Here is a 57,671-nt window from a genome sequence, read left to right on the forward strand (position 1 = left end):
ATGATCAATTTTTATAACAGTTGTGCCTAAACTGTAACGTTGATCACTAATTCGTGGTGTATTAGCGGTATCTACCACAATAACCAGAGCTTGTGCATATTGTTCATCTGTCACTTGATTCATAGTTGTCATCCAGTCCAAATCGCCTACACTTTCACCAGCCAGCAAAACTGTTTTTTCTGGATAAGTGCTTTTAATACTAGTAGCTAAACCAAATTGTGCACCTAAAGCATCAGGATCTGGATTAGTATGCCGATGAATAATAATTACTGGTGCTATTTTAATTTGCTCAATAATTTCACCGAAAGTATTCATCATTGTCCTCCTCAAATAAATTAATTTCTTGAAAAGCCTGGGAAACCAAGTTAGTCATTGTAACACCTAGTAAGCGTAATGGTTGTTGATTCAATGCTAACTCAGTAAACAATTCCTGTACCACAGGCAAGATAATTTGCGGATCATTAGTAAATTGTGTTAAGGTTTTGCGCCGTGTGTACGTTACAAAATCTAGCGTCCGCACTTTCAAAACTACTGTTTGACCATGTAAATTTTTAGTTTTTAGCGTTTTAGCCACTTGGTTAGTCATCTTCAAAAGCTGTTGTTCAACTTGTTCATCACTAAAAATGGGACGATTAAAGCTCCGTTCATTACCGATAGATTTACTTTGGCGTTGTGCCTTAACAAGACGGTCATCAATGCCACGCGCTCGTTGATAAATAATATAGCCCATTTTACCTAATTTTTGCGTCAAAACATCAATAGGGACAGCTTGCAGGTCAGCTCCAGTAGTCAAGTTCATCGCAGCTAATTTTTTTTGCGTAGCTGCGCCAATGCCTTGGAACTTACTCAAGGGCATTTCTGCCAAAAAATTACGCGCCTGATCGCCATTAACAATCGTTCTTCCAAATGGTTTAGCATAATCTGATGCCATTTTAGCTAAAAATTTATTATATGAAATGCCTACTGAACAAGTTAACTGCAGTCCACGGTGAATCGTTCGCTGAATAATCATTGCCAATTGAGCAGGATTTGTTACTGCCAAATGGTTATGCGTAACATCCAAATAAGCCTCATCCAAAGCCACTGGTTCCCACAAATCAGTCACAGTAGCAAAAATCTGATGAATTTGCTGGGACACTTGACGATACAAAGTGAAATTCGGATCAATAAATTGCAATTGCTCTGCGGGAATTAATTCTAGAGCCCTAATTGCAGGCATGGCTGAACCAACACCATATTGGCGGGCACGATAATTGGCAGTTGTTATAACACCATGACCATTATGCTTTCGTGGATCAGGGGCAATAACTAAAGCTTTTTGCTGAAAAGCAGGATGATTGCGCTCTTCCACAGAAGCGTAAAAGGCATCCATATCAACATGAATTATTTTACGATGTTCATCAACAATATCAGGCAACTCAAAAAGAGGCATTATTCTAAATAATCAGTGCCAAAAATCCATTCATGACTATCCTTTTTTAATAGTTGGTCACTGGCTTCTGGTCCAAAAGTATTACTACAATAATTAGGAAAATCTGGTTGCACTTCGTCCCACCGCTTTCGAATACGATCAATAAAGCGCCAAGTATAATATTGTTCTGACCAATTAGTGAAATTAGTTTGATTACCTTCAACAATATCAATCAATAATTTTTCATAAGCTTCTTGCGAATCAGCTAAACTAGCTGCTGGAGGCTGAAAACGCAACTCATCCAATGTAGTACGCAACCCATTTCCCGGCGTAGTGGCATTCAGCAATAATTGAATTCCTTGCTTAGGTTCAATAACTAATGACAAAACAACTGGTCGAGGACGCACAATCTTAGCTAATTTAGTCGCAAAAATATTATTAGCTTCCGGTTTAAAAACAATATCTACACGAGTTGCTTTTCTACGCAATCTTTTACCGGAGCGTACATAAAAAGGCACACCTTGCCAAGTATCATTATCAATTAATATCTTGCCCGCCACAAAAGTTTCAGTATTAGAATCGTCAGCTACATTGTCAGCTTCACGATAACCTTGTTGATATTCTTTAGCATCTGGCCCATATTGACCACGCACAAAATTTTGGTCTACTTGTTCTGCTGAATAAAGTTGTAATTGGGAAAATAGCTTAGATTTTTGATCGTGTATAGCAGAGGCGGTAAATTCTGCTGGTCTATCCATGGCTATCAAGCCTAAAATCTGTAAAGCATGATTTTGGATCATATCTCGCAAAGTTCCAGCAGTTTCGTAATAGCCCGCCCGTTCACCGACACCCAACGTTTCTGACAACGTAATTTGTACGTTAGAAATATATTGATTATTCCAAACTGCTGCAAGCAACGGATTAGTGAAGCGAATGATTGGCAAAGCTTGCACCATTTCTTTACCTAAATAATGATCAATACGATAAATTTGATCTTCAGCAAAAGTTTTAGAAATACTATCGTTCAAAGCTTTGGCACTAGCTAAATCACGACCAAATGGTTTTTCGATAACTAGGCGATTAAAACCTTGCTCATTTAACAAATGCTCTGAATTGATGTGGCTAGCAACAGTCCCAAAGAATTTCGGTGCTACTGCCATATAAAACACTTGATTATTACCTGCACTATATTGATCATTCAACTGTGCAGACAACTTCTTTAAGGCGATATAATGTTCAGCATCATTAACGTCATGGGATTGATAATAGAAATGTTGCGCAAAACTAGCAATTTGCTCTTGATCACCAATGTCTGCGACCACTGATTCCATCACCGTTTGTCGGAAATATTCGTGACTCCATTGACGTCTAGCTGTACCAATCACTGCAAAATGCTGCCGCAAATAACCCTTCACATACAACTTGAACAAAGCCGGATATAATTTACGATGTGCTAAATCACCGGAACCTCCAAAAATAATAAAAATTAATCGTTGTTCTTGAGCCATTGAAAATCTCCTCAAAATACTATTAAATTACCACCATCGATACTAAGCAAATAAAGTTGTTTTACCACATTATAACCTAAAAAAATAAAAAGGCTTCTGAAATAGAAACCTTAACTGATACAATTACTTATTTTCATTATTGGCATCCGCTTCAGTATCAGAAACTGACTGTTCAGATTCTGGCTTTTCAGCTTCCGCTTGCTTAGAATTGGTTGTTGGCTTTGCTGCTGTTGCACCAACTTTAGATCCACGAATTGCTGAACGAGCAAAGGTTAAATAAATACCATCACAATCTAAAACAATTGTTTGATTATCATCGTCAATTGTATCAATGGTCCCATGTAAACCGCCAATAGTGGTTACTGCATCGCCAACTTTTAAGGCATTCAACATTTTTTTACGTTGTTCTTCTTGCTTTTTTTGTGGGCGGAACATTGTGAAATACATCAAGACAATCATCAAAATGAAAAAGATAAAAATCATTGAGTTACCACCGACACCACTACTTGCTGCTAATAATTTCACTATTGTCACCTCTATATAAATATTCAATTATCATTCTAACAGACAATCATAGCAAACACAGTATCAGATCAAAAGTTCTTTGAATTTTTTTGGTTGAAACCATATTGCTCAAAAACATGCTCGCGAAACTCTAAAAGATTATCATCTTTAATCGCTTGCCGTACTTGACTCATCAAATGAACTAAATAATAAAGATTATGATAACTCGTCAAATGAATACCAAAAGTTTCATCCACTTGCAATAAATGGCGAATGTACGCTCTTGTATAATTACGGCACGCATAACAATCACAATTAGGATCTAGCGGTGTGAAATCATGGGCGTATTTAGCATTTTTAACTACTAAGCGACCTTGTGAAGTCATACATGTACCATTGCGAGCAATCCGTGTTGGTAACACACAATCAAACATATCAATTCCCCGAATCACTCCATCAATTAATGAATCTGCAGTACCAACGCCCATCAAATAACGTGGTTTATTTTCCGGCAAAAGCGGTGTAGTAAAATCTAAAACTTGGTTCATTTCTGCTTTAGATTCACCAACAGACAACCCACCAATAGAATAGCCAGCAAAATCCAAACTAACTAAATCACGGGCACTTTGTTGTCGCAAATCTTTATAACCGGCACCTTGTACAATTCCAAAAATACCCTGACTTTGTGGATTGCGGTGCGCTTTTAGACCTCTTTGTGCCCAACGTGTTGTACGGGCTACAGACTTTTTCAAATAGTCATATGATTCATAAAATGGCGGACATTCATCCAAACTCATCATAATATCGGGACCCAGATCATTTTCAATATGAATAGCCTTTTCCGGTGATAAAAACATCTTTTGTCCGTCTAAATGACTTTTGAAAGTGACACCTTCTTCTGTGATACCTCTTCTTTTAGCTAATGAAAACACTTGAAAACCACCAGAATCCGTTAAAATACCACGATCCCAGTTCATAAACTTGTGTAATCCACCTGCTTCACGCACTAGTTTAGAACCTGGTCGTAACCATAAATGGTACGTGTTAGCTAAAATAATTGAGGCACCCATTTCTTTTAATTCCTCGGGAGCCATCGTTTTCACACTAGCTTGGGTACCAACCGGCATAAAAATTGGTGTCTCAAACGTGCCGTGCGGCGTTGTAATTTCACCTAAACGAGCCCCAGTATGTTTTTCTTTTTTAATTAAACGGTACTTAATTGGTTGATCCATACAAACCTCATATATTCATTATTTGATAAACATTGCGTCGCCAAAACTGAAGAAGCGATAATTTTGTTCAATGGCGTGTTGATAAGCATTCAAAATATTTTCGCGCCCAGTAAAAGAAGCTACTAACATCACCAGCGTTGATTTAGGTAAATGAAAATTAGTAATAAATTCGTCAACTACTCGCCACTTATAACCAGGTTTAATAAAAATATCTGTCCAACCGCTATCCGGACGAATTTCACCATTAAATTTAGTGCCGATTGTTTCCAGGGTACGAATAGATGTTGTTCCCGTGGCAACAATCTTACCACCCTTAGCGCGCACATCATTTAAAGCGGCTGCCGCTTCAGGAGTCAAACGATAAAACTCACTATGCATTTTATGTTCATCTAAGTTATTTGTCGAAACTGGTCGAAAAGTTCCTAAGCCTACATGCAATGTTAAATAAATCAACTTAATACCCTTAGCTTGTGCCTGTTTTAACAATTCTTTAGTCCAGTGTAAGCCCGCTGTTGGCGCTGCTGCAGAGCCTTCTTCTTTGGCATAAACTGTTTGATAACGGTCGGGATCAGCCAGTTTTTCTTTGATATAAGGCGGTAAAGGCATTTCTCCTAGTTGTTCCAAGATTTCCATAAAAATACCATCATACGTAAATTTCACCATTCGTCCACCGTGTTCTAATTCTTGGGTGACTGTACATTGCAATTTACCATCACCAAAATCAATGACCGTACCCACTGGTGCTTTACGTGCAGGCTTCATTAAAACTTCCCATTCGTCGCCGGCAGTATTATTCAATAATAAAACTTCCATATGCGCCTTAGTATTGGCTTTAACCCCATATAAACGTGCCGGTAAAACTTTCGTATTATTCATAACTACAGCATCACCGGGATTTAAATAATCTAAAATATTATAAAAATGTTGATCTTGGTATTCACCAGTTTGATGGTTCAAAACTAACATCTTGGAGGCATCACGTTTTTCAATAGGCGTTTGTGCAATCAATTCCTCTGGTAAATTATAATCAAAATCATCTAAAGTTAACATTTAATTCTCCATATCCATTTCAATATAAGCTTTATATTTAATCAATTGGTTCAACGCCTAAATGTAAATAAGCTTTGGCTGTCACTACACGTCCGCGAGGTGTGCGCTTTAAAAAACCTTGTTGTAATAAATAAGGCTCGTTAACAGCCTCAATTGTTTCTTGCTCTTCGCCTACATTAACAGCCATAGTTTTGAGTCCTAATGGCCCACCATGATACAGTTCGATCATCATCAACAGCAACTTGCGATCGGTTTGATCTAACCCCGCATCATCCACTTGTAATTGATCTAAAGATGTCGCAGCTAAATCTTGATCAATTTGTTCTTTTTGAGCTACTTGAGCAAAATCACGCACCCGCTTTAATAAACGATTAGCTACTCGCGGAGTTCCACGTGAACGTCGCGCTAATTCATGAGCACCTTCTAAAGTTATTTGCACATTTAAAACTTGTGCCGAACGTTGAATAATTTGCGTCAATTCCGAATTTTCATAATAAGCTAAATGTTCTATAATTCCAAAACGACTCCGTAATGGTGCTGACAATTGACCTGCTCGCGTAGTTGCCCCAATTAAAGTAAACGGTGGCAGTGGATAATGAATTGCGTGAGCTTCTGAACCTTGTCCAACTACAATGTCAATGTAAAAATCTTCCATTGCCGAATACAAAATTTCCTCAACGTTATGTGGCAAACGATGAATTTCATCAATAAATAAAACATCGCCGGCTTGTAATTCACTCAAAACAGCAACTAAATCGCCTGCTTTTTCGATAGAAGGTCCAGTGGTTGAACGCAAATTAACTTGTAATTCGTTGGCAATTACTAGCGCCAAAGTCGTTTTACCTAGTCCTGGTGGTCCATACAATAAAACATGATCTAAAGCTTCTTGCCGCGATTTTGCTGCTTGAATATAAACTTGCAATTCTTTTTTAATTTTACTTTGCCCAATATATTGTTGTAGTGACTGTGGGCGCAAAGACTTTTCCACAGCAGACTCTTGTGCATTTAAAACTTGATCGGTTGTTATATCGTCAGCGCTCATTTATCTGACCTCCTACTGCAATAATTTTAAACCAGCTCGTAAATATTCACCAGCATCACTAGCATCAACTTGCTTTAACTGCGGCTGAATTTTTTGAATTTCCCGTTCGCTATATCCTAAGGCAGCTAAGGCAGCTAACCCATCTTGTAAAGCCGTGTTTTCTGTTTCAACCGTGACTTGCTGGAATAAACTGTCTGGCGTAGCCGAGACGTCTTGTTGCAGAGTAATTTTATCCTTTAAATCTAGAACAATTTGCTGGGCAGTTTTTTTACCGACACCCGGAAATTTAGTCAAAAACTTTACATCATCGTTAATGATTGCTGCAATTAAACCAGAATGATCATTATCCGCCAAAATTGCTAAAGCACTTTTAGGACCAATGCCAGAAACGGACGTTAACTGTTGAAACAATTGTTTTTCCGCTAGGTCATAAAAACCATACAACATTTGATCATTATCACGCACAATTTGCTCAACATAAATTTTAATATCTGCTTCTTGTTCATAGCGATATGGATTAGCTACGAGTAAACGATAGCCGATGCCTTGCACTTCCAAAACAATATATGCTGGACCCACAAAAACTAATTTGCCTGTTAAATATTCAAACACTTAAAAACCTCACTTTTCACGTCGCGGTTGATGTGCATCTTGAATCCGCTTAAACATTTTTTGAATATCTTGCTCTGAAAAATGGACTAACGTAGGACGCCCATGTGGACAATTATAAGGATTTTGTGTTTGCGCTAATTGATCTAAAATAGCTTGAGCTTGCTTATTATCTAATACGTCATGCGCCTTAATTGCTAACTTGCAGCTCATAGTAATAGCTGTTTGTTCCCGAAATTCAGCGATACTAATTTTACCGTCTTGTAAAACATAATCAATAACTTCACGAATAGTTTGCTCTTCTTGTGCTATTTTAATCCACGTCGGATGACTAGTAACCACAAAACTATTTTGTCCAAACGGTGCTATTTGAATGCCAACTGATTGTAACATGTCCAAATGATCATTAATAATTACTGTGTCGGCATTAGGATAATTCAAAATTAAGGGTACCAATAGTTTTTGCTGATCGGCACTGACTTGTCCTACTTCTTGGCGGTATTTTTCATAGTTCACCCGCTCTTGTGCTGCATGTTGATCGACTAAATAAAAACCATCATTACTTTGTGCCACTAAATAAGTAGCATGAATTTGCGTCAAAAATTGCAATTGGGGAAAACCTTGGTGGTTGACATTAGCAGCTAATTCAGTCCAAGCTGGATCAAGCAACTTATCTGATGCTTTTTGTTTGATATTTTGATCCCAACTAGCTAAATGCTCAGGATCATCAAATATCGGTTGCGGGTTAATAGCACCCGGTTTGATCCACTGATCTGGCGTGGGCGCTAGTTGTTTTGTAGTGGGCTCTTTAATTTGTGTTGTCAATGTAGAACTAGCTGAGGGAGAAAATTTTAATGGACCAGCCGAATTTACAGCTGACGGAATCAAATTGATATCATTTAAGTTTTCAGCAATCGTCGTTTTGATCAAAGTAGCTAATTGTTCTTCTTTGCTGAAGCGTACTTCTCTTTTAGTTGGATGTACATTTACATCGACCAATAATGGATCCATCTTAATGTTCAGCACGCCAATCGGATAACGTCCTACCATAAGTTTAGAACCAAACCCCGCCAACACCGCTTTAGTCAATTGCTGATTAACAATATAGCGTCCATTCACTAATAGAGAAATGTAATTACGACTAGATCTGGTTTGCTGAGGCAAAGAAATATATCCATCAATCATAAAATCATTATCTTGTCCTTGAACTGCAACTAAATTTTGTGCCGTAGGCCGCCCATAAATTCCTGCAATGGTTTGTTGTAGATTGCCATTGCCCGAAGTTTTGATTAACGTCTTATTTTCATTAATTAAATTGAATGCAACACTGGGATTGCCCAGTGCAATGCGATTAACAATGTTAATAACTTGATTTAATTCCGTATTGACAGTTTTTAAATACTTCAAGCGTGCTGGCGTATTATAAAACAAATCTTGGACGGTAATGGCGCTGCCTTGACTAGCAGACACAGTTTGAAGATTTTTCTTTTCACCACCAGCTAACTGCAACTTTGTACCAATAGCACCATCAGTGCTAGTAATTAATTGCACTTTAGCGATCGCTGCAATGCTAGCTAACGCTTCACCACGAAAACCTAGCGTGCGTACATTAAATAAATCGACTGCTTTTTTTATTTTACTAGTTGTGTGTGGTTGAAAAGCCAATTCCACTTCATTAGCCGCAATACCTGTACCATTATCCATCACCGTAATCTGAGAAATACCGGCATCTTTAACCATAATATCCACTTGGGAAGCCTTAGCATCGATCGCATTTTCCACCAGTTCTTTGACCACTGAAGCAGGTCGCTCAATGACTTCACCCGCTGCTATTTTATTACTCAAAAGTGGTGATAATTTTTGAATTGTACCCATCAAAATCCTTTCTTTATGATTCCGTTTCCAACTTACTTTGCAGTTCAGCCAAATAATTTAGGGCAGCTAAAGGTGTCATTTTCATTAAGTTGACTGTTTTTAAATCATCTAGTAATTGCTGTTGCATATCTGATACTGTATTAAAAAGCGACAATTGATCATCAACCGGCTCACTAATCGTAACAGCAGTTTTAGATTGTAAATTAGTATCTTTAGCTTCCAAATCAGTCAAAATAGCTTGTGCACGCTGCAATAAAGTATCCGGTAATCCTGCCAATTTAGCAACATGAATGCCATATGATTTATCTGCTGGTCCAGGTAATACTTTGTGCAAAAAGACCAATTGTCCATTTTCTTGAGTGGCATCAACATGCACATTTTTTACTGTGGTCAATTCATCAGCCAATTGAGTTAATTCGTGATAATGCGTGGAAAACATCGTTTTGGCTTGAATATGCTTGTTCAAATATTCAATAATGGCTTGAGCCAGCGCCATGCCATCATAAGTTGCTGTACCTCGTCCAATTTCATCAAAAATAATCAGTGACTTATTGGTAGCATGCTGCAAAGCATCGTTTGCTTCCATCATTTCCACCATAAATGTTGAATTACCGGCAATTAAATCATCAGCAGCACCAATCCGCGTAAAAATATGATCAAAAATCGGTAAAACTGCTTTTTGTGCCGGCACAAAACATCCTACTTGTGCCATGATGACAGTTAATGCCATTTGCCTCATATATGTGCTCTTACCTGACATGTTCGGCCCTGTGATGAGTAAAACAGCAGTTTTAGGATCCATTTTGATATCATTAGCAATATAATCTTGCTTGCCTAAAACTTTTTCCACCACAGGATGGCGTCCGGCATCAATTTGAATGTTATTTTGCTTAGTAAATTCTGGACAAACATAATGATAAGTTTCACTGACTACAGCAAAACCTTGTAAAACATCTAAACGAGCTAAAATTTGTGCTAACACTTGCAAATCAGCCAAATGCTGTTTGATTTTATCACGTACTTCCTTAAATAACTCGTACTCTAAAGTTACGGATTTTTCTTCCGCTTCTAAAATTAATTGCTCTTTTTCTTTAAGTTCTGGTGTAATATAACGCTCGGCGTTGGTTAAAGTTTGCTTGCGTTCATAACGATCTGTGGGAACTTGACTTTTATTAGCATTAGTCACTTCAATGTAGTAGCCAAACACGCGATTAAAACCAATTTTTAAATTTTTAATTCCTGTAACTTCTTGTTCCTTAGCTTGCAATTGTGCAATCCAAGCTTTGCCATTTTGCATGGCGGAACGATATTTATCTAATAATTCATTATAACCATCACAAATAATATTTCCCTCGGTCACCGAAATAGGCGGATCTGTGACAATTGCTTTTCCTATCAAACTTTCTAAAGTACTGCAGTCAGGCATTGTAGCCACCAAATTATCTAAAATCGGTGCTTGTATATCACGCAAGATCGCTTTAATATTAGGAACTTGTTGTAAAGACGTCATTAGCTGAATCAAATCTCGCCCATTGACACTTCCAAAAGCAATTCGCCCTGCTAAACGCTCTAAATCATAGACTTTAGTTAAATAATCTTGCAAAGAACCTCGCTGAAAAAAGTTATCCAGCAATAACTGAACCGTGGCTTGTCGAGCTTTTAATTCTGTTGCATCCATAAGTGGTCTTTGTAGCCATTGCTTCAATAAACGCCCCCCCATAGCCGTCTTAGTTTCATCCAACAGCCAAGTTAAAGTGCCACTTTTATCGCCTGTTCGCAAAGAACGGAATAATTCTAAATTGCTCTGTGCATTATGATCCATTTGTAAATACTTATTCAATTCATATGATTGCGCTAATTGTAAATGGGTCAAAGATCGCTTTTGCGTCTCAACCAAATAAGAAATTAAATAAGTTACAACTTTTTTCTGCTGTGTGTCAGCCAAGTTTTGGTTTACAAATGCTACTTCTGCATGATCTTGAGTTAATTCTTGCTTTGAAATCATAATTCCTAATTGCTGTAGTTTAGTAATTATTTGTTCAGAAGTATCTGCTGGCACTACAACTTCCTTGGCACGTAAGTTTAACAACTCATCTTGTACTTGCGCCAAATTAGCTAAAGTCGTCACTTTAACTTCACCAGTCGAAAAATCTGTATAAGCCAAATAGTACTGTTCTTGCTTCAAATAAACAGCTGCCAAATAATTATTTTCTTTACTTTGATCTGGCTTAGCATCTAAATTAGTTCCCGGTGTCACCAGCTTGATAATCCCTCTTTTAACCATGCCCTTAGCATCTTTAGGATCTTCTAATTGTTCACAAATCGCAACTTTATAACCTTTTTCCACCAAAATTTCAATATAACTATCTGCCGCATGATGTGGAACACCACACATGGGAATGGGATCACTAGCGTTTTTATTTCTGGCCGTTAAAGTCAATTCTAAGATTTGCGCACCTTTGACAGCATCATCATAAAACATCTCATAAAAGTCTCCAATGCGATAAAACAAAAAAGCATCTGGATAATCTTTTTTGATGCTCAAATATTGCTGCATCATTGGCGTATCTTTAGTAGTTTGTGGCATCGTGAACATTCTCTCCTATTTACAATTCTGACAATGGCCGATCTGGATTAATTTGTGCAGCCCTAATTTTATTTTTAGCACCAATATCCAGAATACAATAATTAATTTGACCACGACCTTGATCATCTATTTCATAGCGTGTGGGGCGTTGCGTCAAAAAGCGTTGAATGCTGCTGCTTTTTTTGACACCTAAAATACCATCATATGATCCTGTCATACCCACATCACTTAAAAAAGCTGTCCCTTTGGGCAAAATGCGGGCATCATTAGTTTGCACATGCGTGTGTGTGCCAACAACACCATCCACACGTCCGTCTAAATAATATGCTAACGCAGCTTTTTCACTTGTAGTCTCGGCATGAAAATCAACAAAAACGTGCATCTCAGAATCTGAAAGTTCTTTTAATAACTCATCAGCTTTAGTGAAAGGATCATCTAAAGGATTCATCAATGCTCTACCTTGTAGATTAATGATGGCAAGCTTTTCTTGATTAATTTGTTTGACAGTCATTCCGCTACCGGGGACATTATTTCCCGGGAAATTAGCAGGGCGAAGCAAATTATCATTATTTTTGAGCAACTCATTCACTTCACGTTGATCCCAAGCATGATTGCCTAAAGTTACCACATCAGCACCAGCTGCCAAAATGGCTTTAAATTGTTCTGCTTTCAATCCGCGTCCATTACTGGCATTTTCACCATTAACAATGGTTACTTGGGGATGCAAAGTTGCTTTAATTCGTGGTAAATAGCTACTCAAAGTATCTATACCAATTTTTCCCATTACATCTCCAACAAATATAATTCGCATAACTACTCCTTTAAATAAGGCACTTATTTAGTTAATTTTAACACTACTACGCAGCAAAGCATGCTCTGATTACTAGATCTTCAAGAAATAAAAAAATCGTCAAAAGCCGAAGCTTTTACGATTTTTAAAATAACTAAGTTAAAAATTTTTTACATCATACCACCCATGCCAGCACTTGGATCAGCAGGTGCAGCACTTGGTGCATTTTCATCTGGTTTATCAGCAACAACAGCTTCTGTCGTTAAAATCAAAGCCGATACACTAGCTGCATTTTGTAAAGCGGAACGTGTTACTTTAGTTGGATCAATAATACCAGCATCAATCATATTTTCCCACTTGTCGCTTGCTGCATTGTAACCAGTTTCCGTATCTTGTGATTTCATATGTTCAACAACCACAGATCCTTCTTTACCAGCATTTTCAGCAATTTGACGAACAGGAGCTTCTAGGGCACGTTTAACAATATTGATACCAGTTTGCACATCACCAGCCTCAGTTTCAGCTAATTTAGCAACTGCGGGGATAACGTCCATCAAAGCTGTTCCACCACCAGCCACATAACCTTCTTCAACAGCAGCGCGTGTAGCATTCAAAGCATCTTCAATACGATATTTACGTTCTTTTAATTCGGTTTCAGTAGCCGCACCAACTTTGATCACACCTACACCACCAGCTAATTTAGCTAAGCGCTCTTGCAACTTTTCTTGATCAAAATCAGAAGTTGTCTCTTCAATTTGGTGCTTAATTAAATCAACACGTTCATTGATTGCTGTTTTTGAACCAGAACCTTGTACAATCGTTGTATTGTCTTTAGTAATTGTTACACGACCAGCTTGACCTAATTGATCAATTGTGGTGTCTTTGAGTTCTAGACCTAAGTCAGCAGTAATCACTGTACCGCCAGTTAAAATAGCAATATCTTCTAATTGTTCCTTGCGACGATCACCGAAGCCAGGTGCCTTGACAGCAACAACGTTGAAAGTACCACGAATTTTGTTTAAAACTAAAGTAGGTAATGCTTCACCGTCAACATCGTCAGCAATAATCAATAGTGACTTACCTTGTTGCACGATAGATTGTAATAAAGGTAAAACATCTTGGATGTTAGAAATCTTCTTGTCAGTAATCAAGATGTAAGGATTTTCCAAATCAGCTTCCATCTTATCGTTATCAGTCACCATATATTGTGATAAGTAACCACGATCAAATTGCATACCTTCAACAACATCAGAAGTCGTTTCGATACCTTTAGATTCTTCAATGGTAATAACACCGTCATTACCAACTTTCTCCATAGCATCAGCAATCAATTCACCAACTTGTTCACTAGCTGAAGATACAGCAGCAACTTGGGAAATCTGGTCACGCCCATCAACCTTATGTGAAATAGCATGCAATTGTTCAACAGCTACTTGAGTAGCTTTTTCAATACCCGTTCTAATGCCAACTGGGTTAGCACCAGCGGTAACATTCTTCATTCCTTCTTGAATGATTGCTTGAGCTAAAACAGTCGCTGTAGTTGTACCATCACCAGCGATGTCATTAGTTTTAGAAGCAACTTCTGAAACTAATTTAGCACCCATGTTCTCAAAATGATCTTCTAATTCAATATCTTTAGCAATTGTTACACCATCATTGGTAATATTAGGTGAACCATATGATTGTTCCAAAACAACATTACGTCCTTTAGGACCCATCGTTGTTTTAACAGTATCGGCTAATTTATCGACACCTTTAAGCATCTTTGCACGTGCATTTTCTGAAAATTTAATTTCTTTTGCCATTATTCAATCCACCTCAATTAATAAATTTTATTTTAATTATTCAACAATTGCCATGACGTCTTTTTCATGCATCACTAGATAGTCTTGCCCGTCATATTTAACTTCTGAGCCAGCATATTTATCATAAATAACTTTATCACCTTTTTTAATGGTCATTGGAATATCTTTGCCATCAGGCGTACGTTCACCTGTACCGATAGCAACAACTTCTCCTGTTTGTGGCTTTTCCTTAGCATTATTAGCTAAGACAATTCCTCCAACAGTTTGTTCTTTTTCTTCATCAACTTTGACCAGAATACGATCACCTAATGGTTTTAACAAAGTAATCCCTCCAAAATAAAGATTTTTTCTTTTAGCACTCACAAGTCCTTAGTGCCAACTACATTTATAATAATAGCACGTTTTATTTTGTATGCAAGCTTTACCATTTAAATTAGCTTGTAAATATTTTATCATGTTTAATTAAAGCTATATACAAAAAAAGAACCACTTTGACAGTGATTCAGTTTAATTTGCAATTGCTTCAGATGTAATTAAATGCAAATCTGATCCTGCAAAATCCCACTGACTAACAGTTGCTGGAATTATCAAATGATCACCCTTTTGTAGGGAATAACTATTGCCAGCAATAACAATTTCGCCGTTACCGTCAATTACAGATACTAATGTATAAGCACCTAATTGATGTGTAAAAGTAGCTTGCTGGCTGATTTCTAACCCCCAGACAGCAAAATAAGGCGAAACTGGCGGAGCAACATAACAAGTTAGTCTGTTACCACAAATCATTTTAACTTGTGGCTTAATTTGCGGATCAACAAACGGAACCGTGATCGTTTTACGCGCTTGCTTCAAATGTAGCGCTCGTTTTTGACCCGTAGTAGCATCTACACGATCATAATCATAAATACGATAAGTAGTATCACTACTTTGTTGTGTTTCTAAAGCTAAAACACCATGACTTAAAGCATGAATAGTACCACTGGGAACATACACAAAATCACCAGTTTTCACAGGTACATGACGAAACAAATGCTGCCAATCTCGCTGTTGTAAAAGCTGATCTAGTTGCTGTTGATCACGAGCAAAATGCCCGTAAACCAATGTTGAACCGGGTTTGGCAGCTAAAATGTACCAACATTCAGTTTTACCGAGTTCATTTTCATGAATTTGCGCATATTCATTATCAGGATGAACTTGTACCGATAAATCTTCATGAGCATCTAAAATTTTTACCAATAAAGGAAAAACCTGTTGTTTAGGATTACCAAATAATTGTGGCTCATCTTGCCATAAAGTAGCTAAATCTATGCCCGCATATGCACCGTTGCGCACCACAGACACGCCATGATGATGTGCTGAAATAGCCCAACATTCACCAATATTGCCATCTGGCAAATTATAATCAAATTCTGTTTGTAACCGCCTACCCCCCCAGATTTTCTTTTGAAAAACGGGCGTCAAAAACAATGGTTCCATAATTTTCCCCTATTTAATTATAATTATTTAAAAAGTAGATCAATGTTTGTAATTCATTAGCTAGATCAACATTATGCACCCGAATTGAATCCGGCGTAGATAAGCGTAGTGGCGTAAAATTCAAAATACCGCGAACATCTGCTGCCACCAACTGTTTGGTAACTTGTTGCGCACTTTTGACAGGAACTGATAAAATCACTACATCAATATTTTGCTCTTTTAGATGTTGCTTAACATCAGCAATATCGTAAACTGGCACGTCATGAACCGTTTCACCAATAATTTTCGGATTCTTATCAAAAGCTTCCACAATCTTGATATTATTGGTTTGCGAAAAATTGTAATTTAATAGTGCGCTACCTAAATTCCCTACTCCTACTAAAGCAACATTAGCGGTTTTATCTTGATTTAATAACTCTTTAAAAAAGCCCAACATAAGCTTTATATCGTAACCATAACCACGTTTACCTAAAGAGCCAAAATAAGAGAAATCTCTTCTAATAGTTGCACTGTCAATCTGTAAAGCTTGTGCTAACTCATTGGAAGATATTTTTTGCTTATTAGAATCATCTAAAAATTGAAAGTAGCGATAATATAACGGTAAACGCTTAATAGTTGCATTTGGTATTTTATATTGTGTCATTTTGAACATCCCTTTGTGAAGCAAGATAATTAATATAGTCAAGTATTAATCTTTTTCTTCACAATGTCAAATAACTTTTTTCACAAAGAGATCATTTGGTCGTGCCAGAGCATTATGCTAAAATTACAGCTAACTACAGACATTGATTATAGGAGTTTTTATTTTGCTAATTGTTCAAGGTCAAGACATTGCTAAAGATTTTGGCAGTGACACGTTATTTAGTCAAGTTAATTTTCAGATTGAAGAGGGCGCAAGAATTGGTTTGGTTGGGGCCAATGGTGCAGGCAAGTCAACATTACTACAGATAATTAACCAGAACCAAGCAGCCAGTTCTGGTCAGATTAGTACCAAAAAACAACTAAGCATCGGTTATTTAGCCCAAAATCCCCAATTCAAATCTGGTAACACAATTTATGAAGAAATGGAACGAATTTTTGATTATCTCAAAGAAGATGAACGCAATTTACGTAATTTAGAGAAGCAAATTGCTAACACCACTGACAATCAAGCTGATTATGAGCATGCATTACAAAAATACGATTATTTACAAAATAAATTTAAAGCTGACAATGGTTATGGCTTTCGGTCAGAAATTAGATCAGTTTTAGCTGGTTTTGGTTTTAGTGAAGAACGTTTTAATGAACCTGCACTAAATCTATCTGGTGGTGAACAATCACGTTTAGCATTTGCCAAAATGATTTTGGAACAACATGACTTGCTAATTTTAGATGAGCCAACCAATCATTTGGATATCGATACTTTGAACTGGCTAGAAAAATACCTTCATAAATACCCTGGTGCATTACTTATTGTATCGCATGACCAATATTTTTTAGACCATACTGTGACTGAGATTTATGCCTTAGAGCGAGCTACACTCAAGCATTATCATGGCAACTATACACGTTATTTGCAGCAACGTACTAAAAATCTCCAACTTGAACAAAAAGCTTATGATAAACAACAAGCACAAATTAAAAATACCGAAGAATTTATCCAAAAAAACATTGCTCGTGCTTCATCAACTAAGCAGGCTCAAAGCCGCCGTAAACAGTTAGCAAAATTGGACCGTTTAGCTAAACCGCAGGATTATAATCAACAAATTAACTTCCAATTTACTTTTGAGCAAGCTAGTGGTAATGATGTTTTAAGTGTTAAGCAATTAACGACTGGTTATGATGACAAAATCATGAGTCAAGCTATTTCTTTCAACTTAAAGAAGCATGAACGTTTGGGGATTATTGGTCATAATGGGGTCGGCAAGTCCACCTTAATTCGCACACTAGTCAACAAAGTTCCTCCATTAGCAGGAAATATTTCCTGGGGAATGAATGTCAAAGCTGGTTATTATGATCAAACATTGAATCGTCTAACTTCTAATAAAGATGTTTTACATGAAGTTTGGGATAGTCATCCTTTGATGAATGAAACAGATATCCGTAATATTTTAGGTTCCTTTCTATTCCAAAATAATGATGTTTTTCGAATTGTTCGTGATCTATCCGGTGGACAAAAAGCCCGCTTAACTTTATGCAAATTAGCTTTGGAACACAATAACTTATTAATTATGGATGAACCAACTAATCATTTGGATCTCCAAAGTAAAGAGATTTTAGAACAAGCTTTAAAGAATTTTGCAGGAACTGTTTTATTTGTTTCTCATGACCGTTATTTGCTAAACGAAGTATCAACCAAGATTTTAGAATTAGATGCCAAAGAAAGTCAGATTTATTTAGGAAATTATGATTATTACTTAGCTAAAAAAGCTGAAAATCAGGCTTTAAATAACGATGAAAAAGTTGTTAATCCTACCGCGACTAGCAATAAAACTGCTGGCAATTTAAGTTATCGTGAAGAAAAAATGCGCCAAAGTGAACAACGAAAAAAACAGCGCCAGCTTCAAAAATTGGAAGCACAAATTGAACAACTGGAGCAACAAATCAGTGATCTTAATCAGCAAATGCTTGCTCCTGAAAATATTCAAAGTTACACTAAATTGCAAGATTTACAAACTCAGTTAAATCAGCTGAATCAGCTCAAAGATGATCTGGAAGAACAATGGTTGAAATTATCCGAATAAAAAACCTCGCAATAGTTTGCGAGGTTTTTTAAGACCAAACTTCATCGGCTATCGATTGTAGTAACTTAATTTTGTCCCATTGCTGTTGCTCTGTTAAAATATTGCCTTCTTCAGTAGAAGCAAAACCACACTGTGGGCTAATAGCTAAACGATCCAAATCAATATATTCACTAGCTGCTTGGACTCTGGCAATGATATCTTCTCGTTTTTCTAAAGTGCCTGATTTAGATGTCACTAACCCCAAAACCACTTTTTTATCACCCGATACCTTAGCTAAGGGCTCAAAACCACCAGCTCTAGCTGTGTCGTATTCTAAATAATAAGCACCTACTTTCTCTCGTGTAAATAGTGGATCAGAAACGCTATCATAACTACCGCTATTGGCCCACGTAGAATGATAATTTCCACGACAAACATGAGTATTAACTGTTAAATCAGCAGGCAAATCTTGTAACACGGAATTATTCAAATCCACCAAATCCTGTTTCATAGCTGGAATTTGTTCAGGCTGAATACCATAATTAGGGATCTTTTCTGGCTGTATTTCCCATTCTGCTAATGCGCCCCAAGTACAATCGTCAAATTGAATCGTTCGACAACCAGCCACATATAAATCATTAATCACCTGTTTATAAGCTTGCACAATTGCTTCCTGTAATTTTTGTGCCGTCGGATAAATTGACTGCCAACTAGCGATGTTCTCAGGTCGCTGTAACTCAGTCCAAAACTGACCTGGAGCTGGGATTGTTTGTTTAACTTGCGTCGTGGAACTTGCTTGATCACGCGTAAATTTAAAATGTTCCACAAAAGGATGATTATTGCCACCAAGCGGAGCAATTAAGCGGGCTGTTTCACGCCTTGTTTCTTCATCGTGGAACTCATAACCTTCTTGTGTCGACGCTTTTTGGACTCCTTGTAAACCCCAAAAGAAATCCAAATGCCACCAGCTACGCCTAAATTCACCATCAGTAATTGCTTTTAGACCTAAAGCTTCTTCTTTGTGCACTAATTCTGTAATGGAATCATCTTCAATTTTCCGTAAATCTATCGCCGTAATTTGTCCCGCTTCAAATTGCGCACGTGACCTTTTCAACTTATCTGGTCGCAAGAAACTTCCTACTATGTCATAACGAAATGGTGATGTGGTTCTTTTTGTAAATTTTGTCATTATTTTCCTCCCTAAATACTAAAAAAGCCCTAATTGCATAATGCAATTAGGGACGTTCCAAAACGCGTTACCACCCAAATTCAATTATGTTTCACAACACAATTCTCCGCAAGTACCTCATACTCACACATATATCGCAGCTAGGCGCCAGTGACTAAACTATTTCGCCACTGATTGCTTCCAGACCATCTTCGAAAACTAAGCTTTATCGCCTTCCAGCTGCTGGCGACTCTCTTGAAAAGCCCAAATTATCTACTCATCTTTTCTCAGCATTTATTAATATAAATTGATGTAATCATAAAACCACTTTTCCCTCTTGTCAACCATTTTTCTTAAAAAGACGGTTCCCTAAATTCACTATCGAACGATGAATAACTTGCATAAAGGTCAAGGATTTTACAATATGATCGGCATCAATATATTTGCGAATAGCACGCAAAACTTTCTTAGGATCGCGTACTGAAAAAGTATACAGCCCATTTCTTTTCGTTTGCACTGCAAAACGTGGGATCCATTTCCCATGGAACATTACTGAAACTATCACATAACGCACTTGCCGCCATGGAATTTGAATATAGTTCTTAATATTCCGATCATCATAAAATTCAAATCCACGATCACCAATCATGATTTGCCCATAAGCTTCCATCCCCATATGAGAAGTCGCTTTTTGGACTAAATCCACTTTGGTATTAAGTGATTGTACCATCCTAATCCACCAACCATTTGTCATTATTTTGGATAAAAAAACGACAAATCTGTTCACAGAAATATCGTTTTCACTAATTACATTACATGTAAAACATGCAAAACAACACCGACCACGAACAAACCTAAAATAATAATAATTGGTGAGACTTTTTTCTTTAATAACCACATACAAAACAGAGTTAATAATAAGCCTGCTAACCCAGGAATTAATAAATCCAAATTGTCTTGCAGTGTAGTAACTTTATGAGCAGTCAAAGATAAACCAGCTTTTTGCTGCAACAATGCTTGTTGTATTCCTTTAGCTCCATGAGCTAACTGGTCCCAGTGAATATAGGCTTTGCCATCTAACTTCACATTTGAAACCACCGGTGTAAACTTCACTGTTACCCAACGATTTACTAAAGATCCTAAAATAAACATCCCCATAATTGAGGCACCCTTAGTAATATTTTGCAATAAATTGCCAGACAGATTATCAGTGATTTTCGAACCAGCTTTATAGCCCAGTTCTTGGGTATACCACATAAACATAATCCGAATTAAGTTCCAAACTACAAAATAAATAATCGGTCCCATGATGTTGCCCGCCATCGCTAATGACGCTGCTAATCCACCGACAATTGGTTTAACGGTAAACCAAAACACTGGATCACCAATACCTGCAAAAGGTCCCATCATACCGACTTTAACACCTTGAATGGTAACTTCATCAATCGGCGCACCATTAGCTTTATCTTCTTCCAAAGCCAAAGTAACTCCTAAAACAGGTGATGCTAAGTACGGATGTGTATTAAAAAATTCTAAATGTCTTTTTAAAGCGGAAGCGCGATCTTCTTTTTTTGAATATAACTTTTTTAATGCCGGTATCAACGAAAAGGCGAAACCACCATTTTGCATTCGTTCATAATTCCATGATCCTTGCAGAAAATTAGAACGCCACCAAACAGCTAAACGATCTTTTTTGGTTAGCGCAATCTTTTTATCAACCATAATGACTCCCCCTCTATAAGTCTAGTAATCATCAATAATATCACCGACTGGATCCCCTATGTTAGCGTGACCACCGCCATGATCATCAGAGTTACCATTATTATTATTTGATAAAGCCAAATACAACAAGGCAAGTGATAACCCAATTGCACCTAAACCGATTAATGTCAAATCCTGAATTGTCGCTAACACAAAACCGATTGCAAAAAATGGCCAAACTTCACGACTAGCCATCATATTAATAACCATGGCATAACCAACTGCAACTACTAAACCGCCACCAATTGATAAACCATCTGTTAACCAGCTGGGCATTAAACCTAAAAATTCTTTTACTGGTTTTGGTCCGATAATTAAAATCAAGCCTGCAGGAATTGCAATTCGTAAACCTTGCATACAAATAGCCACAATTTGCCAAAAATCAATTTTTTTGAAATTACCTTCTTTAGCAGCAGCATCCATAATATGAACAATCCCAGTCGCTAATGTCCGCACTAAAATAGTCAACAATAGGCCCGCTACTGCTAAGGGAACTGCAATCGCAATTGCCGAAGAAATTCCGGCGCGACCTTGACCACCTAAAACTAAAATAATAGCTGAAGCTACCGAGGCTAGTGCTGCATCTGGCGCAACAGCCGCTCCAATATTAGCCCAACCTAAGGCAATCATTTCTAATGTACCGCCTAAAATTAAACAAGGCATTAAATTATTAGTCACTAAGCCAATCAAAGTGCAAGCAATGACAGGCTGATGAAAATGAAATTGATCTAAAATACCTTCCATTCCAGCTAGAAAAGCAATTATCAATACTAAAATAATTTGAATTAGATTTAATTGCATTGTTAATTCCCCCCTTTTTTATTTAATTCCAACTGTGCTTTTTTCAAAATAGATTCCATATCGTCTGGCGAGTCATTAGGAACCTTACGCACATCAAACTTGACACCTAATTGTTTTAGTTTAGCAAAAGTATCAATATCTGCTTGATCAAAAGCTAAAACCTTATTAGGTTGTACTTTTCCCGCCGAATGCGCCATTGAACCGACATTCAATTCTTTAACAGGTACCCCGCCTTCAATCGCTCGCAAAGCATCTTCTGGTGTTTCAAATAGCAACAAAGCCCGTTGTCCGCCAAAATGATCTTTATCGTGAGCTAATTTAATCATCTGGGTAATAGGAACAACATGTACTGTAACCCCATTTGGAGCGGCTTGTCGGAGTAACTTTTTGCGCAAATCATCTGTGGAAACACTATCTGAAACCACAATAATCCTATTAGGTTTAACTGTTTTAGTCCAAGATGTTGCCACTTGACCATGTAACAAACGCGAATCAATGCGTGCCAAAACATAATCAAATTGTCCTGGCGCCCCTTGATTGTTAGCAGGCTTTTTGCTAACAGTCTGCTCTTCAGTTGCATTATCTATTTCTGGGCGCATTTTGACACCATTTTTTGCTTCACCCAAAATATGTGCCGCAATTTCTTGTGCCGAATCCATCGACATGCGCGCCGAATAAGCTTCGATAAGCATCGGTAAATTAAGCCCTGTAACAATTGCCCATTGATCTTTATGTTCTTCAAACAATGTATTTGCTTGATTAAAAGGAGATCCCCCCCATAAATCAATCAAAAATAAAACTTGCTGTACATCAACAAACTTTGCAATAGCATCAGTTAGATGACGTCTTAAATCATCTGGTCCCTCATCAGGCATGAAAGTCACTGCTTGAACATTTTCTTGTTCACCAAAAATCATGCTCCCCGATTGTAAGATGCCTTTCGCAAAGTTGCCGTGACTGGCAATGACAATCCCAATCATTGCTTACTCGCCCCCGCTTCTATTAAATCGCTTTCATTTACTGCTAAATAAAAACACTTCTCTAAAATAACACAATTGTGTATTTTATAAAAGGCTTTCATTATTATTACAATATTCAAAATCTAAACTAGGATCAGCGTTTAAAGTCAAAGAAGCAAATTGATTTTTTTGGTATTTGATATAAGCATAAGCACCAATCATTGCTGCATTATCTCCGCAAAGACGTAATGGCGGAAAAATCAATTCTACCTGATTAGCCAATTCTTGTTGTAAACGTTCTCGCAAACCTGAATTAGCCGCAACACCACCCGCAACAATTAATTGTTGTACTGGATATTTATGCAAAGCTTTTTGGGTTTTAGCCAATAAAATATCTAAAATATCATTTTGAAAACTAGTTGCGACATCCTTTTTATTAATTGAAATGCCCACTTGTTCAGCATGATGTAACGTATTAATTACCGCGCTCTTAATACCACTGAAACTAAAATTCAAATTGTTTTCATGCAACATTGCCCGAGGAAAATTATAAGTGTCTTTTCCTTCATGTGCCCATTGATCGATGGTTTTGCCTGCAGGATAAGAAATGCCTAACATCCGCCCTACTTTATCATAAGCTTCGCCAACCGCATCATCACGTGTATCTCCTAAAATTTCAAACTCTCCGGCAGCTTTTACATAAACTAATTCTGTATGACCACCCGACACAACTAATGCTAAAGCCGGATATTTTATTTCCGCGACCAGATTAGCTGCATAAATATGTCCAGCCAAATGATTAACACCAATTAGCGGCAAATCATGGGCCCAACTAATCGCTTTAGCAGCCATTAATCCAATCAACAATGAACCAACTAATCCTGGTCCATAAGTGACCGCTACTGCTGCCAAATCTTGATAATCCACTTGTGCTTCTTTTAAAGCTAGTTTGGTGCAGTGTATAATCTGTTCCACGTGGTGACGACTGGCAACTTCTGGTACAACTCCGCCAAAGCGTTGGTGACTTTTAATTTGTGTTGCAATGATATTCGACAATACTTCTCGACCATTCTTAACTACAGCCACACTTGTTTCATCACAACTGCTCTCAAACGCTAAAATTAAAACATCACTCATTATTTTTACCCCTATATTTAAATTTCAAATAACTTTGTGTGCAACAACCCCTTAAACATCTTGAATATAATTATTATTTTTCAAAACTTCCGTAGATTGCTTTTGTGCCCAAAGCATTTCAGCTTGTGTTTGGCGCAAATATTCTGGCACAAATTGATCAATATCTTCAACAATTGGCGACTTAAAACCAATATCAACTAACGATTGTCCCGTAGGAATATTATCTTCTACAATTTTAGCGTCTGGATAAGTTGCTAAAATTTGGTTGCGATAAACATCCATGCCTTGTCCAATAAAACATAATGGTTGATGTAATTTTTGTAATTCAGCTAATAGATCTAACAATGCAATATGCGAATCTTGTAAAACATTCTGCAAATCGCCAGCAGCGTCTTCTTGGTAAACACCAGCAAAAACATTTCCATTTCGTGCATCAAAAAATGGCACAATGCAACCTGAAAAATCACGAACATTTCGGGCTAAAACTGCCAAACTTGATACACCGACTAATTGTGCATCTAAAGTCCATGCCAACATTTTGGCTGTCGTCACGGCTAATCTGATGCCCGTGAAAGAACCCGGTCCCTGTGCTACAATAATTCGATCGATATCGCTTTGTTTAAAACCTGTTTGTTTGACTACAGTGTCAATAGCTGGCATCAATTTTACACTGTGTGATTTCATCCCAACATCTAAAGCTTGGGCGATTATTTTTTGATCAACAGCTGTCGCAATCGTCAATGGTGCTGCTGAAGTGTCAATTGCCAAAATATTCATAAAAAACTCCTTAATATTAACATATTAGCACAACTTACTATTTAAATATTGAGACCATTAAAAAAAGAGTTCGGCTAAGAACCCCCTGTTTAACCCACATTACTTATTAGTAATTGTGTTTTTGTAACCAAGTGAAAACTATTGATAAAACAAAAGTTTGAATAGGAATAAAAATCAATTCTTTGAAAAGACGAATTTTGAACAAAGTGATAAACGAAATATTGCTCAACATGCTAACCCATACAGTATTCAAAACTAAATTGACCAATAAATTAGTCAGTGTAACCGTTAATGCTAGTCGCCTCCAAGACACGTTTTTATCATGCAACATGAAGCCATATATTACGCCGGTAACCATGGCTGATAGCGTAAATCCCCAGAAAAATCCCCCCTGTGGCGGAAAAATAACATTAGCTAAAATATCAGCTACCAAACTGGATAACACTGCTTTAAATGGTCCAAAGTAATAACCAATCAAAGCCACCACGATAAAACTTAAGCCAACTTTTAAAAAACTTGGTCCGATTGTTAGACGACCAAAAATAATTTGCAAAGCCGTCAAAGCACCTAACCACGTTAAAGCCAGTGTTTTATTTTCTAACCGTAAATTATTCATTTCCAGCATCTCCTTTGGGAGCTGCCACTATGATCGTGGCGAATGCGAAAATAAAACCGCAAGCACAAGGCTTTTCGTCCAATGTTCACATTCCGTTCCATCGGCACTTAACGCTTTATTTTCTACTCCAAGATTTATAACCAAATTACTTTACCATAAAAGTAACTCTACGTGTTAAAATTGGCAATATTAAGAAAAGAGTGTGGCTTATTTTGACTAAAAAAATATTAATTTTGCATACTGGCGGAACTATTTCCATGTCCGAAGATAAAAATGGCAAAATCAAACCGAATGCCAAGCATCCTTTAGCTAATCTGAAAATCACTGACAACGATCAATTAAAGTTGGTAACCGAAGAAATTTTCAATTGTCCATCGCCGCATATGACACCTGATAAAATGCTGCGCTTGACTAAACGATTACGTAAAGCTGAACAAGAAGGCTTTTTTGGTGCTGTTGTTACTCATGGTACAGATACACTAGAAGAAACAGCTTTCTTTTTAGATTTGACATTGTCTACCAATATGCCAATAGTGGTAACTGGTGCGATGCGCTCATCTAATGAAATCGGTAGTGACGGTTTGTATAATTTCAAATCAGCTATTCAGGTTGCTAGTGCTGATGTGTCAAGAAATCAAGGCGTTGTCGTAGTTATGAACGATGAGATTCATTCGGCACGCTATGTCACTAAAACACATACCACTAATGTAGCAACCTTTCGCACACCAACTTTTGGACCTATTGGTATTATTTCAGATAATCACGTCGATTATGTGCAAAAAAGCATTCCTGAAAAACATTTAGCAATTGAAACAGTTAGTTCGGGTATTTATTTAATTAAGGCTTATGCAGGCATGACTGGTGAATTATTAGCCGTTTTAAATCAGCCCTCTACTAAGGGAATTGTCATTGAAGCTTTAGGTGCTGGTAATATGCCACCACAAGCCTTGCCCGCTCTATCACAGTTATTAAAACAAAATATTCCAGTTATTTTAGTATCGCGCTGTTTTAATGGCATTGCTGAACCAGTTTATGATTATGAAGGTGGCGGTGCTAATCTGAAAAAAATGGGTGTTATCTTTTGTCGTGGTCTGAACGGACAAAAAGCACGGATCAAATTATTAGTCGGCGTTAGTGCTGGACTAAAAGATAAACAACTTAAAAATTATATTAATAGCTAATTTTTAATCATCATCTAATAGTTAATTAATTTAGCATTGCTATTTGTTTCAATAGAGGCTTACAATATACCCAATTACACTTAATCTTTGAGGGGGAGTATCATTATGACACAGACTTTATTTTCCAAATTAAAACTATTCGACGGATGCAACGACGCAATTCAAGATGATAGCTGGATCTTAGTCGATGATCAAACCGGTAAAATTGTGACAGTTGGACAAGATATTAACACTGCTCCAACCGCAACAAACCAAGTTTCATTGAATAATCAATATGTAATGCCTGGTTTAATTAATGCTCATACGCATATGGTAATGGACCCACTTACTAGCGATGGTGCTACAGGTGATAACGTGGTAGCTGCTACAGTTCGAGCAGTACAAAATTTGCATACTTTGTTAAAGTCAGGTGTTACTTACATTCGCGAATGCGGAAGTAGCTATGATATTGATATTGTTTTAGCGCAATTAGTCGCTGAAAATAAGATAAACAATGCACCAGATATTATGCCTTCTGGGCGACCTTTTTCAATGACTGGTGGACATGGTGATATGCCAAATTTTGGACATTTAGTAGACTCACCTGATGAAATGCGCAAAGCTGTTCGTCAAGGTTTGAAAAAAGGTGCTCAATCAATTAAAGTTATGGCAACTGGTGGTGTCATGACGCCTAATGATTTCATGGATGATCCGCAATTAAGTGAAACAGAAATCAACGTAGCAGTAACTGAAGCCCACCATAAAAATCGTATTGTAGCAGCACATGCTGAAGGAAATCCTGGTATTTTAAATGCTATTAAAGCTGGTGTTGATAGTATTGAACATGGTTTTTATGTTAATGATGAAGAAATTGATTTAATGTTAAAACAAAATACTTTTTTGACGCCAACCATTGTCGCTGATTGGGCGATTGCCAACTATGGACCAGGCAAAATTCCCGATTGGGAAGTTGCCAAAGCGCAAGCTGCACTAGACGATTTGAAGCGCAACATTTATCATGCTCATCAACGTGGTGTAGCGATCACTCTCGGAACCGACGCAGGAACACCATTTAATACTTTTGCCATGACTGCCGTAGAATTACAGTTATTAGTTGAACTAGGTTTTAGTAATTTTGAGGCTTTACAAACTAGTCAAAATTCTGCTAAATTAATGCAGATTGCTGATGAATATGGCACTTTGGAATCAGGTAAATATGCAGACTTTTTAGTAATCGGGCGTAATCCATTGCAAGATATTACTGCTGTTCAACAAAACGACAAGAAAGTATTCAAAAAAGGCCAACAGATGTATTAAAAAAAGACTTCCCACGGAAGTCTTTTTTTATGCCAACAATGCCGTACATACTAATTCAATTAAAAATAACAAGCTCAAACACCACATAGTTTTACTAATTTGCTTAATTTTAGATGCAGCCATTTTAGCAATAGGATAGCTAATAAAGCCAAAAGCCAATCCTGTGGCAATACTGCCTGTCAAAGGAATTAAAACAATAATCAAAAAGGCTGGAAACCATTCACTTAAATCATGCAAATCAATCGTCGCCAACTGTTGCATCATTAAAGCTCCTGTAATAATAATAACCGGTGCAATCGCCGCTTGTGGAACAAATTTAAGCAATCCAACAACAAACAAAGATATCGCAAACAAAAAACTAGCTACTAAAGCAGTTAAACCAGTTTTTCCTCCACTTTCAATGCCAGAAGCACTTTCAGCGGCAGCTACTGTCGGACTAGTACCCATAAAACCGGACAAAAAAGCAGTCAACGCACTACTTTGAAATCCTTTGGTAAACTTATTTTGGTCTGGCAACAAACCGGACAATAACCCCATTGACTCAAATACTAAAATCATCGTCATGGAAAAGACTGCTAGCCAAAAAGATAAATTTAATAAGTGACTAAAATCGCCTTGATTAAAAAGTTGCCCAAAATGATGCAATTGCTTTAAATTAACATTCACATTTTGCCCTTTAACACCGGCAAAATAAGCTAACAAACTAGTTAATATAATACCAATTACAAAACTGCCGGGTATTTTTTTTAAATATAAAATTAAAGTAATAGCTAAGCCAAACAATGCTAATAAAGTGGCTGGCGATTGCAAATTACCCAATGCTAGTAAAGAACCATTTTTACCAGCCACAATTAAGTTTGCTTTCTCTAAACCTAATTCTACCAAAAATAAGCCAATACCTGCAGTAATACCAGCTTTTAGTGTATGTGGAATACTTCGTGCCAATAAACCACTGAGCGGTGTGAAAGCAATAATCAAATAAAGCAAACTACTGATTATCGAAACTGCTAGTGCTTCTTGCCAAGTAAAATGAAGTCCAACTACTAAAGTGTACGTAAAAAAAGCATTAACTCCCATTCCTGGGGTCAAAATAACTGGCGCATCTGCCCACAAAGCCATGATGGCACAACCAATTATTGAAATGAATATTGTCGCAAAAATACTCAAATTAATTGGTATACCAGCATCTTTTAAAATCAGTGGATTAACCACAATGATATAAGAAATCGCAAAAAAACTAGTAATTCCAGCAATCAATTCTGTTTTAATATCTAATTGCGAAGAGCGCAGCCGTTGTAATATTTTTTTCAAAAGTAATCATCCTTTTACAACAATCATCTGAATTTTTAAAGCAAGTAACACTCAGATTATAACCAAAAAAATAAAGCCTGAAAAACAAGTTTTCAAGGCTTCAACAAGATGTCATTTTACCACACAAACAAACCTACAGTGGCTGCCGACATCAGTGAAACTAAAATTCCCGAAATTAATAATAAGCCAATATTTTTAGCAATATAATTATTTTTTTCGCGATCTACTAAATCTTTATAAGCTCCGATTATCATTCCAATGGTTGATAAGTTAGCAAACGAAGTTAGAAAAACAGTAATAACAGCTTGATAATGTGGAGCAAACGACCTAATAGACTTAGCAATATCACCCATGACGACAAATTCATTAGTGACTAGTTTGGTTCCCATGTACTGTGCCAATTGAAAAGCGTCGCTAGGATTTAAGCCCATTAACCAAGCAAATGGGAACATCACAATACCTAAAATATGTTCTAAGCTTAACCATGGATGAATCAAGCCTAATATTTTGTCTGCTAAGGCAGCCAACGCAACAAAAGCAACAACATTAGCAAAAATGATCAAGATCAATTTACCCGAAGCTGCGATTGAATCACCTAAAAATGAGAAAAATGGTTCTCTTTCTTCAGATTGATCGTCATCTTTCATAGTGGCAATGACATCGTCTTCTGGTTGCACACTGACTGGATTCAAGATATTTGTGACAATAATCGCATTGATAATATTGACTGGAATCGCCGTCAACACATATTGTCCAGGCACCAGCTTGGTATAAGCACCGACGATGGAAGCCGTAATACAACTCATGGACATCATAGCCACTGTTAAATTACGTTCTTTCGTCATTTTATTTAATTGTAAACCTGACACTGCTAAAGCTTCCGTATTACCCAAAAACATCATTTCTACCGAGAAAAATGATTCAAACTTCGGCTGACCAGTGATCTTAGCAAGACCACGACCGATCCATTTGATAGCCCAAGGTAAAAAACCAATATAAGTCAAAATATCAAATAATGGCACAATCAACAATATAGGCATCAAAACACTGATTAAAAAGTCCATCTTCTTCACATGTACCATACTAGGCACTGCAAAAGCAATTCCCGTGTAAGCAACTTGAACTAAGGCATTAAAGCCAGCAGCCGCACCTGAAACAATTGTTCGTCCGATGGGAAATATTGTTAAAAAACCGGCAATCACCAAATTAATTACCAACATAACCAAGATGGAGCGCCAATGAATAGCTTTCCGATTTTTCGAGAACAAATACGCTACTGCGATAAAAACTAGCAAACCTAAAATATTAATTGCTAAAAACATAGCTCCTCCATTTTCCTAAAACAAGTATGACAACAACCATATAACCTGAACCTTATTAAATATAATACATTTTTTTGAAGCTCTAGCAATAAAGATTTTCTTTATAATTTTAAAGAAATTTTATATTTGCTACTGTCAGGAAAAGTTTTTTATTTTTAGCAAACACTATAAGCAAAATATAACTGCAATACGCCATGATAAGATTGCTCAATTGCCCTCACACAGCTTTAATTTAAATTGTGATAATATATTGATACTAACAAACGCTGACGGCTTTAAATTCACTAACTATAGCGAAAGGGCTTTTCATGGATTTACAACTTATTATTTCTTACGCACAAAAAATTTTACATTTTGATAGCAGTGGTCATGATTTTTACCATGCTCAACGGGTTGCCAACACCGCTTGGCAATTATACCAACAAGACCAAGTAGCAGTCGAGCAAAATGTTGAACCACTGATTTTAGCCACAGGGTATTTGCATGATACTTTGGATGACAAACTAATTTCAGATCTAGCAACCGCTCAAGAACAAGTGCAAATTATCCTACAAAAAACTGGTTTTGCTACTAAACAACAAAAACAAATTTTAAGCGTCAGTCAACATTTAAGTTATGCTGCTAATTTACAGCACCATTGGAAGTTACCATTATGGGGGCAATACGTCCAAGATGCAGATCGTTTAGATGCTCTAGGCGCTATCGGAATTGCGCGTGCCTTTGCTTATGGTGGCAAAAATAGTCAAGCCATTTATGATCCGACTATTCCTTGCCAAAAATTAACTAATAAAAAGCAATATCGCAAACATTCAACAACCACAATTAATCATTTTTATGAAAAACTATTATTATTAGCTTATCAAATGAATACTCCTGCAGGGTTAAAGCTAGCACAAAAAAGAAAACAATATATGCAACAATTTTTGACAGAATTTTTAGCTGAATGGAACTTTTAATAAATAAACGCTTCTATCAATTAATAGAAGCGTTTATTTTCGATCTTGCCATTTAATCTGTGCTTGGGCGTTAGCACCTGTATTAGACTCAATTTGATGATGAGAAATATTGTCATCTAGTAAACATTTGCTCTGCACAATATCTCCATATTGTACTTCGCGATCGTATTTAATATCTAAGGTTGCTATTTGATGTGTGCGCAAAAATTCCATCGATAATGCATCCAACATCCAGTCCAAATAAATAGAATTGTTAACGTGCCCATTGACATCAATATCAAAAAAGCGGGTTCGATAAGTTTTAGCTTCCACAGGATATTCCACAATATCTAGTCTTGGAAAACGTTGAATATTTGCCGAATAAGGGCAGCCTAGTTGTGCCATAATTTCTGGATCAATGCTCACCATTTTCCGATCTTGTATGCGCAACATAATCCAATTGCTGGTTAAGCGTAATAATTCATTATTAGCAGTATCTTGCACAATAAATGAGCGATAGCAAAAGAATTTATTGTAGCTGTCAGCAGTTGTCGTAATAATAATCTGCTCATCTAATTGAGGAAAACGCGTTACTTCTAGATGATATTTAGTTACCACCCAGCCAAAACCACGGGCGACCATTTGCTGGGAGTCAATACCTGCAGCATGCAATTGATGTTCTGAAACTGCCAAAATAATATTAAATAGAGCAGACAAATTCATATCTTTCGTGGAATTCGTGCTATAAAACTGAATGGTTTGCCGTTCAGTATAAGTAGGTACTGTCATCTTATTTCTCCAATCCATGATAAACATCATAAACATGCTTACGCGGTAGCTGATATTGTTGGGCAATTTCTTTGATAGCGGCATTGGGCTTTTGCCCTTGCTTAATTTGTTTTGTAACTAAATCCACCAATTTTTCATCGGTAATAGTCATATTTACCAAAGCAGCAGGCTTGGCTTGTACTATGATCACATATTCGCCACGCGGTTCATGCTGGCTAAAATATTCTTGCACCTGCGCTACACTGCCTCGCAAAAAAGCTTCGTGTACCTTAGTTAGTTCGCGTGCTAGCACCACTTGACGCTGATCCCCAACTGCATTTTGTAAAGCCTGTAAGGTTTTCTTGATGCGATAAGGTGATTCATACAAAATAAAAGTTGCTGTTAATTCTGCCAATTTGGCTAATTCTTGGCGCACAGCGCTACTTTTACGCGGTAAAAAGCCATAAAAATAAAAAGGTTGGGGCAATAGGCCAGAAGCAATTAAAGCCGTTAATGCCGCATTAGGCCCTGGTAAGGGAATGACCGGGATCTGCTTTTCAATACATAAAGCAACCAATTCTTGCCCTGGATCACTGATGGAAGGCATCCCTGCATCGCTAACTTGGGCAATATTCAAACCCGCCTGCAACTTTTGGAGTAACTCAGGTAAACGTTGTTGCGTATTGTGCTCATGAAAACTAAGCTGTTTGGTTTTAATTTGAAAATGATTTAACAATTTTTGCGTATTACGCGTATCTTCAGCTGCAATCAAGTCCACTTCATTTAAAGTAGCCACAGCACGCGGACTCATATCCTGCAAATTACCAATAGGCGTGGGCACCAAAAATAAGCTACCCGAATTGCTTTGTTGAAAACTACTCATTTCAGCAATCATTACACACCCCGCTCACCATAAATAACATCTAAACAAAAAGCACATTCTTCTTTATTTTCTCGGTGCGCGCCATACATCACAGTACAGACATGAAAACCTTCTTCATATAATTTTTCTAGAGTTCGCCGTGCTTCAGGTAATTGCGGAGTGGTTTTGTCATTATCAATTTCCGCTAAACGCTGACGCAAATGATCATTTTCAATTTTAAACTCGGCATTTTCTTCCAAAATGTGCGAGATAATATCTTTCATTTCAATTAATTTTCGTGTTAAATCCTGTGAAGACTGTTGCAGCTCTTCGAATTTAGCATAATAATCTTTTTGCTCCATAATCAACCTCGCTTGCTTAGATTTGTCGCCTGTAAAGCTAGTTGTTCTAAACTATTTTGTAAACTGACATTCGCTGTCCACAATTGTTTCGCATGCAAAAAAGCCATCGTTATTTGCTTAGCCCACTGCAACTTCACATGATCATCAACCGCTTGATTCAACTGTTGAGAAAAATACCATTCCATTAAACTCAACAATAACTGTTGCTGTAAGCGATTTTCCACAGCAGGTAAAATTGTCGTACTTACGGCAATAAAAGCTTGCCACGGATTATGAGCTAATTGTTGTACCCAAGTTTGTGCCACTTGCTTAAGTTGCTTAAATTTATCCCCAGCAATATTCGCCATTAGCTCATCTTCTAAATGGGCTTGCTGAATAATAGTTAAATCATTATCAGAATAGCCTTTTTCCTGTAAATCAACTTGTAAATTGGTATCAACACTATCTGCCAGTGATAAGATTTGCACCCTTGATTGAATCGTCGGTAATACTGCTATGACACTTTTCGTCAGCAACAAGGCGGTGACTTTGCCAACAGGATCTTCCAGAAATTTTAATAAACTATTAGCAGCACTAGTAGTCAATTTTTCTGCTTGCTTGATCAGTAGAATTCGTCCCGATGCCTCAACGCTAGTTTGCTCTAACTCACGCTTAGCTTCCCGAATATCATCCACTCCTAAACTTTTTTTATCAGTTGCTAAAGTCAAAACATCAGGAAAATCATTATTTTGAATACGTTGACAAAAATTACATTGCAGACAAGGATACCCTTCTTTAGCGTGCGGACAAAATAAAGCTTGCATGAACCATATCCCCACGCGCTGCACCTGTGCTTGATTAGAGCCTGTGAATAAATAGGCATGAACTACATGCTGCGTTGTGATTGTCTTTGCTAGTTCAGCGGTAATTTGTGGTTGCTCTTGGACAATTGTCATCAAAAATGCACCATCTGATCCATTGGCATTATAAATACCGTAGCACCACCGACGGCTACTTCAATCGGCTGCTCTGGCAATTCTCCCAACATGCTTGTGGCAATTGCTGTTGAAATAAATTCATGACGTGCTTGCGAATTTTCTTTGATAATCGCTAATAGCTCAGGTAAAACTTCATCTTCAATTCCCATCATAAAAGTAGAATTACCATTTCGCAAGAAACTTCCGGTTGTAGATAAACGCGTCGACTGAATCTTAGCAGCTGTCAAAGCCTTTCTCAAACGAGCATGATCTTTATCTTGAACAACAGCAATAACTAATTTCATTTTCTTACCCCTTCATAAAATCTAAAATAGTCGAAAGACTATCAGCGACAACATCTTCCGGCTTTTGCTGCGCAGCAATTTTTTTGATTCGCTCTGGATTTTGTTGACATATCTGTGAGTAACCTGTTTGCACGCGTTGATAAAACAACCAATCTTCTTGTTCCAAGCGATCAGGTGTTAACGCGGTACTTTTTTGAATACGTTGAAGCCCAATTTTAGGATCCAAATCAAAATAAAGTGTCAAAGCAGGCATCACTTGTTGTGTAGCAAATTCATTTAAGCTAGCAATCTTATCCATTCCTAGTTGCCGCCCTGCACCTTGATAAGCAACGGAACTATCCACATAGCGATCGCTGAGCACAATCTTATCAGCTGCTAAAGCCGGTAAAATAACATCTGTTAAGTGCTGGCGTCTTTGCGCAGCATACAATAAAGCTTCCGTCCACGCGTCCATCTCCGTATTATCGTTATCTAAAATAATTGCTCTTATTTTTTCAGAAATAATACTGCCACCAGGCTCGCGCGTCAATAAGACTGTTTTATGTGTTCGTTCTTCTAACAAAGGTACCAGCGCTTGAGCGGCGGTGGATTTTCCCGAACCATCGGGACCTTCTAGCGAAATAAAAATTCCTGCCACTGCGTTTCCTACTTTCTAAAATTGATAATCTCATTTTACAAAAAAAGCCTACCTAAGTGGTAGCTTTTTCTAAATTTGCTGACGCCCATCAACTGCTCGCTGCAGAGTCATTTGGTCAGCGTATTCAATATCGGCGCCGACCGCCAAGCCATGCGCTAAACGTGTTACTTTAATCTGCGCCGGCTTAATCAGTTTTGCCAAATACATTGCAGTAGCTTCACCTTCTGAAGTGGCATTAGTTGCTACAATAACTTCAGTTATTAAATCATCATGCTGTAAGCGTTCCACTAATTGCTTAATCCGCAAATCATCTGGACCAATACCATTGACAGGCGATAAAACACCGCCTAAAACGTGATACAAACCATTATAGCTATGCATATTTTCTAAAGCCATAATATCTTTAGGCTGTTCTACAACCAAGATTTGCGTTTGATCACGTTGTTCATTAGCACAAATCTCACAAGGCTCTTGATCGGTAATATTGCCACAAATATGACAATAATGTAATTTAGTTTGCACTTCTTGCAAGGCTTGGGAAAACTCGCCAACATCTTCTTGATCCATATTAATGGTAAAAAAAGCTAAGCGTGTAGCCGTTTTTTCACCAATACCTGGCAATTTCATATAAGATTCAATTAAACGTGTTACTGGTTTTGGATATTGCATCCGCTCACCCCTTAAAATCCTGGTGTATATTTACCTAAAGTCTGTTCTGCTTGTTGATCAATTTGTGTCATTGCACTATTAACCGCCATAATAATCAAATCCTGCAACATATCTGGATCATCAGGATCTAGCGCCTCTGGTTTAATTTGTAAATCCTTCAATTGACGTGCACCGCTAAATGTTGCCACAACTGCATCATCAGCACTTTTACCAACAAAATCAGTTTGATTTAATTGTTCTTGGGCTTGTGCCATATCTTTTTGCAGTTTTTGAGCCTGCTTAATCATATTCTGCATATTTCCTGGAAATTGTGGTTTCATTATTTTCTCCTTTAATCATGTTTAACTTCAACCAAATCAGTGCCAAATAAATTTTGTGCCTGTTCAACTAAATTACTGGTTGCTTGCTTTTCTTGTGGATCATCTGGCGCAGCTATGGGCATTTCATGATTTTGTAAAAACTTTTGGCGAATTTTTGGCCAATCTTCTGCTGCTACTAATATAACATCAGCATCGTTTTGCAACAATCGATCCAGGTTTGTTTTGAGCATTGTCATCATTTCTTGATTGCTCATCACCCGCTCAAACCAAACCGCATAATCAAATGCCACAATTACACCATCAGCACTAGCAGCAACAGGCTTGGAAACTTTCATCACCGCTTTTTGCGTTACGTTCAACATGCTCATCAAATCCGGCCAACAATCTTGTACTTGATTTAAAGCTTTTCTAGTAGCTTGCTGTAAAATTTGATTAATTTTCACTTGATCAACATGAACGGCTTTATTTTTTGGCGCAGGCTTAACTTTTTTTGATGTCGTGGATGCCATCGGTTTTGTCTCTTTGACTTCATCGTTTTGTAAAGCAGTAACTTGCTCTTGCAATGATGTAATTTTTTGTTGTAATTCTTTGACTTGTAAATCTGCAGATGTATCAGTGCCTTCTACAGCAGGAGCAGGTTGCATGGCTTCCACTAATTGCACTGTCAAAACTTCTAAATAAATCAACGGACGATCAGCATTTTTTAAATCTTGTTGGGTTTGAGAAACTTGCGTAATAATAGTATATAACTGTTGCTTAGTGACTTGTTCTTGCAATTGCATTAAAGTTTCTGGCAAAACTAATGATTGTGCAGCATCAATTAAATTCGGGTCTGACTTTGTCAACAATAAATCGCGCGCCACTTCAATCACAGAATCACAAAAACGCAGTGCTGAACGACCACTATTCATAATGTCATGCAAATTTTGTAAACTTTTAGCTGCATCTTTGATAAAAACAGCTTGAAAATAAGCCACTAATTGTTGCTCATCTAAAGCTCCCGTTACTTGTAACGCATTAGCTAAAGTTAATTTCTGCAAGTCCAAGGCAAGTGCTTGATCAAGCATACTTAAAGCATCTCGCATACCACCTTGAGCAGCCTGGGCAATTAGTTGCACACCTTTAACATCATAATCTAACTCTTTTTCTTTTAAAATGAATTCCATGCGCGCAATTAAGTCACTCGTTGGAATCCGCCGAAAATCAAAGCGCTGCGTTCGCGAAATAATTGTCGCTGGAATTTTTTGCGGTTCTGTAGTCGCTAAAATAAAAATAACTTTGGCAGGAGGTTCTTCTAAAGTTTTTAAAAGGGCATTGAACGCTCCAGTGGATAACATATGGACTTCATCAATAATATAAACCTTATATTCAGCTTGGGTGGGAGCATATTTAACCTTGTCACGAATATCACGAATTTGTTCCACGCCATTATTAGAAGCAGCGTCAATTTCCAAAACATCATTTAGGCTGCCTGCATTAATTGCCTGACAAATCGCACATTGGTTACATGGCTCACCAGCTTGTTGTTGGGGACAATTAACAGCTTTGGCCAAAATTTTGGCGCACGAAGTTTTTCCCGTGCCCCGCGAGCCTGTAAATAAATAAGCATGACTGACTTGATCAGTCGCTACGGCATTTTTTAAAGTTTGCGTAATAGCACTTTGCCCAGTAACATCCTCAAAAGTTTGCGGTCGCCAGACACGATACAAAGCTTGATAAGCCATTATTTACTCCCTTCTGAACCTATTACAAATTATTGTAGCAGATATTAAAAAACTCCTAGCTCGAAAGCTAAGAGTGTTAAAAGTCATATCAAAAGGCACATGATCAAACATACTTAGTGCTGCTTTCTCTCGAACCTGACACGATTCGTAAGCCAACCATTGCCTCCGGCCTTACGGCACCTATAATTATAGGATATTAGGGCTTGGTTGGCAAGACTTCAATCTGTAAAATAAAGATTAATTCTAATCATTATTTACGTTCTCTTTGGCGGCGGCGGATTTCGCGAAAAAAGTTGGTTAACAAATTGGCACATTGCCTTTCTAAAATCCCACTATATAAATTAGGATGGTGATTATACGGCAAAGTAAATAAATTTACTAAAGATCCCAGTGAACCAGCTTTAGGGTCGAAAGCGCCAAAAACAACATTGCGCAATCGACTGTTAATAATTGCACCAGCACACATCGCACAAGGTTCCAGGGTTACAAAAATAGAACAATTTTCTAAACGCCAGCTGCCTAATTGTTGACAAGCTTGTTCAATTGCAATTAATTCTGCATGTGCTAGACTATTTTGCTGCATCTCACGGCGATTGTAGCCTGTGGCAATAATTTTTTTAGTTTGATCGTCCACAATTACCGCACCAATGGGCACTTCAGCTAAAGCTTGGGCTTTATGAGCAACTTTAATAGCTTCTTGCATAAAAAATTCCAGTTCAGTGGAAGAATAAAGTTCTTCAATCATGATTTTTTACACTCTGAATCACATAATAACCCTTGTCACGCGCTACAATCGTCGCGTTGCCAAAAGCTTGCTGCATGATTTTTTGGTAGGAAGACGCTCCTTGTTTTTTCTGTACCACAATCCATAGTTGACCACCTTTTTGCAGATGCTGTGGCGCCTGAGTCAGCATCGTTGTGATCACTTTTTTGCCAGCACGAATCGGCGGATTAATATAAATAGCGGCAAAATCAGTTGTGACTACCTGTTGATAAATATCCGAGATGCTAATGTGGACATTATTGATACGATTAGCTGTAGCATTTTTTTGCGCTAGCGCCACCGCGCGCTCATTAACATCTACCATAGTAACTTGGCGCTGCGTTTCTTTGGCTAAAGTTAAGCCAATCGGACCATAGCCACACCCTAAGTCTAGTAAAGCCCCCTCCGGTAAATTACTTAAATCCATGGCTGCTAATAAAGCGCGTGTGCCATAATCCACAGTCTGCTTGGAAAAAACACCGCTATCTGTAGTAAATTGCAATTCTTGTTGACGTAAGTTGAATGTAAAATTTTGATACGCATGGTCGGTGGTTGGTTGACTAGTAAAATATTGTTCTGCCACAAAATCATCCTTATACATATTGATTTAATTTAAAAACATCGTCTAGGCTAGAATAATGCCGATTAATGATTAAAGCTATTATTATTTTACTCAGCTATTTTCTACTTGGCAACTGCTTTGTTTAAGGATTGATTAATTAATCTACTATTTTCACAGCGCTCTCCAGCACAAAAAGCTAAACTAGAATTCTGGTTTAGCTTTACCAAATTAAACAGCTTTAAATAAAATGACATAAATAAGTAATCCACCAGTAAAACTCACAACTGCACAAATAGTTATCAACCACTTAATCATCACAACCTCAACATTAATCTAGTTTGCTGCTATTTTGACAACTAACAAAATCATCGTTCACATCTTTGATACTATCTTTATCAAAAGAAAAATTAGCTTTAAGGCACTTATCTATTAAAAGTCGCATTAAGTAATTTTCTTCTTAGTTTTTCAAACACAAAAAAACACAACCACTAAATTGTAGTTGTGTTTGACAATCATTTATAATGATTATTTCAAAGTTACGCTTGCGCCAACTTCTTCAAGTTTTGCTTTCATTTCGTCAGCATCAGCTTGAGCTACGCCTTCTTTAACAACAGAAGGTGCTTTGTCAACCAAGTCTTTGGAATCTTTCAAGCCTAAACCTGTGATTTCACGAACAGCCTTGATGACCTTAACTTTTTCTTGACCTACTTCAGTCAATTCAACGTCGAATTCGTCTTTTGCTGCAGCAGCATCGCCACCAGCAGCACCAGCAACTGCAACTGGAGCAGCAGCTGAAACATCAAATTCTTCTTCGATAGCCTTTACTAAGTCGTTTAAATCAGAAATGCTTGCTTCTTTTAAGGAAGCGATAATTGAGTCTTTATCGAAAGCCATTTTTATTCCTCCAATGAGTTTGTAATTTAATAATTAATTAAGCAGCGTCGCCATCTTCATTGTTTTTGTCAATGATAGCTTGAAGTGCATAAGCAACTTTGCGGACAGGATCTTGCAACATTGAAGCAAGAGTTGCCAACAATTCGTCTTGACTTGGCATGTGAGCATATTCATCAATCTTGGCTAAGCTTTGAACTTCGCCTTCGATGACGCCACCTTTGATTTCTAATACATCTGCATCTTCAGCAAATTTAGAAATCGTTTTAGCAGCAACAATCGGATCTTCGTATGAAAATGCAACAGCTGTTGGACCAGTAAAGACTTCATCTAAACCTTCAAAACCAGCTTTTTGAGCTGCACGACGCAAAATGGAGTTTTTGATAACTTTCATTTCTACGTCAGCTTCGTGTAATTGATGACGTAAGTCAGTTACTTGCGCAACGTCAAGTCCTAAATAGTCAACAACGATCACTGATTGTGCACGAGTCATCTTATCAGCAACTTCATCAACTAATTCTTGTTTTAATTTAAGAACTGCATCTTTCACTTGATTTCACCTCCATAATTATTTCTACCTAAAATTAAAGGACATCATGTCCAAGACACAATGCCCAACTTGTTCAGCATCTAGCCTCGGCAGGATATTAAGGCAACAGCCACCTGAGTCTTAGGTAGTTCATTATGATAATTTAACATTAATTAATGTCTTAGTCAAAGGAAACTTTGACACCAGGACCAAATGTTGAAGTCAAGTTAACGGATTTAACATATTGACCTTTAACTGTTGCAGGACGAGCCTTTAAAACAACAGCATTGAAAGCATTAAAGTTTTCAACTAGCTTATCAGTACTGAAAGATACTTTACCTAATGGTGCATGAATTAAACCTTGAGCATCAGCACGGTAAGTTACTTGTCCAGCTTTAATGTCTTGCACAGCTTTAGTAACATCCATCGTAACGGTACCCGTCTTAGGGTTCGGCATTAAACCTTTAGGTCCCAAAACGCGTCCTAAACGACCAACTTTAGCCATCATTTTTGGTGTTGCGACAACAACATCAAAATCTAACCAGCCATCACTAATCTTGTCCACTAAGTCATCAGCGCCAACAAAGTCAGCACCTGCTGCTTCAGCTTCTTTAGCTTGATCGCCTTCAGCAAATACGACGACACGCTGAGTTTTACCGGTACCATTAGGCAAAACCATTGCACCTCGAATTTGTTGATCAGCTTGTTTAGTATCTAAGTTCAAGTTATAAGCTACTTCGACTGTTGCATCAAAGTTAGCGTAATTGATTTTTTGTAATAATTCAATTGCTGCTTTTGGTTCGTACAATTTGCTAGAATCAACTTGTTTAGCAGCTTCTAAATATTTCTTTCCATGTTTAGCCACGTGTTAGTTCCTCCTTGTGATTGTGGTCAAGTGGGGTTTTACCCCTCCCACTTTGACAAGCCTTTTGGGCAATTAGCTTCAAATTATGAAATTAGCCTTCGACTGTGAAGCCCATACTTCTTGCAGTACCTTCAACCATGCGCATTGCTGCTTCCACGTCGTTAGCATTCAAGTCCTTTAACTTAGTTTCAGCAATTTCTTTGACTTGATCTTTAGTAACCTTAGCTACCTTTTCATCACGAGGATTTCCGGAACCCTTCTTCACACCAGCTGCTTGCATTAATAACACAGCTGCCGGGGGAGTCTTGGTAACAAATTCAAAAGAACGATCTTCATACACAGTGATGACAACAGGAATAACCATTCCTTTTTGATCAGCTGTGCGCGCGTTGAAATCTTTCGTAAATTCAACGATATTAATACCAGCTTGTCCTAATGCAGGACCAACTGGAGGTGCTGGAGTTGCTGCTCCACCAGGGATTTGCAACTTAACAACATTTGCAATTTTTTTAGCCACGGTACATACCTCCTTAAGTCCGTGATGTGGTAAAAGATGGGAATAATATTTTCCCTCCCACAGACATGTCAAATGACACACTAAGTGATTATAGCATCAATTATCATCAACAACAAGTCAAATTATACGCGTTGGACTTTATCGTAATCTAATTCGGTTTCGGTTAATCGATCAAACATATTAACTTCCACTTTAACTTTGCCTTGTTCATTATTAATATCAGTTACTTTACCTTCCATGCCCGCAAAAGCACCATTAGCAATCTTGACAAACTCGCCAACCTCTAAATCAATATCATAGCTAGTTTGATTGGCTTTCATACTGCGCAAAATATTGTCAGCTTCTTCTGGTAATAACGGTGCCGGCTTACTACCAGCACCGTGACTACCGACAAAACCAGTTACTCCCGGTGTATTTCGCACCACAAACCAAGATTCATCAGACATCACCATTTCAACGAGTACATAACCTGGAAATGTTTTTTTAAGTTCAGTCTTAATTTGACCATTTTTATTTTCTGTTTCTTCTTCTTCAGGAACTACAGCTTGAAAAATATAATCTTCCATGCCCATTGACTGCGCCCGAGATTCCAAATTTTCCTTAACGCGATTTTCATAACCAGAATAAGTATGCAAAACATACCATAATTTATCTGCCATTGTTACTCTCCTTTAAAATAAAAAAACCTCGCTCACACGAAGTTTTTCTGTCATACATAATTTTAATATAGCAAATTTTTGTTTAAACTACAAATTATTTGTGCATTGCAAAGCTAGTGACCAGTTTAGCGAAGATCCAGTCACAAAGTCCCAAAAAGATGGAAAACATGAAAGTTGTCAAAATAACAGTCAGCGTATCATGACGATTTTCTTTGGCAGTCGGCCATTGAACCAATTTCATTTCTTCTTTAACACTCTTTAAAAACTTCATCTTATAACCTTCTATCTAGTTTCTTCATGCACCACATGTTGCTTGCAATATGGACAATATTTTTGGAGACGTAAACGTTCTTTATGCTCACCACTCAACATCGTACGATAATTACTGACTCCACATCGACTACATACTAAAATTATTTTTCGCTTTTGCAAAATAACCACCTATATCTTTTTCTGACTATACAGGTTAATAAATCATGTGTCAATACTGTAATGTTGATAAAATTCAAATAATTTATGACGACTTCGACTCACTGCTTGTTGTACTCGAAAATGCTGCTCATTATCTACAACCTTATCATGCAAAAGCAGATTCAAAGATTTGACTTCAACTAATGACAATTTTTTGATGAACTTGTTAAATTCTAAATGTAATAATTCCAATTCAGCTTGTCCGTGAGCAAAAATCCGCCAATCAGATTCTAAATCAGGATTTTGTTCCACTAAGTTGTCCATTGAGATTGAATTAACATTAGAACGGCGCTTAAAAGCTGCCTGCTGTCGCAATAAATTAGTAATATGGTTTTTTAATCGCATTTTATAAAAACTACCAAAACGCGAACCTTGTTGATCGTCGAATAATAAACACGTTGAAAAACAAACTAAACGAGCTTCTTGATACCAATCTTCCCGCTCAAATAACTGCAACCGATACATTTGGCGCAAACGTTCAATTAATGGAAAATATTTTTGGACTAGGTTTTCTAAAGCAGCTGAATCATTGCTATCACGCACTTGCGCAATCCATTCAGCCTCTTGCAACAAAAGTTGGGCTGTCCCCATGTAATTATACTAGCTGATTGCCTCATTTTAACAAATGGGATCTTTTTTGATAACCGAACAAGCGTTTATTTAGTAATTTATCATTGGCATATTGTAATACCGATTTTGAACTTGGCGCTTTACTTGGACCTTGGAATGTAAAACATCCACCTGATAAGCAGCCTTGAAGTTAGTCATAGAATCATGATTTACCCAAATTATGGTTTTGGGACTCAATTGATCTATTGCTTGTACTTGCAAATGCTGGTCACAATAATCTAGTAATTGGCGTGCTTGTATAAAACGTTGATCATTCGTCGACGCATTTAATAAAACCAATATAACTTTACGCTTATGCAAATTTGCGGTAACCACCAAACAACAACCAGCTTGCTTGCCAGTTCCGGTTTTTAACCCCGTTACTTGATAAGCTTTGGTAGCATATTTTTGTCTAGGCAATAATTCATTAGTATTAGCTAAAGTATGTCCTGCAATATTAACAGTATCTTTTTGAGCTATGGACAAAATTTCTGGATATTTATTAATTAAATGGTGCACAATAATTACCATATCATGCGCGCTAATTTTATTTTCCGTAACTGTAACCCGCGGATTATTATTAACACTAGCATCTACACTCACCGGCAATCCTGTTGCATTAACCAATTGACATTGTTGCAAGCCCATTTGTTTAGCCGCGGCAATCATTTTTTGCACAAAATTTTCTTGGCTACCATACAAATATTCACCGATGGTCATCATTGCATCATTAGCACTAGCTACTAAACTAGCATCTAGTAACGATTGGAGTGAATAAGTTTGTCCAACTTGCAAATGAGCATTAGTCAAATCTTTTTTGTCTTTCAAGTTAGTCAAGATGACAGGTGCAGTAATCGGTGTTTTTAAGGAAAGGTGCTTACTAGTAATGGTGTTATAGACCGTGTAAAGGGCTAACAATTTAGACATTGAAGCTACTGGCAAAGCATCTTGTGCTGTCTTTTGCCATAAAATTTGCCCGCTATCTTGATCTACTAGTATACCTGCAAAAATATACTGAGCAAAAATAGGGTTATTGACAATGGGTGAAGCCTGTGGTTGATCCTTGAAAGCTGCTAAATTTTTTTGCTGGAGTAATTGGGCAATATCCGCGGAGCGTTGCTGCAAAATTTCTGGCGTTTTTTGTCGTTGCAATTGTGTGATTTTGTGTTGTGCGGTTTTAAAATCACCTTGATTAAAGGCTTGTTGCGTCTCTTGTAACTCGCCAATTTGTTGATAAATCGTTGCTGCTTTTTTGAGTGGTATTTTGTGAAGTTCTTTTTTAGCTTGCTTTAAATGCCCTTTAGCTAACAAATACTCGCTATGTTTCAAATTTAACTGATTGGTCAGCTGATTGTTATGACAAGCACTGATTATCCCGATCAGACTAATAATAATTATGAATCGGAAGATAATTGATCGCGTAATTTTTCTAATTGTTTTAATTGGTCATTACCCCACGGGATATTTCGTTGTAAATCTTGATTGAAACGCTGTTGGCTTTCATCATGTAATTCTTTTTCCATTTCTTGGATGCGCTTATATAACTCATACGATGGCAAACGACTAGCTCCGCGTGCAAAAACAGTCCATTGGACAGCTTGATCAGAAGTCACCACCGTTACTTGATTTGTAATTAAATTTAATTCATTGCTCAAATTTTGAATATACGTATCGGCAGTAACATCTTCGGCAGTAAAAATAACATCCAAATCCCATTTTTTAAATTGTTCCTTGATGCCGGGTACATACATCGCATCAAAAACCACAATGACTTGACCTTCAAAAAATTTACGATAGTTAGCTAGCGTTGCTAACAACTGATCGCGCGCTTCTTCCAAGCGATTGTGCTTTTTTAATTGCTTAAGTTTAGGCCAAGTACCAATCACATTATAGCCATCAACGATCAAAATTTGCTTTTTCATGATTAATTAGTGCTCCGACTGCGCAAAGCTTGGTATAACAAAACACCGGCAGCAACACTAGCATTTAAACTTTGTACATGACCAACCATGGGGATGGTCAACATTTGATCGACTTGTTTTTTGACTAATGGTGACAACCCCTTGCCTTCATTACCGATAACAAGCGCCACAGCACCCTTAGCATTCCATTTTTGATAATCAGTACCTTGCATATCAGTACCAAAAATCCAAATTCCTCGTTCTTTGAGTTCTTTAATCGTCTGTACTAAATTAGTAACCCGCACAATTGGCAAATGTTCAATAGCGCCAGTTGAAGTTTTAGCTACTACGGAAGTGACACCAACTGAGCGACGTTTGGGAATAATGATCCCGTTGACGCCTACAGCATCCGCAGTCCGTAAGATCGAACCAAAGTTATGCGGATCATTTAAATTGTCCAAAATCACAAAGAAGGGCAATTCTTGTTTATTCTGCAAAAGCTGCAGTAAATCGCTTAACTCTGTGTACGCAAAAGGTGTCACCGTCAAAACAATGCCTTGATGATTGCCATTATCAGCTAAATCATCCAGCTTTGTCTTGGGCGCATCTTGGATCACTAAATGTTGCTGACGGGCAATTTGCACAACTTCAGTCATAGCATCATTGTGCAAACCATGCTGCAAAAAAATTTTATTAACTTTTTGGGGAGCATTCTGGGCACGTAATACTGCCAACGTAGCATGTTTACCAAAAATAATTTCTGCTTGTTTCTCATTGGAAGTTAAAGTCACTAGTTTTTCCCCCTTCTACTTGTTCGATACACCATTGTGCCATTTCTCGAGTGCGTTTGGTTTGTTGACTGATTTGCAAATAGCCAAAAATGGCTTCAAAGCCGGTTGATATATTATAAGTCTGCACCGATGTGTTTTTAGCGTGGGTATAACTTTTAGCATTACGACCACGTTTAAACACTTCAGCTTCGGTGGGTGTCAAATAATCTTGTTCTTGCATTAAAGCAATTAAAGCCGCTTGTGATTTGGCTGACACAAAATGAGTAGCTCGCTGCTGTAAGCGATTCACCTTGGTCAATCCTTGTTCTAGTAAGTGTTGGCGCACATAAACTTCCCAGACCGCATCGCCCAGATAAGCTAAAGTCACGCCATTTAATTGTTGATAATCAATCATTTTTTATGCCACCGCGTTCCTTGAGGAGTATCTTCCAAAATAATATCCATCGCTTGCAATTGATCACGTAATTGATCGCTCAACGTGAAATTTTTTGCTGCCCGTGCTCGATCGCGCTTTTTGATCAATTCTTCTATTTGTGCATCTAAATTAGACACTGCAGTTAATTCAACACCAAAAATCTGCACTAATTGACTAAATTTGGTTGCTAATTGCTGAATATTTTGCTGATTCACATTTTTTCGATTACTATAATTATTCAGCAAATGCACAATTTCAAATAGATCGCTCAACGCATTTTGCACATTAAAATCATCATCCATGTGTTGAATAAACTGCTGTTCAATGTTTTGCAATTCTTGCTCAACAATCGGATCAAAAGAAGCTTGTTCGATCTCATCTTGCCGAAATAATAAATTTTTCCAAGCTGTTTGCAAACGTTTCAAATTATCTTGTGCCGTTTGCAAATTAGCCATAGAATATTGCAATGGACGCCGATATTGCGTTGAAGATAAGAAAAAGCGCAATACTTGGTGATCAACTTCTTGCAATAATTCATGTACGGTCACAAAATTGCCCAACGACTTACTCATTTTTTCATTATCTGCGCCAATCGTCACAAAACCGTTGTGCATCCAATAATTAACGAATTTTTGTCCTGTTTGAACTTCACTTTGAGCAATTTCATTCTCATGGTGTGGAAAAACCAGATCTTCGCCACCCGCATGAATATCAATAGTTGCACCTAAATATTTGGTTGCCATAACTGAACATTCAATATGCCAACCCGGTCTTCCGGCACCCCATGGTGAATTCCAAGCAATTTCACCAGTTTTAGCTTTTTTCCAGAGTGCAAAATCAATCGGATCTTGTTTACGTGCTGTTTCTTGTGCATTAATATGCTGGCTGGCACCATGTTCTAGATCATCAATGTTTTGCCCAGAAAGTTGTCCATAATTAGCAAACTTGCGAGCACGATAATAGACATCACCAGCGCTTTCATAAGCCATATCTTTGGCTATTAAATCAGTAATAAATTCAATAATCGCCGTCATATTTTCGGTAGCACGCGGATTAGCTGTCGCTGGCTCAATATTTAATTGAGCGACATCTTGTTGGTAAGCCGTAATATATTGTTGCGCTAACACCAATGGTTTGAGTTGCTGTTGCTTAGCTGCTGCAATAATTTTGTCATCGATATCTGTAAAATTAGAAACATATTGCACTTGATATCCACGATACTCCAAATAACGGCGCACAGTATCAAAAGCAGAAATAGAACGGGCATTGCCGATATGAATATAGTTATAAACAGTTGGTCCACAAACATACATACTGACTTTTTTGTCTACTTGGGGGATGAACTGTTCTTTGGTCTTAGTTAAAGTATTGAATATTTTCAGCATTAACCACACCTCTTATTAAAAAACAGCCTATGATAAATCATATGCTGTTTTGTGATTTTATTTTTCTAGTTGCTGTAGCGTTTGGGTAATATGCTCCTGAGCTTTTTGGTAACCTAATAATTCAATGGCTTCACCAATTCCAGGACCGTGCATGGATCGCGTGGTAGCAATACGTACAGGCATAAATAATTTGCGTCCTTTGACACCTGTTTTAGCGCGTGTTTCTTGAATAGCTTGCATAATTTGTGTCGCTGTAAAACGTGGTAAATTAGCAATTTCATCCTGGAAAGTTGTTAAAGTTGCCATAGCTTCATCTTTTTCTAATTCAGCCATGGCTTCTTCTGAAAGTTGTACCGGATCTGTAAAGAAAATATCCGACAATTCCACAATTTGATCAGTGTAACTCATTTGATCTTTGAATAAAGAAACTAAAGAACGTAGCCATTCTAGTGTTTTGGTATCTAAATCTGCTGAAGCAATTTTACCAGCTGCCAATAAACTAACAATCGACATATCGGTAATTCGGCTCAAATCTGCCGCTTTCACGTACTGGTTATTGACCCACTCTAACTTCTTTTGATCAAAAGCAGCAGGTGACTTGCTGAGTCTCTTAGGATCAAATTGCTTAATAAATTGTTTTTGGTTGAAAATTTCATCTTCCCCAACTGGTGACCAGCCTAATAATGTAATAAAGTTAAACATTGCCTCTGGCAAATAGCCGCGTTGACGATATTGCTCGATAAATTGCAAAACCGTTTCATCACGTTTACTTAATTTTTTGCCTGTTTCACTATTAATAATCAAAGTCATATGCCCAAAAGTTGGTGCTTGCCAACCCAAATAGTCATAAATCATCAATTGCTTGGGCGTATTAGCAACGTGGTCATCGCCTCGTAAAACATGAGAAATTTCCATTAAGTGGTCGTCAATCACCACAGCAAAATTATAAGTCGGCATACCATCGCGTTTTTGAATTACCCAATCACCACCGATTGAATCAGAAGCAAACTGAACATTGCCTTTAACCATATCATTCCATTCAAAGATTTTATTTTCCGGAACTTTGATTCGAATGACTGGTTTAATTCCTTGAGCCTGCGCTTTTTCAATAGTGGCTTGGCGCTCCTCATCTGTCATACCAGCAAATTCGTTTTCATAATGAGGCATGACGCCACGCGCTTTTTGGGCTTCTCGTTGTTGCGCTAATTCTTCTTCAGTCTTATAAGATTCATAAGCTACACCTGCATCTAATAATTGCTGAATATATTTTTGGTAGATAGCTTGACGTTCAGATTGACGATAAGGACCAAAATCGCCACCAACATCAGGTCCTTCGTCCCAGTCAATTCCTAACCACTTTAAGTTTTCTAACTGACTTTGTTCGCCACCAGTTACATTTCTTTTAATATCGGTATCTTCAATCCGAATAACAAAAGTTCCTTTATTATGACGCGCAAATAAGTAGTTAAATAGCGCTGTCCGCGCATTACCAATATGCAAATGACCAGTGGGACTTGGTGCATAACGCACCCGAATTTTATTATCAGTCAAAACTAAATTCCTCTTTCTTAAATAAAGATTACTATTACATCAGCTTAAACACTTTTCCTTAAATGTCAAAACCGAAAAGTCAGCGTTATAATCTTCGCTTTTAGCACATATAAAATTGTAGCATACTATTATCAATAATTACCAAATACTCTTTTAATCGCTTCATTGACTGTTTTAACACCAACTAATTCAATATCAGGATAATCACGTGCTTGTAATTTATTATTAGCTGGCAAATAAATCTTTTGAAAGCCTAATTTCTCTGCTTCTTTAATACGTTGATCAAGCAAATTAACTCGTCTAACCTCACCTGTCAAGCCGATTTCTCCCACAAAACATTCATCGGCAGCCAAACTTTTGTTTTTGTAGCCGGAAACAATGGCCAAAGCCATAGCTAAATCAATGGCTGGCTCATCTAAATGAACACCACCAGTTGCTTTCAAATAGGCATCTTGGTTTTGTAACAAGATATTAGAATGCTTCTCTAAAACCGCCATAATTACAGCAACACGATTATGATCTAAACCTGTGGTGGTACGCTTAGCAGTACCATAAAGCGTGGGCGCAGTTAAGGCCTGGATTTCTACCAAAATAGGGCGTGTTCCTTCCATCGAAACGACCACGGCAGATCCTGTAGAATCTAACAAACGCTCTTCCAGAAAAATTTCTGATGGATTACTAACTTCTTTCAATCCTTCATTGACCATTTCAAACATCCCAATTTCATTGGTTGAGCCAAAGCGATTTTTAACGGATCGCAACAAGCGATAATTATAGTGCTCATCACCTTCAAAATACAAAACCGTATCCACCATATGTTCCAAAATTTTAGGACCAGCAATGGCTCCACCTTTAGTCACATGACCAACCACAAAAACAGTTACTCCTTGTTGCTTAGCAATATTCATTAATTCTGCCGTTACTTCACGGATTTGCGAAACACTGCCGATTGCCGAAGCCAATTCTGGCTCATTCATTGTTTGAACTGAATCAATTATTAAATAATCAGGTTTTTGGGTGGCAACAGTGGCGCGAATTTGAGCCATATCTGTTTCTGGATAAAGATACAAATTATCACCAGTTACTTGTAAGCGATTTGCGCGTAACTTAATTTGCGCAGCACTTTCTTCACCAGAAACATACAAAACTTTGCCACCACTTTGTTCTAATTGTCCGGAAACTTGCAATAATAAAGTTGATTTACCAATTCCTGGATCGCCACCAATCAAAATCAGTGAACCTTGGACAATGCCACCGCCTAAAACACGATTTAACTCGGGCATACCCGTTTTTACACGTGTTTTTTCATCGTAAACCACGTCGCGTAATTTAGTAGGGACATTTTCGGCAGCATTACTATTTTTTTGCCGACTAGGCGTCGCTTTTTTATTAACTGGATGTTCAATTTCTTCAACTAATTGATTCCATCCGCCACAATTGGGACAACGCCCCAACATGCGCGGTGAAATATATCCACAATTTTGACAAACAAAACGCGTTTTTACTTTTGCCATTTTTGCTCCTTACTGACCTGATGAACCAAAACCACCCTTTCGTTGCTGGCTACTTTGCTGATCATCAGTCGTTATTAAATATTTCGTGAAAATGCCCTGACAGATGCGCTCACCCTTTCTGATTAAGCGATCTGCAGGCCAAAAATTAGCCATCTGCACAAAAATCTCACCTTCATTATTGTCATTGCCGTAGTAATCAGCATCAATCACACCAACTGAATTAGGCAAAATCAAGCCACGTTTTAGTGGACCACTGGAGCGACTGACCAATAGCAAAACTTCGTCAGATGGTAATTTAACTTTCAAGCCAGTTGGAACTAACACTGGCGTTAGCTCGTTTGCTACTTGCGCTAACAAATCCGAATTGGGCGCCTGTTTATGTCGCGGCATCAAATATTTCAGAAAATTAGGTTTAAACATAGCTGGTACTATAAAATCTTCGGCTGCTTCTAAATCATATCCTGCTGCATGTTTTGTCTGCCTTTGAGGTAAATTAATATTTTGATTTTGATAACGCGTCACTACTTCAAATTTACGCTCCACCATTTTGCTAACCTCCATTAGTCTATTCCAGTAGAATAACATAAATATATGGCTATCCACTGTACCTATTTTACCTTTTTGGGTTATCATGAAACTAAAATCAGCAAAGTGAGGTCAGCGTTAATGGATATTGATTTAGATAATGGTTTGATTGTACAAAAAAACGAACAAGATACCCTTATTGGGCAGTTACATTTTACTTTTTTACCCGGCAAAAAAGTACTCAGTATTGATCAAGTATTTGTTGATCCACAGTTTCGTAATCAAGGCTGGGCACGCAAGATTTTGCAGGCAAGTATTGATTTAGCTCAAGAAAAAAATTATAAAATTATGCCGGTTTGTCCTTACGCAAAAGCTGTTTTTAAACATGAAAAAGCATTACAAATTCTATTAGCCACTCCTGAGGTAGATCATAATGAAGCAAAATAGACTCAAACAAGATGCCGGTGTAAAAGCTGTTGATTTTATTAAATCCGGCATGACAATTGGTTTAGGAACTGGTTCGACTGTCACTTATTTAGTCGAAGAATTAGGCAAACGCGTGCAATCTGGACAACTGGACGTTGATTGTGTAGCTACATCACAGCGAACTTTTGAACAAGCCAGCAACTTAGGCATTAAAATGCACGCATTAAGCGACGTCAACCAAATCGATCTAACCATTGACGGAGCTGATGAAATTGATCTGAATTTTCAAGGTATCAAAGGTGGAGGAGCTGCTCAAACTTACGAAAAAATCGTTGCTTTAAACTCGCAAAAAAATATTTGGATTGTTGACGAAAGTAAAATGGTTGATCAGCTGGGAGCTTTCCCCTTGCCTTTAGAAGTAGTTCCCTTTGGTTGGAAACAGCTATTTGATCGCTTGCATAAAGAAAATTTAAATCCTCACTTACGTTGTGATGAAAAACATCAGCCTATTTTAACTGATATGAATAATTACGTAATTGATCTGTATTTACAAAAAATTATGCATCCACATTTATTGGCTAATTGGTTAAATCAACAAACTGGCATCATCGAACATGGTTTATTCTTAGATTTAGTCAATACGGTCATTGTCGGGCGCTTATACGGTCCTGAAGCTATTGAAAATGTACGCTAAAGGACTAGTCAAGTCGACGAATTTAAGCTATAGTTAATATTAGCTTTCTTTAATTTTAATTTGGAGGTTTATCATGACTCAAGCAATTAAAGCAACCGATTTGGCCAAATTCCAAGCTGATCTGGCACAAGTTCCGGCTGCCAATACTATTCAAAATAGTGTTACAACTAATGGTATTTATAAGGCTAGTGAAACTTTAGCAGCCAAAGTGGCAATGGATCCCACTTTTTCGATTGATCTAACCACCGGAAAAGTGGCTGATCAGCAACGTTCTGGTCTATGCTGGGTCTTTGCAGCTTTAAATACTTTAAGACATCCGATGCAAGCTAAGTTTAAAATCAAAGATTTCGAGCTTTCACAAGGTTATATGTTTTTCTGGGATAAGTTAGAAAAGTCCAATTATTTCTACGAAAATGTTATCAATACGGCAGACTTAAAAATTGGCGATCGTAAAGTTGATTTCTTGATGACAACCCCGCAACAAGATGGCGGACAATGGGATATGGTCTGTGCCCTATTCGAAAAATACGGCGTGGTTCCAAAAAGTGTGATGCCAGATACTGCTAGTCGGAGTAACTCTTCAGAATTAAACCAAGTTTTAAATACGAAACTGAGAAAAGATGCCGTACAATTACGCAAATGGTGCGCTGAAGGTATGCCTGCAACAGAAATTGCTGACCGCAAAGAAAAGATGTTAAGTGAAATCTATCGCATATTGACTTATGCATTGGGACAGCCACCAGTACAGTTTGACTGGTCTTATCGTGATGATAACAATGAGTTTCATTCCGAAAAAAATATTACCCCACAAGAATTTTATAAGAAATACATTGATCTAAATTTACCTGATTATTTATCCGTTATTAATGCACCAACTACTGATAAACCATATAATCATGTTTATACCGTGGAACTTTTAGGCAATGTTGTTGATGGACGTCCTGTTCGTCATTTAAATCTTGATTTGGATACTTTTAAACAAAGTGCTATCAAACAATTGCAATCGGGTGAAGCAATCTGGTTTGGTAGTGATGTTTCACAAATGTCTGATCGCCAGCTAGGCATTTTAGATACTAATATTTATGATCTAAATGGTTTATTTGGCATTGATCTGGAAATGACTAAAGCCCAACGTTTAGATTACGCTGAAAGCATGATGAATCACGCTATGGTCCTTACTGGTGTAGATTTAGACGAAAACGGCAAAGCAACTAAGTGGAAAGTCGAGAATTCTTGGGGCGAAAAAGTTGGTACCAAAGGCTACTTTGTCATGAGTGATGCTTGGTTTGACCAATTTGTTTATCAATTAGTTATTCAAAGAAAATATCTACCTGAAACCGCACAAAAAGTCTATGACCAAGAAAAAGATACGCCAAAGGTTTTAGCTCCTTGGGATCCAATGGGTGCTTTAGCATAACGAAAACACGCTAGTTAAATAACTAGCGTGTTTTTTATTTGTTGCACAACTTGTTTTGGGAAACAATGATCCGTAGTAATAATTAAATCTGCCATCTGCTCGTAATAAGCCTGACGTTGCCGTTTTAATGCAGTAATTTGTGCTTGTGACTTAGCCAAAGGACGTGTAGCAGTAGCATTGATACGCTGCCATAAAGTAGTATTTTGTGCTTCCAATAAAATCACCGATGCAGAATCTTTTTGGAGCAGTTGGCGATTTTCCTGCAAGCTGCTAGTCCCACCACCTAAGGCTAGTACACCATTTTTAGGCAGTACTTCTTTTAAGGCTTTAGTTTCTAGACTGCGGAAATATTTTTCACCCGAATCTTGAAAAATAGCCGAAATAGATTTTTGAGCAGTAGCACTAATCAGATGATCCAAATCCCAAAAAGACAATTGCAACTCTGTCGCTAACAACTGACCAATCGTGGTTTTACCACTGCCCATAAAACCATCTAGAATAATCTTCATAAACGTGCTCCTAGAAGTTTCTTTAAAGTTGTCAAAAACCGCGGGTAAGAAATAGCAATCGCAGCTTCATTATTTAAGGTTAGCGGAGCATCACTATTTAATGCAGCGATAATCAACATCATACCAATACGATGATCGCCGTGACTATCTAAGTGTACATCTTGAATGTGCTTTTTTTTAGTACCATCAATAATCCAACCATCTGGCAACTCTTGGATCACCACCCCTAATTTTTGCAATTCTTGGGCCACAGTCTTTAAGCGATCACTTTCCTTAAAACGTAATTCTTGTGCGCCATTAATCTGACTCACACCGTCGGCGTGAGCCGCTAATAAAGCAAGTAATGGCAATTCATCAATCAGCGCAGGAATATCTGATTCCGTCAACTGAATAGGTTGCAAGTGACTTGTTTGTATACTGACATCTCCTCGTGGTTCACCTGGTGCAGTATGCGGAGTGATAGCTATCCTAGCACCCATTTGCTTTAAAACTGTCAAAATTTTGGTTCGTGTTGGATTTAAACCAACATTTTTAATGGTTATTTTAGAATGAGGCGTAATGGCTGCAGCAACTAAAAAAAAGGCCGCTGAAGAAATGTCTCCTGGAACATTGATTGGTTGTCCGACTAGAGTACCAGTTGAATCCACAGTAATCGTTTGATTAGTTGCATCGGTTACTAAATTAGCTCCAAATTGTTGCAACATTAATTCTGTATGATTGCGCGTAGGCAGCAATTCTTGAATTTTAGTTGTTCCTTGAGCTTGTAAAGCTGCCAAAATTATTGCACTTTTTACTTGCGCACTGGCAACTTTCAATTGTATCGTGGTAGATTTTAAAGATTGTCCTTCAATAACTAACGGCAAATAGCCCTGATTAGTTGTAATATCTGCTCCTAATTGAGCTAGCGGTTGGCTAACTCGCGCCATCGGGCGTCGCTTGAGTGAATCATCGCCGTTTAAACGAGCCTTAAAATTACTGCCTGCTAATAATCCTAGCAATAAACGGGTTGTCGTACCGGAATTATTCATTTGTAAAGTATGAAAAGGTTGTCGTAATCCTGCAAAACCTTGCCCATGAATAATTAACGCTTGTTGATTTTGTTCCATATGCACGCCTAAGTCTTTTAAAGCTTTGCTGGTCGTTTGGCAATCTTCTCCTGTTGCAAAATTACGCAAAATTGTGGTTCCTTGGGCAACTGCGCCAATCATTAAAGCACGATGGGTAATACTTTTATCACCAGGAACTTGTATTTGCCCTTGCAAACCATTAACTGCTTGTAACTTCTGTAAATTTAGCATCAATATTCCTGCAATTCTTGGCGATAAGCGGCTACTTGTTCTTTTAAACGTGTCATATTAGAACCATCGAAAGTTTCAGTGATGATCTGGGCTAATTCGATAGCCACAACACTAGCTACAACAATTGAGGCAGGCACAATTGCCGTAGTATCCGAACGCTCTACATTAGCTTTTTGAACCTCTTTAGTCAAAATATTAACTGAGGGTAGCGCACGATATAAAGTAGGTAGTGGCTTCATAGCGGCATTGATAACTAATGACTGCCCGTTGGTCATGCCTCCTTCAAAGCCGCCTAAATGATTACTCAAACGTCCCCAACCTTTATTTTGATCATAACAAATGGCATCCATTACTTGGCTGCCAAGCTGCTGACTGCCAGCAAAACCTTGGCCAAAGCTTACTCCTTTGATCGCATTTACACCCATGACTGCACCAGCCAGTTTAGCATCTAATTTAGTATCCCAACTTGTGTAACTTCCCAAACCAGCAGGTACATTTTCAACGACAACGCGGACAACTCCCCCCACTGTATCACCATCTTTTTTGGCTGTATCAATCAATTCATGAATTTCTTCCACTTTCGTCTGATCTAAAATACGCAAGTCATTTTGGCTAAGTAAATCTCGCATAATAGTAATCGGTGGCAACTCTTCCAAACTAGCATTAACATTGCCTACTTGTTGAACATACCCTACTATATCAATATCAAGCTGCGCTAATAATTGCTGACAAATATTACCAATGGCTACACGCATCGCCGTTTCTCGTGCTGAAGAACGCTCCAAAACATTACGTAAATCACGCTGGCGATACTTCATACCACCAACTAAATCGGCATGTCCTGGACGCGGACGTGTCACTTGCCGCAAAGTATTTCGCTCATTAGCCGGCTGAAGCGGATCCATATTGTCTTGCCAATGT

General features: G+C 37.6%; 62 protein-coding genes, 1 other RNA gene, 1 riboswitch and 2 other annotated features (2 of these 66 running past the window's edge). Of the genes, 7 read left to right on the forward strand and 56 right to left on the reverse strand.

The window, feature by feature from the left end:
* The 15 genes from MOO47_RS01540 to MOO47_RS01610 all read right to left on the reverse strand — a co-directional run.
* Nucleotides 1-315: the start of a DHH family phosphoesterase gene (locus MOO47_RS01540; RefSeq protein ID WP_249513510.1), read on the reverse strand. It extends 624 nt beyond the left edge of the window; the window shows 315 of its 939 coding nt (coding positions 1-315); the start codon lies at nucleotides 313-315; its stop codon lies off the left edge, out of view.
* Nucleotides 299-1,432, reverse strand: coding sequence for a DNA polymerase IV (gene dinB, locus MOO47_RS01545; RefSeq protein WP_249513086.1), 1,134 nt, complete (start codon nucleotides 1,430-1,432; stop codon nucleotides 299-301). The genes MOO47_RS01540 and dinB overlap by 17 nt, the downstream gene beginning before the upstream one ends.
* Nucleotides 1,432-2,919, reverse strand: a complete 1,488-nt coding sequence (gene zwf, locus MOO47_RS01550) for a glucose-6-phosphate dehydrogenase (RefSeq protein ID WP_249513087.1) — start codon at nucleotides 2,917-2,919, stop codon at nucleotides 1,432-1,434. The genes dinB and zwf overlap by 1 nt, the downstream gene beginning before the upstream one ends.
* Nucleotides 2,920-3,042: 123 nt before the next feature.
* Nucleotides 3,043-3,444, reverse strand: coding sequence for a preprotein translocase subunit YajC (gene yajC / locus MOO47_RS01555; RefSeq protein ID WP_249513088.1), 402 nt, complete (start codon nucleotides 3,442-3,444; stop codon nucleotides 3,043-3,045).
* Nucleotides 3,445-3,512: 68 nt separating this feature from the next.
* Nucleotides 3,513-4,655: a tRNA guanosine(34) transglycosylase Tgt gene (gene tgt, locus MOO47_RS01560; protein ID WP_249513089.1), complete on the reverse strand. Its 1,143-nt coding sequence runs from the start codon at nucleotides 4,653-4,655 to the stop codon at nucleotides 3,513-3,515.
* Nucleotides 4,656-4,673: 18 nt separating this feature from the next.
* Entirely contained in the window at nucleotides 4,674-5,705 is a 1,032-nt protein-coding gene (gene queA, locus MOO47_RS01565) for a tRNA preQ1(34) S-adenosylmethionine ribosyltransferase-isomerase QueA (protein WP_249513090.1), read from the reverse strand.
* Nucleotides 5,706-5,742: 37 nt separating this feature from the next.
* Complete coding sequence (ruvB, locus tag MOO47_RS01570) at nucleotides 5,743-6,747, reverse strand: Holliday junction branch migration DNA helicase RuvB (protein ID WP_249513091.1); 1,005 nt, start codon at nucleotides 6,745-6,747, stop codon at nucleotides 5,743-5,745.
* A gap of 12 nt (nucleotides 6,748-6,759) precedes the next feature.
* A complete protein-coding gene (gene ruvA, locus MOO47_RS01575; RefSeq protein WP_249513092.1) occupies nucleotides 6,760-7,359 on the reverse strand; it encodes a Holliday junction branch migration protein RuvA in 600 nt (199 codons plus the stop codon).
* A gap of 9 nt (nucleotides 7,360-7,368) precedes the next feature.
* Nucleotides 7,369-9,231: a DNA mismatch repair endonuclease MutL gene (mutL, locus tag MOO47_RS01580; RefSeq protein WP_249513093.1), complete on the reverse strand. Its 1,863-nt coding sequence runs from the start codon at nucleotides 9,229-9,231 to the stop codon at nucleotides 7,369-7,371.
* A gap of 13 nt (nucleotides 9,232-9,244) precedes the next feature.
* Nucleotides 9,245-11,818: a DNA mismatch repair protein MutS gene (gene mutS, locus MOO47_RS01585; protein WP_249513094.1), complete on the reverse strand. Its 2,574-nt coding sequence runs from the start codon at nucleotides 11,816-11,818 to the stop codon at nucleotides 9,245-9,247.
* A 19-nt stretch (nucleotides 11,819-11,837) separates the two neighbouring features.
* Nucleotides 11,838-12,629: a TIGR00282 family metallophosphoesterase gene (locus MOO47_RS01590; RefSeq protein WP_249513095.1), complete on the reverse strand. Its 792-nt coding sequence runs from the start codon at nucleotides 12,627-12,629 to the stop codon at nucleotides 11,838-11,840.
* A 149-nt stretch (nucleotides 12,630-12,778) separates the two neighbouring features.
* The gene (groL, locus tag MOO47_RS01595; RefSeq protein ID WP_249513096.1) at nucleotides 12,779-14,413 is read right to left on the reverse strand and encodes a chaperonin GroEL; all 1,635 of its coding nucleotides are present in this window, start codon (nucleotides 14,411-14,413) and stop codon (nucleotides 12,779-12,781) included.
* Between the two features lie 36 nt (nucleotides 14,414-14,449).
* Nucleotides 14,450-14,734, reverse strand: a complete 285-nt coding sequence (gene groES, locus MOO47_RS01600; RefSeq protein ID WP_249513097.1) for a co-chaperone GroES — start codon at nucleotides 14,732-14,734, stop codon at nucleotides 14,450-14,452.
* A 186-nt stretch (nucleotides 14,735-14,920) separates the two neighbouring features.
* Nucleotides 14,921-15,892 carry a type I phosphomannose isomerase catalytic subunit gene (locus MOO47_RS01605; RefSeq protein ID WP_249513511.1) on the reverse strand — a complete coding sequence of 324 codons (972 nt, stop codon included), beginning with the start codon at nucleotides 15,890-15,892 and terminating at the stop codon, nucleotides 14,921-14,923.
* Nucleotides 15,893-15,902: 10 nt separating this feature from the next.
* Complete coding sequence (locus tag MOO47_RS01610) at nucleotides 15,903-16,532, reverse strand: redox-sensing transcriptional repressor Rex (RefSeq protein ID WP_249513098.1); 630 nt, start codon at nucleotides 16,530-16,532, stop codon at nucleotides 15,903-15,905.
* A gap of 163 nt (nucleotides 16,533-16,695) precedes the next feature.
* Between MOO47_RS01610 and MOO47_RS01615 the strand changes: the two genes are divergently transcribed.
* Nucleotides 16,696-18,612, forward strand: a complete 1,917-nt coding sequence (locus MOO47_RS01615) for an ABC transporter ATP-binding protein (RefSeq protein ID WP_249513099.1) — start codon at nucleotides 16,696-16,698, stop codon at nucleotides 18,610-18,612.
* 28 nt (nucleotides 18,613-18,640) lie between these two features.
* Here the strand turns inward: MOO47_RS01615 and MOO47_RS01620 are convergent, their stop codons facing one another.
* The 8 genes from MOO47_RS01620 to MOO47_RS01655 all read right to left on the reverse strand — a co-directional run bounded on the left by MOO47_RS01620 (nucleotide 18,641) and on the right by MOO47_RS01655 (nucleotide 25,810).
* Nucleotides 18,641-19,780 carry a 5-methyltetrahydropteroyltriglutamate--homocysteine S-methyltransferase gene (locus MOO47_RS01620; RefSeq protein ID WP_249513100.1) on the reverse strand — a complete coding sequence of 380 codons (1,140 nt, stop codon included), beginning with the start codon at nucleotides 19,778-19,780 and terminating at the stop codon, nucleotides 18,641-18,643.
* A 45-nt stretch (nucleotides 19,781-19,825) separates the two neighbouring features.
* Nucleotides 19,826-20,057, reverse strand: a binding site (T-box leader).
* Nucleotides 20,058-20,099: 42 nt separating this feature from the next.
* A complete protein-coding gene (locus MOO47_RS01625; protein ID WP_249513101.1) occupies nucleotides 20,100-20,489 on the reverse strand; it encodes a DUF956 family protein in 390 nt (129 codons plus the stop codon).
* 77 nt (nucleotides 20,490-20,566) lie between these two features.
* Nucleotides 20,567-21,481: a PTS system mannose/fructose/sorbose family transporter subunit IID gene (locus MOO47_RS01630; protein ID WP_249513102.1), complete on the reverse strand. Its 915-nt coding sequence runs from the start codon at nucleotides 21,479-21,481 to the stop codon at nucleotides 20,567-20,569.
* 21 nt (nucleotides 21,482-21,502) lie between these two features.
* Nucleotides 21,503-22,321: a PTS mannose/fructose/sorbose transporter subunit IIC gene (locus MOO47_RS01635; RefSeq protein WP_249513103.1), complete on the reverse strand. Its 819-nt coding sequence runs from the start codon at nucleotides 22,319-22,321 to the stop codon at nucleotides 21,503-21,505.
* A 2-nt stretch (nucleotides 22,322-22,323) separates the two neighbouring features.
* Nucleotides 22,324-23,301, reverse strand: a complete 978-nt coding sequence (locus tag MOO47_RS01640) for a mannose/fructose/sorbose PTS transporter subunit IIA (protein WP_249513104.1) — start codon at nucleotides 23,299-23,301, stop codon at nucleotides 22,324-22,326.
* A gap of 84 nt (nucleotides 23,302-23,385) precedes the next feature.
* A complete protein-coding gene (tsaD, locus tag MOO47_RS01645) occupies nucleotides 23,386-24,417 on the reverse strand; it encodes a tRNA (adenosine(37)-N6)-threonylcarbamoyltransferase complex transferase subunit TsaD (RefSeq protein WP_249513105.1) in 1,032 nt (343 codons plus the stop codon).
* A 51-nt stretch (nucleotides 24,418-24,468) separates the two neighbouring features.
* Nucleotides 24,469-25,194, reverse strand: coding sequence for a tRNA (adenosine(37)-N6)-threonylcarbamoyltransferase complex dimerization subunit type 1 TsaB (tsaB, locus tag MOO47_RS01650; protein WP_249513106.1), 726 nt, complete (start codon nucleotides 25,192-25,194; stop codon nucleotides 24,469-24,471).
* Nucleotides 25,195-25,300: 106 nt separating this feature from the next.
* Nucleotides 25,301-25,810 carry a folate family ECF transporter S component gene (locus MOO47_RS01655; RefSeq protein WP_249513107.1) on the reverse strand — a complete coding sequence of 170 codons (510 nt, stop codon included), beginning with the start codon at nucleotides 25,808-25,810 and terminating at the stop codon, nucleotides 25,301-25,303.
* Nucleotides 25,811-25,844: 34 nt separating this feature from the next.
* Nucleotides 25,845-25,942, reverse strand: a riboswitch (THF riboswitch).
* Between the two features lie 80 nt (nucleotides 25,943-26,022).
* Here MOO47_RS01655 and MOO47_RS01660 point away from each other — a divergent pair.
* Nucleotides 26,023-26,991: an asparaginase gene (locus MOO47_RS01660; RefSeq protein ID WP_260523910.1), complete on the forward strand. Its 969-nt coding sequence runs from the start codon at nucleotides 26,023-26,025 to the stop codon at nucleotides 26,989-26,991.
* 105 nt (nucleotides 26,992-27,096) lie between these two features.
* Entirely contained in the window at nucleotides 27,097-28,287 is a 1,191-nt protein-coding gene (locus MOO47_RS01665) for a metal-dependent hydrolase family protein (RefSeq protein ID WP_249513108.1), read from the forward strand.
* Between the two features lie 27 nt (nucleotides 28,288-28,314).
* On the opposite strand, the gene MOO47_RS01670 is transcribed toward MOO47_RS01665, so the two are convergent.
* Nucleotides 28,315-29,598: an NCS2 family permease gene (locus MOO47_RS01670; RefSeq protein WP_249513109.1), complete on the reverse strand. Its 1,284-nt coding sequence runs from the start codon at nucleotides 29,596-29,598 to the stop codon at nucleotides 28,315-28,317.
* Between the two features lie 116 nt (nucleotides 29,599-29,714).
* Nucleotides 29,715-30,920: a NupC/NupG family nucleoside CNT transporter gene (locus tag MOO47_RS01675; protein ID WP_249513110.1), complete on the reverse strand. Its 1,206-nt coding sequence runs from the start codon at nucleotides 30,918-30,920 to the stop codon at nucleotides 29,715-29,717.
* A 308-nt stretch (nucleotides 30,921-31,228) separates the two neighbouring features.
* Between MOO47_RS01675 and MOO47_RS01680 the strand changes: the two genes are divergently transcribed.
* Nucleotides 31,229-31,876: an HD domain-containing protein gene (locus MOO47_RS01680; protein WP_249513111.1), complete on the forward strand. Its 648-nt coding sequence runs from the start codon at nucleotides 31,229-31,231 to the stop codon at nucleotides 31,874-31,876.
* Between the two features lie 33 nt (nucleotides 31,877-31,909).
* Here MOO47_RS01680 and MOO47_RS01685 read toward each other — a convergent pair whose 3' ends face one another.
* The 28 genes from MOO47_RS01685 to MOO47_RS01820 form a co-directional block, all read right to left on the reverse strand.
* A complete protein-coding gene (locus tag MOO47_RS01685; protein WP_249513112.1) occupies nucleotides 31,910-32,644 on the reverse strand; it encodes an acyl-[acyl-carrier-protein] thioesterase in 735 nt (244 codons plus the stop codon).
* Between the two features lies 1 nt (nucleotide 32,645).
* Nucleotides 32,646-33,518 carry a 16S rRNA (cytidine(1402)-2'-O)-methyltransferase gene (rsmI, locus tag MOO47_RS01690; protein ID WP_249513113.1) on the reverse strand — a complete coding sequence of 291 codons (873 nt, stop codon included), beginning with the start codon at nucleotides 33,516-33,518 and terminating at the stop codon, nucleotides 32,646-32,648.
* Nucleotides 33,518-33,847, reverse strand: a complete 330-nt coding sequence (locus tag MOO47_RS01695) for a DNA replication initiation control protein YabA (RefSeq protein ID WP_249513114.1) — start codon at nucleotides 33,845-33,847, stop codon at nucleotides 33,518-33,520. The genes rsmI and MOO47_RS01695 overlap by 1 nt, the downstream gene beginning before the upstream one ends.
* 2 nt (nucleotides 33,848-33,849) lie before the next feature.
* A complete protein-coding gene (locus tag MOO47_RS01700; protein ID WP_249513115.1) occupies nucleotides 33,850-34,782 on the reverse strand; it encodes a hypothetical protein in 933 nt (310 codons plus the stop codon).
* Nucleotides 34,782-35,108 (reverse strand): cyclic-di-AMP receptor, encoded by a 327-nt coding sequence (locus tag MOO47_RS01705; protein ID WP_249513116.1) that lies wholly within the window; start codon nucleotides 35,106-35,108, stop codon nucleotides 34,782-34,784. The genes MOO47_RS01700 and MOO47_RS01705 overlap by 1 nt, the downstream gene beginning before the upstream one ends.
* A 4-nt stretch (nucleotides 35,109-35,112) precedes the next feature.
* Complete coding sequence (gene tmk / locus MOO47_RS01710) at nucleotides 35,113-35,745, reverse strand: dTMP kinase (protein ID WP_249513117.1); 633 nt, start codon at nucleotides 35,743-35,745, stop codon at nucleotides 35,113-35,115.
* Between the two features lie 69 nt (nucleotides 35,746-35,814).
* Nucleotides 35,815-36,414 carry a recombination mediator RecR gene (gene recR, locus MOO47_RS01715; RefSeq protein WP_249513118.1) on the reverse strand — a complete coding sequence of 200 codons (600 nt, stop codon included), beginning with the start codon at nucleotides 36,412-36,414 and terminating at the stop codon, nucleotides 35,815-35,817.
* 11 nt (nucleotides 36,415-36,425) lie between these two features.
* Nucleotides 36,426-36,734 (reverse strand): YbaB/EbfC family nucleoid-associated protein, encoded by a 309-nt coding sequence (locus MOO47_RS01720; RefSeq protein ID WP_249513119.1) that lies wholly within the window; start codon nucleotides 36,732-36,734, stop codon nucleotides 36,426-36,428.
* Nucleotides 36,735-36,745: 11 nt separating this feature from the next.
* Nucleotides 36,746-38,458, reverse strand: a complete 1,713-nt coding sequence (gene dnaX, locus MOO47_RS01725) for a DNA polymerase III subunit gamma/tau (protein WP_249513120.1) — start codon at nucleotides 38,456-38,458, stop codon at nucleotides 36,746-36,748.
* Between the two features lie 83 nt (nucleotides 38,459-38,541).
* An RNA gene (gene ffs, locus MOO47_RS01730) (signal recognition particle sRNA small type) lies at nucleotides 38,542-38,629 on the reverse strand.
* A gap of 79 nt (nucleotides 38,630-38,708) precedes the next feature.
* On the reverse strand, nucleotides 38,709-39,203 hold the full coding sequence (gene tadA, locus MOO47_RS01735; protein ID WP_249513121.1) for a tRNA adenosine(34) deaminase TadA: 495 nt from the start codon (nucleotides 39,201-39,203) through the stop codon (nucleotides 38,709-38,711).
* The gene (locus MOO47_RS01740; RefSeq protein ID WP_249513513.1) at nucleotides 39,196-39,804 is read right to left on the reverse strand and encodes a class I SAM-dependent methyltransferase; all 609 of its coding nucleotides are present in this window, start codon (nucleotides 39,802-39,804) and stop codon (nucleotides 39,196-39,198) included. The genes tadA and MOO47_RS01740 overlap by 8 nt, the downstream gene beginning before the upstream one ends.
* A 504-nt stretch (nucleotides 39,805-40,308) precedes the next feature.
* Complete coding sequence (gene rplL / locus MOO47_RS01745; RefSeq protein WP_249513122.1) at nucleotides 40,309-40,677, reverse strand: 50S ribosomal protein L7/L12; 369 nt, start codon at nucleotides 40,675-40,677, stop codon at nucleotides 40,309-40,311.
* 37 nt (nucleotides 40,678-40,714) lie between these two features.
* Nucleotides 40,715-41,224: a 50S ribosomal protein L10 gene (gene rplJ, locus MOO47_RS01750; RefSeq protein WP_249513123.1), complete on the reverse strand. Its 510-nt coding sequence runs from the start codon at nucleotides 41,222-41,224 to the stop codon at nucleotides 40,715-40,717.
* Nucleotides 41,225-41,248: 24 nt separating this feature from the next.
* Nucleotides 41,249-41,367, reverse strand: a sequence feature (ribosomal protein L10 leader region).
* A 17-nt stretch (nucleotides 41,368-41,384) separates the two neighbouring features.
* The gene (gene rplA / locus MOO47_RS01755) at nucleotides 41,385-42,068 is read right to left on the reverse strand and encodes a 50S ribosomal protein L1 (RefSeq protein ID WP_249513124.1); all 684 of its coding nucleotides are present in this window, start codon (nucleotides 42,066-42,068) and stop codon (nucleotides 41,385-41,387) included.
* Nucleotides 42,069-42,159: 91 nt separating this feature from the next.
* The gene (gene rplK / locus MOO47_RS01760; protein WP_249513125.1) at nucleotides 42,160-42,585 is read right to left on the reverse strand and encodes a 50S ribosomal protein L11; all 426 of its coding nucleotides are present in this window, start codon (nucleotides 42,583-42,585) and stop codon (nucleotides 42,160-42,162) included.
* A 122-nt stretch (nucleotides 42,586-42,707) separates the two neighbouring features.
* On the reverse strand, nucleotides 42,708-43,244 hold the full coding sequence (gene nusG, locus MOO47_RS01765; protein WP_249513126.1) for a transcription termination/antitermination protein NusG: 537 nt from the start codon (nucleotides 43,242-43,244) through the stop codon (nucleotides 42,708-42,710).
* A 94-nt stretch (nucleotides 43,245-43,338) separates the two neighbouring features.
* On the reverse strand, nucleotides 43,339-43,515 hold the full coding sequence (secE, locus tag MOO47_RS01770; RefSeq protein ID WP_249513127.1) for a preprotein translocase subunit SecE: 177 nt from the start codon (nucleotides 43,513-43,515) through the stop codon (nucleotides 43,339-43,341).
* Nucleotides 43,516-43,526: 11 nt separating this feature from the next.
* Nucleotides 43,527-43,676, reverse strand: coding sequence for a 50S ribosomal protein L33 (gene rpmG / locus MOO47_RS01775; RefSeq protein ID WP_249513128.1), 150 nt, complete (start codon nucleotides 43,674-43,676; stop codon nucleotides 43,527-43,529).
* A 42-nt stretch (nucleotides 43,677-43,718) separates the two neighbouring features.
* Entirely contained in the window at nucleotides 43,719-44,306 is a 588-nt protein-coding gene (locus MOO47_RS01780; protein WP_249513129.1) for a hypothetical protein, read from the reverse strand.
* 69 nt (nucleotides 44,307-44,375) lie between these two features.
* A complete protein-coding gene (locus MOO47_RS01785) occupies nucleotides 44,376-45,653 on the reverse strand; it encodes a D-alanyl-D-alanine carboxypeptidase family protein (protein WP_249513130.1) in 1,278 nt (425 codons plus the stop codon).
* Between the two features lie 65 nt (nucleotides 45,654-45,718).
* On the reverse strand, nucleotides 45,719-46,246 hold the full coding sequence (locus MOO47_RS01790) for an NYN domain-containing protein (protein ID WP_249513131.1): 528 nt from the start codon (nucleotides 46,244-46,246) through the stop codon (nucleotides 45,719-45,721).
* Between the two features lie 2 nt (nucleotides 46,247-46,248).
* Nucleotides 46,249-47,016, reverse strand: a complete 768-nt coding sequence (gene rlmB, locus MOO47_RS01795) for a 23S rRNA (guanosine(2251)-2'-O)-methyltransferase RlmB (RefSeq protein ID WP_396022048.1) — start codon at nucleotides 47,014-47,016, stop codon at nucleotides 46,249-46,251.
* Complete coding sequence (locus tag MOO47_RS01800; protein WP_249513132.1) at nucleotides 46,997-47,410, reverse strand: Mini-ribonuclease 3; 414 nt, start codon at nucleotides 47,408-47,410, stop codon at nucleotides 46,997-46,999. Before MOO47_RS01800 ends, rlmB begins: the two co-directional genes overlap by 20 nt.
* Entirely contained in the window at nucleotides 47,407-48,816 is a 1,410-nt protein-coding gene (gene cysS, locus MOO47_RS01805) for a cysteine--tRNA ligase (protein WP_249513133.1), read from the reverse strand. Before cysS ends, MOO47_RS01800 begins: the two co-directional genes overlap by 4 nt.
* Before the next feature lie 57 nt (nucleotides 48,817-48,873).
* A complete protein-coding gene (gene gltX / locus MOO47_RS01810) occupies nucleotides 48,874-50,367 on the reverse strand; it encodes a glutamate--tRNA ligase (RefSeq protein ID WP_249513134.1) in 1,494 nt (497 codons plus the stop codon).
* Between the two features lie 131 nt (nucleotides 50,368-50,498).
* Entirely contained in the window at nucleotides 50,499-51,881 is a 1,383-nt protein-coding gene (gene radA / locus MOO47_RS01815) for a DNA repair protein RadA (RefSeq protein WP_249513135.1), read from the reverse strand.
* 9 nt (nucleotides 51,882-51,890) lie between these two features.
* Nucleotides 51,891-52,424, reverse strand: coding sequence for a dCTP deaminase/dUTPase family protein (locus MOO47_RS01820; protein WP_249513515.1), 534 nt, complete (start codon nucleotides 52,422-52,424; stop codon nucleotides 51,891-51,893).
* 123 nt (nucleotides 52,425-52,547) lie between these two features.
* Here MOO47_RS01820 and MOO47_RS01825 point away from each other — a divergent pair, with 123 nt between their 5' ends.
* The 3 genes from MOO47_RS01825 to MOO47_RS01835 all read left to right on the forward strand — a co-directional run bounded on the left by MOO47_RS01825 (nucleotide 52,548) and on the right by MOO47_RS01835 (nucleotide 54,943).
* Complete coding sequence (locus tag MOO47_RS01825) at nucleotides 52,548-52,853, forward strand: GNAT family N-acetyltransferase (protein ID WP_249513136.1); 306 nt, start codon at nucleotides 52,548-52,550, stop codon at nucleotides 52,851-52,853.
* A complete protein-coding gene (gene rpiA / locus MOO47_RS01830; protein ID WP_249513137.1) occupies nucleotides 52,840-53,526 on the forward strand; it encodes a ribose-5-phosphate isomerase RpiA in 687 nt (228 codons plus the stop codon). The genes MOO47_RS01825 and rpiA overlap by 14 nt, the downstream gene beginning before the upstream one ends.
* A 73-nt stretch (nucleotides 53,527-53,599) precedes the next feature.
* A complete protein-coding gene (locus tag MOO47_RS01835) occupies nucleotides 53,600-54,943 on the forward strand; it encodes a C1 family peptidase (RefSeq protein WP_249513138.1) in 1,344 nt (447 codons plus the stop codon).
* A gap of 14 nt (nucleotides 54,944-54,957) precedes the next feature.
* Here the strand turns inward: MOO47_RS01835 and MOO47_RS01840 are convergent, their stop codons facing one another.
* The 3 genes in view from MOO47_RS01840 to aroC are tightly spaced (each overlapping or abutting the next) and all read right to left on the reverse strand, a layout consistent with a single transcriptional unit that may run on beyond the window.
* Nucleotides 54,958-55,452 (reverse strand): shikimate kinase, encoded by a 495-nt coding sequence (locus tag MOO47_RS01840; protein ID WP_249513139.1) that lies wholly within the window; start codon nucleotides 55,450-55,452, stop codon nucleotides 54,958-54,960.
* Nucleotides 55,449-56,750, reverse strand: coding sequence for a 3-phosphoshikimate 1-carboxyvinyltransferase (gene aroA / locus MOO47_RS01845; RefSeq protein WP_249513140.1), 1,302 nt, complete (start codon nucleotides 56,748-56,750; stop codon nucleotides 55,449-55,451). The genes MOO47_RS01840 and aroA overlap by 4 nt, the downstream gene beginning before the upstream one ends.
* Nucleotides 56,750-57,671: the 3' portion of a chorismate synthase gene (aroC, locus tag MOO47_RS01850; protein ID WP_249513516.1), read on the reverse strand. The gene runs 248 nt beyond the window's last position; the window shows 922 of its 1,170 coding nt (coding positions 249-1,170); its start codon lies beyond the right edge, outside the window — the gene reads right to left on this strand; its stop codon occupies nucleotides 56,750-56,752. The genes aroA and aroC overlap by 1 nt, the downstream gene beginning before the upstream one ends.

It is taken from the genome of Bombilactobacillus thymidiniphilus (genome assembly GCF_023380245.1).
Lineage (GTDB): Bacteria > Bacillota > Bacilli > Lactobacillales > Lactobacillaceae > Bombilactobacillus > Bombilactobacillus thymidiniphilus.

Excerpts from the sequence above, each read along its gene's own strand:
- dinB (WP_249513086.1), bottom strand. The coding sequence starts at position 1,432 with ATGCCTCTTTTTGAGTTGCCTGATATTGTTGATGAACATCGTAAAATA.
- zwf (WP_249513087.1), bottom strand. The coding sequence starts at position 2,919 with ATGGCTCAAGAACAACGATTAATTTTTATTATTTTTGGAGGTTCCGGT.
- tgt (WP_249513089.1), bottom strand. The coding sequence starts at position 4,655 with ATGGATCAACCAATTAAGTACCGTTTAATTAAAAAAGAAAAACATACT.
- queA (WP_249513090.1), bottom strand. The coding sequence starts at position 5,705 with ATGTTAACTTTAGATGATTTTGATTATAATTTACCAGAGGAATTGATT.
- ruvB (WP_249513091.1), bottom strand. The coding sequence starts at position 6,747 with ATGAGCGCTGACGATATAACAACCGATCAAGTTTTAAATGCACAAGAG.
- mutL (WP_249513093.1), bottom strand. The coding sequence starts at position 9,231 with ATGGGTACAATTCAAAAATTATCACCACTTTTGAGTAATAAAATAGCA.
- mutS (WP_249513094.1), bottom strand. The coding sequence starts at position 11,818 with ATGCCACAAACTACTAAAGATACGCCAATGATGCAGCAATATTTGAGC.
- MOO47_RS01590 (WP_249513095.1), bottom strand. The coding sequence starts at position 12,629 with ATGCGAATTATATTTGTTGGAGATGTAATGGGAAAAATTGGTATAGAT.
- groL (WP_249513096.1), bottom strand. The coding sequence starts at position 14,413 with ATGGCAAAAGAAATTAAATTTTCAGAAAATGCACGTGCAAAGATGCTT.
- MOO47_RS01610 (WP_249513098.1), bottom strand. The coding sequence starts at position 16,532 with ATGACACAATATAAAATACCAAATGCAACTATTAAGCGTTTACCGTTA.
- MOO47_RS01620 (WP_249513100.1), bottom strand. The coding sequence starts at position 19,780 with ATGACAAAATTTACAAAAAGAACCACATCACCATTTCGTTATGACATA.
- MOO47_RS01625 (WP_249513101.1), bottom strand. The coding sequence starts at position 20,489 with ATGGTACAATCACTTAATACCAAAGTGGATTTAGTCCAAAAAGCGACT.
- MOO47_RS01630 (WP_249513102.1), bottom strand. The coding sequence starts at position 21,481 with ATGGTTGATAAAAAGATTGCGCTAACCAAAAAAGATCGTTTAGCTGTT.
- MOO47_RS01635 (WP_249513103.1), bottom strand. The coding sequence starts at position 22,321 with ATGCAATTAAATCTAATTCAAATTATTTTAGTATTGATAATTGCTTTT.
- MOO47_RS01640 (WP_249513104.1), bottom strand. The coding sequence starts at position 23,301 with ATGATTGGGATTGTCATTGCCAGTCACGGCAACTTTGCGAAAGGCATC.
- tsaD (WP_249513105.1), bottom strand. The coding sequence starts at position 24,417 with ATGAGTGATGTTTTAATTTTAGCGTTTGAGAGCAGTTGTGATGAAACA.
- tsaB (WP_249513106.1), bottom strand. The coding sequence starts at position 25,194 with ATGAATATTTTGGCAATTGACACTTCAGCAGCACCATTGACGATTGCG.
- MOO47_RS01655 (WP_249513107.1), bottom strand. The coding sequence starts at position 25,810 with ATGAATAATTTACGGTTAGAAAATAAAACACTGGCTTTAACGTGGTTA.
- MOO47_RS01665 (WP_249513108.1), top strand. The coding sequence starts at position 27,097 with ATGACACAGACTTTATTTTCCAAATTAAAACTATTCGACGGATGCAAC.
- MOO47_RS01675 (WP_249513110.1), bottom strand. The coding sequence starts at position 30,920 with ATGTTTTTAGCAATTAATATTTTAGGTTTGCTAGTTTTTATCGCAGTA.
- MOO47_RS01680 (WP_249513111.1), top strand. The coding sequence starts at position 31,229 with ATGGATTTACAACTTATTATTTCTTACGCACAAAAAATTTTACATTTT.
- MOO47_RS01685 (WP_249513112.1), bottom strand. The coding sequence starts at position 32,644 with ATGACAGTACCTACTTATACTGAACGGCAAACCATTCAGTTTTATAGC.
- rsmI (WP_249513113.1), bottom strand. The coding sequence starts at position 33,518 with ATGATTGCTGAAATGAGTAGTTTTCAACAAAGCAATTCGGGTAGCTTA.
- MOO47_RS01695 (WP_249513114.1), bottom strand. The coding sequence starts at position 33,847 with ATGGAGCAAAAAGATTATTATGCTAAATTCGAAGAGCTGCAACAGTCT.
- MOO47_RS01700 (WP_249513115.1), bottom strand. The coding sequence starts at position 34,782 with ATGACAATTGTCCAAGAGCAACCACAAATTACCGCTGAACTAGCAAAG.
- MOO47_RS01705 (WP_249513116.1), bottom strand. The coding sequence starts at position 35,108 with ATGAAATTAGTTATTGCTGTTGTTCAAGATAAAGATCATGCTCGTTTG.
- recR (WP_249513118.1), bottom strand. The coding sequence starts at position 36,414 with ATGCAATATCCAAAACCAGTAACACGTTTAATTGAATCTTATATGAAA.
- MOO47_RS01720 (WP_249513119.1), bottom strand. The coding sequence starts at position 36,734 with ATGAAACCACAATTTCCAGGAAATATGCAGAATATGATTAAGCAGGCT.
- dnaX (WP_249513120.1), bottom strand. The coding sequence starts at position 38,458 with ATGGCTTATCAAGCTTTGTATCGTGTCTGGCGACCGCAAACTTTTGAG.
- tadA (WP_249513121.1), bottom strand. The coding sequence starts at position 39,203 with ATGATTGAAGAACTTTATTCTTCCACTGAACTGGAATTTTTTATGCAA.
- rplL (WP_249513122.1), bottom strand. The coding sequence starts at position 40,677 with ATGGCTTTCGATAAAGACTCAATTATCGCTTCCTTAAAAGAAGCAAGC.
- nusG (WP_249513126.1), bottom strand. The coding sequence starts at position 43,244 with ATGGCAGATAAATTATGGTATGTTTTGCATACTTATTCTGGTTATGAA.
- secE (WP_249513127.1), bottom strand. The coding sequence starts at position 43,515 with ATGAAGTTTTTAAAGAGTGTTAAAGAAGAAATGAAATTGGTTCAATGG.
- MOO47_RS01780 (WP_249513129.1), bottom strand. The coding sequence starts at position 44,306 with ATGGGGACAGCCCAACTTTTGTTGCAAGAGGCTGAATGGATTGCGCAA.
- MOO47_RS01790 (WP_249513131.1), bottom strand. The coding sequence starts at position 46,246 with ATGAAAAAGCAAATTTTGATCGTTGATGGCTATAATGTGATTGGTACT.
- MOO47_RS01800 (WP_249513132.1), bottom strand. The coding sequence starts at position 47,410 with ATGATTGATTATCAACAATTAAATGGCGTGACTTTAGCTTATCTGGGC.
- cysS (WP_249513133.1), bottom strand. The coding sequence starts at position 48,816 with ATGCTGAAAATATTCAATACTTTAACTAAGACCAAAGAACAGTTCATC.
- radA (WP_249513135.1), bottom strand. The coding sequence starts at position 51,881 with ATGGCAAAAGTAAAAACGCGTTTTGTTTGTCAAAATTGTGGATATATT.
- MOO47_RS01825 (WP_249513136.1), top strand. The coding sequence starts at position 52,548 with ATGGATATTGATTTAGATAATGGTTTGATTGTACAAAAAAACGAACAA.
- rpiA (WP_249513137.1), top strand. The coding sequence starts at position 52,840 with ATGAAGCAAAATAGACTCAAACAAGATGCCGGTGTAAAAGCTGTTGAT.
- MOO47_RS01835 (WP_249513138.1), top strand. The coding sequence starts at position 53,600 with ATGACTCAAGCAATTAAAGCAACCGATTTGGCCAAATTCCAAGCTGAT.
- MOO47_RS01840 (WP_249513139.1), bottom strand. The coding sequence starts at position 55,452 with ATGAAGATTATTCTAGATGGTTTTATGGGCAGTGGTAAAACCACGATT.
- aroA (WP_249513140.1), bottom strand. The coding sequence starts at position 56,750 with ATGCTAAATTTACAGAAGTTACAAGCAGTTAATGGTTTGCAAGGGCAA.